Annotated in this window: 61 protein-coding genes and 1 pseudogene; 30 read left to right on the top strand and 32 right to left on the bottom strand. The window is 63.8% G+C overall.

All coding sequences use genetic code 11. The annotated features are described in order from the left end of the window. The first annotated feature begins 12 nt into the window (after positions 1–12). On the top strand, positions 13–1,131 hold the full coding sequence (locus SO156_RS08200; protein WP_458147190.1) for a branched-chain amino acid ABC transporter substrate-binding protein: 1,119 nt from the start codon (positions 13–15) through the stop codon (positions 1,129–1,131). 91 nt (positions 1,132–1,222) lie between these two features. On the opposite strand, the gene SO156_RS08195 is transcribed toward SO156_RS08200, so the two are convergent. Continuing rightward, on the bottom strand, positions 1,223–1,600 hold the full coding sequence (locus SO156_RS08195; protein ID WP_458147189.1) for a response regulator: 378 nt from the start codon (positions 1,598–1,600) through the stop codon (positions 1,223–1,225). 236 nt (positions 1,601–1,836) lie between these two features. On the opposite strand from SO156_RS08195, the gene SO156_RS08190 reads away from it, so the two are divergent. Further along, positions 1,837–4,674: a PAS domain S-box protein gene (locus tag SO156_RS08190; protein WP_498534439.1), complete on the top strand. Its 2,838-nt coding sequence runs from the start codon at positions 1,837–1,839 to the stop codon at positions 4,672–4,674. A gap of 62 nt (positions 4,675–4,736) precedes the next feature. Next, on the top strand, positions 4,737–5,732 hold the full coding sequence (locus SO156_RS08185) for a P1 family peptidase (protein WP_498534438.1): 996 nt from the start codon (positions 4,737–4,739) through the stop codon (positions 5,730–5,732). 133 nt (positions 5,733–5,865) lie between these two features. On the opposite strand, the gene SO156_RS08180 is transcribed toward SO156_RS08185, so the two are convergent. Beyond that, positions 5,866–6,708 (bottom strand): EF-hand domain-containing protein, encoded by an 843-nt coding sequence (locus tag SO156_RS08180; protein WP_498534437.1) that lies wholly within the window; start codon positions 6,706–6,708, stop codon positions 5,866–5,868. 260 nt (positions 6,709–6,968) lie between these two features. Here SO156_RS08180 and rpe point away from each other — a divergent pair, with 260 nt between their 5' ends. From rpe to SO156_RS08160, 4 genes are all read left to right on the top strand, one after another. Further along, positions 6,969–7,670, top strand: a complete 702-nt coding sequence (gene rpe / locus SO156_RS08175; RefSeq protein WP_458147185.1) for a ribulose-phosphate 3-epimerase — start codon at positions 6,969–6,971, stop codon at positions 7,668–7,670. A gap of 148 nt (positions 7,671–7,818) precedes the next feature. Continuing rightward, entirely contained in the window at positions 7,819–7,965 is a 147-nt protein-coding gene (locus SO156_RS08170; RefSeq protein ID WP_498534436.1) for a hypothetical protein, read from the top strand. A 6-nt stretch (positions 7,966–7,971) separates the two neighbouring features. Beyond that, positions 7,972–8,148, top strand: coding sequence for a hypothetical protein (locus tag SO156_RS08165; protein WP_458147235.1), 177 nt, complete (start codon positions 7,972–7,974; stop codon positions 8,146–8,148). Positions 8,149–8,172: 24 nt separating this feature from the next. Next, complete coding sequence (locus SO156_RS08160; RefSeq protein WP_458147183.1) at positions 8,173–8,364, top strand: hypothetical protein; 192 nt, start codon at positions 8,173–8,175, stop codon at positions 8,362–8,364. Between the two features lie 100 nt (positions 8,365–8,464). Here the strand turns inward: SO156_RS08160 and SO156_RS08155 are convergent, their stop codons facing one another. From SO156_RS08155 to SO156_RS08135, 5 genes are all read right to left on the bottom strand, one after another. Beyond that, complete coding sequence (locus SO156_RS08155; protein WP_458147182.1) at positions 8,465–9,904, bottom strand: protein kinase domain-containing protein; 1,440 nt, start codon at positions 9,902–9,904, stop codon at positions 8,465–8,467. A 3-nt stretch (positions 9,905–9,907) separates the two neighbouring features. Continuing rightward, complete coding sequence (locus SO156_RS08150; RefSeq protein ID WP_458147181.1) at positions 9,908–10,648, bottom strand: metallophosphoesterase family protein; 741 nt, start codon at positions 10,646–10,648, stop codon at positions 9,908–9,910. Between the two features lie 118 nt (positions 10,649–10,766). After that, a complete protein-coding gene (locus tag SO156_RS08145) occupies positions 10,767–11,375 on the bottom strand; it encodes a hypothetical protein (protein WP_498534435.1) in 609 nt (202 codons plus the stop codon). Further along, positions 11,368–12,039: a DUF2135 domain-containing protein gene (locus SO156_RS08140; RefSeq protein ID WP_458147179.1), complete on the bottom strand. Its 672-nt coding sequence runs from the start codon at positions 12,037–12,039 to the stop codon at positions 11,368–11,370. The genes SO156_RS08145 and SO156_RS08140 overlap by 8 nt, the downstream gene beginning before the upstream one ends. Further along, positions 12,036–12,806 carry a MotA/TolQ/ExbB proton channel family protein gene (locus SO156_RS08135; protein ID WP_498534434.1) on the bottom strand — a complete coding sequence of 257 codons (771 nt, stop codon included), beginning with the start codon at positions 12,804–12,806 and terminating at the stop codon, positions 12,036–12,038. Before SO156_RS08135 ends, SO156_RS08140 begins: the two co-directional genes overlap by 4 nt. A gap of 188 nt (positions 12,807–12,994) precedes the next feature. On the opposite strand from SO156_RS08135, the gene SO156_RS08130 reads away from it, so the two are divergent. The 3 genes from SO156_RS08130 to SO156_RS08120 all read left to right on the top strand — a co-directional run bounded on the left by SO156_RS08130 (position 12,995) and on the right by SO156_RS08120 (position 15,422). Further along, entirely contained in the window at positions 12,995–14,365 is a 1,371-nt protein-coding gene (locus tag SO156_RS08130; protein WP_498534433.1) for a HAMP domain-containing sensor histidine kinase, read from the top strand. Between the two features lie 7 nt (positions 14,366–14,372). Beyond that, positions 14,373–15,026: a response regulator gene (locus tag SO156_RS08125; RefSeq protein WP_458147176.1), complete on the top strand. Its 654-nt coding sequence runs from the start codon at positions 14,373–14,375 to the stop codon at positions 15,024–15,026. A gap of 93 nt (positions 15,027–15,119) precedes the next feature. Further along, entirely contained in the window at positions 15,120–15,422 is a 303-nt protein-coding gene (locus SO156_RS08120; protein ID WP_498534432.1) for a hypothetical protein, read from the top strand. A 59-nt stretch (positions 15,423–15,481) separates the two neighbouring features. Here SO156_RS08120 and SO156_RS08115 read toward each other — a convergent pair whose 3' ends face one another. Then, complete coding sequence (locus SO156_RS08115) at positions 15,482–16,066, bottom strand: TetR/AcrR family transcriptional regulator (RefSeq protein WP_498534431.1); 585 nt, start codon at positions 16,064–16,066, stop codon at positions 15,482–15,484. Positions 16,067–16,581: 515 nt separating this feature from the next. Between SO156_RS08115 and purB the strand changes: the two genes are divergently transcribed. Both purB and SO156_RS08105 read left to right on the top strand, forming a co-directional pair. Further along, on the top strand, positions 16,582–17,889 hold the full coding sequence (purB, locus tag SO156_RS08110) for an adenylosuccinate lyase (RefSeq protein ID WP_498534430.1): 1,308 nt from the start codon (positions 16,582–16,584) through the stop codon (positions 17,887–17,889). Positions 17,890–18,030: 141 nt separating this feature from the next. After that, positions 18,031–19,203, top strand: a complete 1,173-nt coding sequence (locus SO156_RS08105) for a M20 aminoacylase family protein (RefSeq protein ID WP_458147172.1) — start codon at positions 18,031–18,033, stop codon at positions 19,201–19,203. A gap of 221 nt (positions 19,204–19,424) precedes the next feature. Here the strand turns inward: SO156_RS08105 and SO156_RS08100 are convergent, their stop codons facing one another. The 8 genes from SO156_RS08100 to SO156_RS08065 form a co-directional block, all read right to left on the bottom strand. Beyond that, the gene (locus SO156_RS08100) at positions 19,425–21,332 is read right to left on the bottom strand and encodes an acyl-CoA synthetase (protein ID WP_498534429.1); all 1,908 of its coding nucleotides are present in this window, start codon (positions 21,330–21,332) and stop codon (positions 19,425–19,427) included. A 207-nt stretch (positions 21,333–21,539) separates the two neighbouring features. Further along, positions 21,540–22,259 (bottom strand): DUF899 family protein, encoded by a 720-nt coding sequence (locus SO156_RS08095; RefSeq protein WP_458147170.1) that lies wholly within the window; start codon positions 22,257–22,259, stop codon positions 21,540–21,542. 126 nt (positions 22,260–22,385) lie between these two features. Beyond that, entirely contained in the window at positions 22,386–22,685 is a 300-nt protein-coding gene (locus tag SO156_RS08090; protein ID WP_498534428.1) for a hypothetical protein, read from the bottom strand. A 15-nt stretch (positions 22,686–22,700) separates the two neighbouring features. Continuing rightward, complete coding sequence (locus SO156_RS08085; RefSeq protein ID WP_498534427.1) at positions 22,701–23,141, bottom strand: curlin; 441 nt, start codon at positions 23,139–23,141, stop codon at positions 22,701–22,703. 40 nt (positions 23,142–23,181) lie between these two features. After that, positions 23,182–23,526 (bottom strand): curlin repeat-containing protein, encoded by a 345-nt coding sequence (locus tag SO156_RS08080; protein WP_498534426.1) that lies wholly within the window; start codon positions 23,524–23,526, stop codon positions 23,182–23,184. Positions 23,527–23,570: 44 nt separating this feature from the next. Further along, positions 23,571–23,963, bottom strand: a complete 393-nt coding sequence (locus SO156_RS08075) for a curlin repeat-containing protein (RefSeq protein ID WP_458147166.1) — start codon at positions 23,961–23,963, stop codon at positions 23,571–23,573. Between the two features lie 138 nt (positions 23,964–24,101). Further along, a complete protein-coding gene (locus tag SO156_RS08070) occupies positions 24,102–24,488 on the bottom strand; it encodes a curlin subunit CsgB (protein WP_458147165.1) in 387 nt (128 codons plus the stop codon). 129 nt (positions 24,489–24,617) lie between these two features. Beyond that, positions 24,618–25,298, bottom strand: a complete 681-nt coding sequence (locus SO156_RS08065; protein WP_498534425.1) for a response regulator transcription factor — start codon at positions 25,296–25,298, stop codon at positions 24,618–24,620. 677 nt (positions 25,299–25,975) lie between these two features. Here SO156_RS08065 and SO156_RS08060 point away from each other — a divergent pair. The 4 genes from SO156_RS08060 to SO156_RS08045 are packed head-to-tail and all read left to right on the top strand — an operon-like array spanning position 25,976 to position 29,702. After that, the gene (locus tag SO156_RS08060; RefSeq protein ID WP_498534424.1) at positions 25,976–27,406 is read left to right on the top strand and encodes an efflux RND transporter periplasmic adaptor subunit; all 1,431 of its coding nucleotides are present in this window, start codon (positions 25,976–25,978) and stop codon (positions 27,404–27,406) included. Beyond that, on the top strand, positions 27,403–28,125 hold the full coding sequence (locus SO156_RS08055; protein ID WP_498534423.1) for an ABC transporter ATP-binding protein: 723 nt from the start codon (positions 27,403–27,405) through the stop codon (positions 28,123–28,125). Before SO156_RS08060 ends, SO156_RS08055 begins: the two co-directional genes overlap by 4 nt. After that, positions 28,122–29,345, top strand: coding sequence for an ABC transporter permease (locus tag SO156_RS08050; RefSeq protein WP_458147161.1), 1,224 nt, complete (start codon positions 28,122–28,124; stop codon positions 29,343–29,345). The genes SO156_RS08055 and SO156_RS08050 overlap by 4 nt, the downstream gene beginning before the upstream one ends. Before the next feature lie 51 nt (positions 29,346–29,396). Beyond that, positions 29,397–29,702 carry a response regulator transcription factor gene (locus SO156_RS08045; protein WP_458147160.1) on the top strand — a complete coding sequence of 102 codons (306 nt, stop codon included), beginning with the start codon at positions 29,397–29,399 and terminating at the stop codon, positions 29,700–29,702. Between the two features lie 68 nt (positions 29,703–29,770). Here the strand turns inward: SO156_RS08045 and atzD are convergent. Both atzD and SO156_RS08035 read right to left on the bottom strand, forming a co-directional pair. Then, positions 29,771–30,894 (bottom strand): annotated as a pseudogene (gene atzD / locus SO156_RS08040) (cyanuric acid amidohydrolase). 183 nt (positions 30,895–31,077) lie between these two features. Then, a complete protein-coding gene (locus tag SO156_RS08035; RefSeq protein WP_458147158.1) occupies positions 31,078–31,293 on the bottom strand; it encodes a hypothetical protein in 216 nt (71 codons plus the stop codon). 220 nt (positions 31,294–31,513) lie between these two features. Between SO156_RS08035 and SO156_RS08030 the strand changes: the two genes are divergently transcribed. Then, on the top strand, positions 31,514–32,320 hold the full coding sequence (locus SO156_RS08030; protein WP_458147157.1) for a Crp/Fnr family transcriptional regulator: 807 nt from the start codon (positions 31,514–31,516) through the stop codon (positions 32,318–32,320). Between the two features lie 182 nt (positions 32,321–32,502). Here SO156_RS08030 and SO156_RS08025 read toward each other — a convergent pair whose 3' ends face one another. Beyond that, the gene (locus SO156_RS08025; RefSeq protein WP_498534422.1) at positions 32,503–33,060 is read right to left on the bottom strand and encodes a cytochrome b; all 558 of its coding nucleotides are present in this window, start codon (positions 33,058–33,060) and stop codon (positions 32,503–32,505) included. Positions 33,061–33,233: 173 nt separating this feature from the next. On the opposite strand from SO156_RS08025, the gene murI reads away from it, so the two are divergent. The 7 genes from murI (at position 33,234) to SO156_RS07990 (ending at position 38,394) form a co-directional block, all read left to right on the top strand. After that, on the top strand, positions 33,234–34,031 hold the full coding sequence (murI, locus tag SO156_RS08020) for a glutamate racemase (RefSeq protein WP_498534421.1): 798 nt from the start codon (positions 33,234–33,236) through the stop codon (positions 34,029–34,031). Between the two features lie 59 nt (positions 34,032–34,090). Further along, positions 34,091–34,864, top strand: coding sequence for an HpcH/HpaI aldolase family protein (locus SO156_RS08015; protein WP_458147154.1), 774 nt, complete (start codon positions 34,091–34,093; stop codon positions 34,862–34,864). 228 nt (positions 34,865–35,092) lie between these two features. Beyond that, the gene (locus SO156_RS08010; protein ID WP_498534511.1) at positions 35,093–35,872 is read left to right on the top strand and encodes an acyltransferase; all 780 of its coding nucleotides are present in this window, start codon (positions 35,093–35,095) and stop codon (positions 35,870–35,872) included. A gap of 192 nt (positions 35,873–36,064) precedes the next feature. Beyond that, positions 36,065–36,682 (top strand): 30S ribosomal protein S4, encoded by a 618-nt coding sequence (gene rpsD, locus SO156_RS08005; protein ID WP_458147152.1) that lies wholly within the window; start codon positions 36,065–36,067, stop codon positions 36,680–36,682. A 100-nt stretch (positions 36,683–36,782) separates the two neighbouring features. Continuing rightward, a complete protein-coding gene (locus SO156_RS08000; RefSeq protein ID WP_498534420.1) occupies positions 36,783–37,010 on the top strand; it encodes a hypothetical protein in 228 nt (75 codons plus the stop codon). Then, positions 37,007–37,291: a type II toxin-antitoxin system RelE/ParE family toxin gene (locus SO156_RS07995; protein ID WP_498534419.1), complete on the top strand. Its 285-nt coding sequence runs from the start codon at positions 37,007–37,009 to the stop codon at positions 37,289–37,291. The genes SO156_RS08000 and SO156_RS07995 overlap by 4 nt, the downstream gene beginning before the upstream one ends. 35 nt (positions 37,292–37,326) lie before the next feature. Beyond that, entirely contained in the window at positions 37,327–38,394 is a 1,068-nt protein-coding gene (locus SO156_RS07990) for a threonine aldolase family protein (protein ID WP_458147149.1), read from the top strand. On the opposite strand, the gene SO156_RS07985 is transcribed toward SO156_RS07990, so the two are convergent. Genes SO156_RS07985 through grxD form a run of 3 tightly spaced genes read right to left on the bottom strand, consistent with a single transcriptional unit; the run spans position 38,395 to position 40,559 of the window. Then, positions 38,395–39,672: a serine hydrolase domain-containing protein gene (locus tag SO156_RS07985; protein WP_498534418.1), complete on the bottom strand. Its 1,278-nt coding sequence runs from the start codon at positions 39,670–39,672 to the stop codon at positions 38,395–38,397. Between the two features lie 2 nt (positions 39,673–39,674). Beyond that, positions 39,675–40,223, bottom strand: coding sequence for an O-acetyl-ADP-ribose deacetylase (locus SO156_RS07980; protein WP_458147147.1), 549 nt, complete (start codon positions 40,221–40,223; stop codon positions 39,675–39,677). 3 nt (positions 40,224–40,226) lie between these two features. Beyond that, positions 40,227–40,559, bottom strand: a complete 333-nt coding sequence (gene grxD / locus SO156_RS07975; RefSeq protein WP_458147146.1) for a Grx4 family monothiol glutaredoxin — start codon at positions 40,557–40,559, stop codon at positions 40,227–40,229. 294 nt (positions 40,560–40,853) lie between these two features. On the opposite strand from grxD, the gene egtB reads away from it, so the two are divergent. Together egtB and egtD are read left to right on the top strand one after the other, a co-directional pair. Further along, positions 40,854–42,101, top strand: a complete 1,248-nt coding sequence (egtB, locus tag SO156_RS07970) for an ergothioneine biosynthesis protein EgtB (protein WP_498534417.1) — start codon at positions 40,854–40,856, stop codon at positions 42,099–42,101. A 51-nt stretch (positions 42,102–42,152) separates the two neighbouring features. Further along, positions 42,153–43,124, top strand: coding sequence for an L-histidine N(alpha)-methyltransferase (gene egtD, locus SO156_RS07965; RefSeq protein WP_498534416.1), 972 nt, complete (start codon positions 42,153–42,155; stop codon positions 43,122–43,124). A gap of 10 nt (positions 43,125–43,134) precedes the next feature. Here the strand turns inward: egtD and SO156_RS07960 are convergent, their stop codons facing one another. Genes SO156_RS07960 through SO156_RS07945 form a run of 4 tightly spaced genes read right to left on the bottom strand, consistent with a single transcriptional unit; the run spans position 43,135 to position 45,871 of the window. Further along, positions 43,135–43,776, bottom strand: coding sequence for a hypothetical protein (locus SO156_RS07960; RefSeq protein WP_498534415.1), 642 nt, complete (start codon positions 43,774–43,776; stop codon positions 43,135–43,137). Between the two features lie 47 nt (positions 43,777–43,823). After that, positions 43,824–44,354 carry a CbrC family protein gene (locus SO156_RS07955; protein ID WP_458147142.1) on the bottom strand — a complete coding sequence of 177 codons (531 nt, stop codon included), beginning with the start codon at positions 44,352–44,354 and terminating at the stop codon, positions 43,824–43,826. 59 nt (positions 44,355–44,413) lie between these two features. Further along, positions 44,414–45,601: a low temperature requirement protein A gene (locus SO156_RS07950; RefSeq protein ID WP_498534414.1), complete on the bottom strand. Its 1,188-nt coding sequence runs from the start codon at positions 45,599–45,601 to the stop codon at positions 44,414–44,416. A gap of 33 nt (positions 45,602–45,634) precedes the next feature. Next, complete coding sequence (locus SO156_RS07945; RefSeq protein ID WP_458147140.1) at positions 45,635–45,871, bottom strand: BolA/IbaG family iron-sulfur metabolism protein; 237 nt, start codon at positions 45,869–45,871, stop codon at positions 45,635–45,637. Positions 45,872–46,067: 196 nt separating this feature from the next. Here SO156_RS07945 and SO156_RS07940 point away from each other — a divergent pair, with 196 nt between their 5' ends. Beyond that, positions 46,068–46,427 carry a DUF427 domain-containing protein gene (locus SO156_RS07940; RefSeq protein ID WP_458147139.1) on the top strand — a complete coding sequence of 120 codons (360 nt, stop codon included), beginning with the start codon at positions 46,068–46,070 and terminating at the stop codon, positions 46,425–46,427. Between the two features lie 99 nt (positions 46,428–46,526). On the opposite strand, the gene SO156_RS07935 is transcribed toward SO156_RS07940, so the two are convergent. Continuing rightward, complete coding sequence (locus tag SO156_RS07935; RefSeq protein ID WP_458147138.1) at positions 46,527–46,700, bottom strand: DUF1328 domain-containing protein; 174 nt, start codon at positions 46,698–46,700, stop codon at positions 46,527–46,529. A 189-nt stretch (positions 46,701–46,889) separates the two neighbouring features. On the opposite strand from SO156_RS07935, the gene SO156_RS07930 reads away from it, so the two are divergent. After that, a complete protein-coding gene (locus SO156_RS07930) occupies positions 46,890–48,077 on the top strand; it encodes an acyltransferase family protein (protein WP_498534413.1) in 1,188 nt (395 codons plus the stop codon). Between the two features lie 84 nt (positions 48,078–48,161). Here the strand turns inward: SO156_RS07930 and purL are convergent, their stop codons facing one another. Continuing rightward, positions 48,162–50,375, bottom strand: coding sequence for a phosphoribosylformylglycinamidine synthase subunit PurL (purL, locus tag SO156_RS07925; protein ID WP_498534412.1), 2,214 nt, complete (start codon positions 50,373–50,375; stop codon positions 48,162–48,164). Positions 50,376–50,558: 183 nt separating this feature from the next. Between purL and SO156_RS07920 the strand changes: the two genes are divergently transcribed. Then, a complete protein-coding gene (locus SO156_RS07920; RefSeq protein ID WP_498534411.1) occupies positions 50,559–51,038 on the top strand; it encodes a PaaI family thioesterase in 480 nt (159 codons plus the stop codon). Positions 51,039–51,086: 48 nt separating this feature from the next. On the opposite strand, the gene SO156_RS07915 is transcribed toward SO156_RS07920, so the two are convergent. Then, positions 51,087–51,824: a tetratricopeptide repeat protein gene (locus SO156_RS07915; RefSeq protein ID WP_498534410.1), complete on the bottom strand. Its 738-nt coding sequence runs from the start codon at positions 51,822–51,824 to the stop codon at positions 51,087–51,089. A gap of 144 nt (positions 51,825–51,968) precedes the next feature. After that, positions 51,969–52,670 (bottom strand): phosphoribosylformylglycinamidine synthase subunit PurQ, encoded by a 702-nt coding sequence (purQ, locus tag SO156_RS07910; protein WP_498534409.1) that lies wholly within the window; start codon positions 52,668–52,670, stop codon positions 51,969–51,971. Positions 52,671–52,837: 167 nt separating this feature from the next. Here purQ and corA point away from each other — a divergent pair, with 167 nt between their 5' ends. Beyond that, positions 52,838–53,854 carry a magnesium/cobalt transporter CorA gene (corA, locus tag SO156_RS07905; protein WP_498534408.1) on the top strand — a complete coding sequence of 339 codons (1,017 nt, stop codon included), beginning with the start codon at positions 52,838–52,840 and terminating at the stop codon, positions 53,852–53,854. 3 nt (positions 53,855–53,857) lie between these two features. Here the strand turns inward: corA and purS are convergent, their stop codons facing one another. Further along, the gene (gene purS, locus SO156_RS07900; RefSeq protein WP_247280678.1) at positions 53,858–54,097 is read right to left on the bottom strand and encodes a phosphoribosylformylglycinamidine synthase subunit PurS; all 240 of its coding nucleotides are present in this window, start codon (positions 54,095–54,097) and stop codon (positions 53,858–53,860) included. Positions 54,098–54,111: 14 nt separating this feature from the next. After that, positions 54,112–54,879, bottom strand: a complete 768-nt coding sequence (purC, locus tag SO156_RS07895; protein WP_008974302.1) for a phosphoribosylaminoimidazolesuccinocarboxamide synthase — start codon at positions 54,877–54,879, stop codon at positions 54,112–54,114. Positions 54,880–55,144: the final 265 nt, after the last annotated feature.

The following is a 55,144-nucleotide window of genomic DNA, read 5'->3' as shown; positions in this document are numbered from 1 at the left end:
GCGAGGTATCTCATGAAATCACTGAAGCTCATCGGTCTGGCATTTGGCGCGTCCGTAGCGCTGTCGACGGCAGCGTTCGCGCAGGATATCACCATCGCAGTTGCGGGCCCGATGACTGGCACCGAGTCCGCATTCGGCCGGCAGATGAAGAACGGCGCCGACCTGGCGGTGGCGGACATCAACGCCGCCGGCGGCGTCAACGGCAAGAAGCTCGCGCTCGATGCCGAAGACGACGCCTGCGATCCGAAGCAGGCCCGCTCGGTCGCGGAAAAGATCGCCGGCGCCAAGATCCCGTTCGTCGCCGGACATTTCTGCTCGTCGTCCTCGATCCCGGCCTCGGAAGCCTATGCTGACGGCAACGTCCTGCAAATCACTCCGGCTTCGACCAACCCGCTCTTCACCGAGCGCAAGCTGTGGAACGTGGCGCGCGTCTGCGGCCGTGACGACCAGCAGGGCCTGATTGCCGCGCAATACATCGGCAAGAACTTCAAGGGCAAGAACATCGCGATCCTCAACGACAAGACCACCTACGGCAAGGGTCTTGCGGACGAGACGAAGAAGGCCCTCAACAAGGCCGGCATTACCGAGAAGCTGTATGAGTCCTATAACAAGGGCGACAAGGACTTCAACGCGATCGTCTCGCGCCTGAAGAAGGACAACATCGACCTCGTCTATATCGGCGGCTACCATCAGGAAGCCGGCCTGATCCTGCGTCAGATGCGCGATCAGGGCCTGAAGACGGTGCTGATGTCGGGCGACGCGCTGGCCGACAAGGAGTACGCCTCCATCACCGGCCCAGCGGGCGAAGGCACGCTGTTCACCTTCGGCCCCGATCCGCGCAACAAGCCGAGCGCGAAGAAGATCGTCGAAGCCTTCAAGGCCAAGGGCATCGATCCGGAGGGCTACACGCTCTACACCTACGCCGCGATGCAGGTCTGGTCGCAAGCCGTGAAGAAGGCTGGCACGACCGATCCGAAGAAGGTGATGGAAACCATCAAGGCCGGCAAGTGGGACACCGTGCTCGGCCCGATCGAGTATGACGCCAAGGGCGACATCAAGCAGATCGACTATGTCGTCTATAAGTGGGACGCCAAGGGCAACTACGCCGAACTCGGCGCCAAGGGCTCCTAAAGAGCGCTCTTAACAACGGCTCCCAACGCCTCGGCGTTGCGGCCATCCTTACAAACGCCCCGGCACGCCGGGGCGTTTTCGCATCCGGCGGTCAGACCGCGGCCTGGAGCTTGCCCGACTGCGCCGTCTTGAGCGCCTGGAGGAGATCGTTGGGCCGGAACGGCTTCTTCACGCAGACGACGTTGGCAAGGCCCGGCGCCTCCTCCATGAAGTCGAGGGCGGTCATGCCAGAGACGGCGACGATCGGGAAGTTCGGGGACATCTCGCGGATCGCCGTCATGACCTCGAGGCCGCTGGTGTCGGCCAGGAAAATGTCCACGATCGCTGCATCGAACGCCGCTTCGCCAAACGCCCTCAGGCCAGCCGCGCCGCTCTCCGCCTCCACGACCTCGAAACGATTGACCCGGAGCACGATGGATACCATCGCCCGGACCTCCTTCTGGTCGTCGATCACGAGGATACGGGGCATGGAACAACTCCCGTCGTCACAAAATTGGTGTCGGTCAAGAAATCTGCCTCCCGGAACGGGATCCCGCCACAGCGGTAGACGTATTATTTCCCCGGTCAGTAAAGACCAGCTTACCCGGTCTCGGCTCCTCGTTCGGAGAAAAATTAAGTAAGCTCTAACCTTCGGTTGAGTCGCGTGTCTTCCCATCAGAGCGCGTGCCCAGACCCCGCTACCGCGCAGAGAGGTAGCGGGCTAAGATGCTCCCGAGGAAGTGTCTTACTGAAAGCTTCAATGGTGGTCCGGAAGAGGTGAACGTGCTGGCACCGAACGACCGAAGCACCTTTCTATCGACCTTGCCTGCCGCTCGGAGCGATCGCACTGCAGCATTGGCGATCGTTGGTGTCTCGTCGATTCTGTTTGCGCTGGCCGTTCCCTTCGCCCGCGTGCCGCTTGCGCGCGTTCCGGCCTTCGTCGCGAGTTACCAGTCTGCGCTTGCCGTCATCGACATCGTCACAGCGGTGCTGCTGTTGTCGCAGTTTGCGGTCTTGCGGACCCGCGCGCTGTTGATGCTCTCGACCGGCTATCTTTTCACAGCGGCCGCGGCGATTGCCCATGCACTGACCTTCCCCGAGCTGTTTGCGCCAACGGGACTCTTGGGCGCGGGCCCGCAGACCACCGCCTGGCTCTATATGATCTGGCATGGCGGCTTTCCGCTGTCCGTGCTCGCCTATGCCTGGCTCAAGGACGCTGGCGGCGGCGTCAAAATTAGGGGCACGGTGCGCCGCGCGATCCTCTGCGGCATACTGGGGCCGGCCGTGGTGGTCATCGCCTTCGTTTGGATCGTCACGGCCAAGCACGACCTGCTGCCGGACCTCTTGCGCGACGGCCACTTCACACCCACGCAGATCGGTGTGATCTCGTTCGTATGGTCCTTGAGCGCCGCCGCCCTGGTCACGCTGTGGTTTCGGCGGCCGCATACGGTGATCGACGTCTGGCTCATGGTCGTCATGTGCGCCTGGCTATTCGATATCGCCCTGTCGGGAATCCTCAATGGCGCCCGCTTCGATCTCGGCTTCTACGCGGGACGGATCTACGGTCTTTGCGCTGCAAGCTTCGTCCTTGCGGTGCTCTTGATCGAGAATGTCCGCCTGCAGGCGCAGACGGCTGGAATGGTTGGAGCGCTGCAGCGGCAGTCGGCCTCGGATCGCAGTCATTTTGGTGAGCGCGAGCGGCTGTTCAGCGCGGTCGTGGAATCCTCCAACGACGCCATCATCACCAAGACGCTCGACGGCACCATCACCGCCTGGAACCGAGCCGCCGAGCGCGTATTCGGCTTCTCCGCAGCGGAGGCCGTCGGCCGGCCGATCGACATCATCATGCCGCAAGGTCGTCGCGAGGAGATCGAGGAGATCCTCGCCCGCACGCGCAACGGCGAGGTGATCGAGCAGCTCGAAACCGTGCGGATGAACAAGAACGGGCAGCTCCTCGACGTCATGCTCAGCCTGTTCCCACTGCGGTCGGCAGACGGCAAGATCATCGGCGCCTCCAAGGTCGCCCGCGACATCACCGAACGGAAGCGAACGCAGGCGGCGCTCAATCGCGAGGTCGAGGAGCGCGAGCGCATCTTCGAGACGTCGCAGGACCTGATCCTGGTCACCGACGGTTACGGCAATTTCGTCCAGGTCAGCCCGAGCGTGAGGGACATCCTCGGCTTCAGCCCGGAGGACATGATCGGACACAACGCGACGGAATTCATCCATCCCGATGATCTCGAGAAGACGCGCGATGAAATGCGCGCCGCTCGGCGCGGCCTCACCAAGCGCAGCTTCGAGGCGCGTTACCCCCACCGTGAAGGGCACGACGTCACGCTGAACTGGATGGGCACCTGGTCGGAGCCGGTCAAGCGCCATTTCTTCATCGGACGCGACCTCACCGAAAAGCAGGCGGCTGAGGCGCAGTTCCGGCAGGCGCAGAAAATGGACGCCATCGGCCAGCTCACCGGTGGCGTCGCGCATGATTTCAACAACGTGCTCACGGTCATCACGGGCACGATCGGGATCCTGTCCGATGCCGTCGGCGACCGGCCTGACCTTGCGGCGATCACCGGGCTGATCGACGATGCGGCCGAACGCGGCGCGCAATTGACCAGGCATCTGCTCGCCTTTGCCCGCAAGCAGCCGCTGCAACCCCGCGAGGTCGACCCCAATGCGCTGGTCGTGGAAGCCGCCAAGCTGCTGCGTCCGACGCTCGGCGAGCAGGTCACCATCACGCCGCACCTGACCGAGGACGCCTGGCCGGCGCTGGTCGATCCGAGCCAGCTCACCACCGCGATCCTGAACCTCGCCCTGAACGCGCGCGACGCCATGCCCGACGGCGGCACGCTGGTCTTGGAGACCCGCAACGTCTTCCTCGACGAAGGCTATGCGAGCATGAACCCCGACATCGTCGCCGGCAATTACGTGATGATCGCGGTGAGTGACACCGGCATCGGCATTCCGGCTGCGCTGATCGAGCGGGTGTTCGACCCCTTCTTCACGACGAAAGAGGTCGGCAAGGGTACCGGATTGGGGCTGAGCATGGTGTTCGGCTTCGTCAAGCAGTCCGGCGGACACGTCAAGATCTACAGCGAGGAAGGTCACGGCACGAGCGTGAAGATCTATTTGCCGCGCTCGACCGGCGTGCAGGAGACCGCGTTCGAGGCGATGCGGAACGTGCCGATCGAGGGCGGAGACGAAAAGATCCTGATCGTCGAGGACGACGCGCTGGTACGCCAATATGTCGTGACCCAGATCAGGAGCCTCGGCTACAACGCGTTGGAAGCGGCGAATGCAGCGGAAGCGCTGACGCTGATCGACGGCAATGCCGAGATCGACCTGCTCTTCACCGACGTGATCATGCCCGGCGCCATGAACGGCCGCCAACTCGCCGACGAAGCGGCGCGGCGTCGGCCAGCGCTGAAGACGCTGTTCACATCCGGCTATACCGAAAACGCCATCGTCCATCACGGCCGGCTCGACTCCGGCGTGCTGCTGCTCGCAAAACCCTACCGCAAGTCCGAGCTCGCCAGGATGCTCCGCACCGCGCTCGCCAGTTGAGCGCGGCTTGCGCCTGCGCTATCGCTGAAGGCACTGCCGCTTGCAGCGCCGGGAGTGCCGCCTTGAAAAACCTCCTCACCGACATCGCCGGTGTCCGCGTCGGGCACGCCCACGACGAAAAGCTCGCCTCGGGGGCGACCGCGATCGTCTTCGACCAGCCGGCGGTCGCGGCGATCGATGTGCGCGGCGGCGGGCCCGGGACGCGCGAGGACGCGCTGCTCGATCTTGCCAACACGGTCGAGCGCGTCGATGCAATCGCGCTGTCGGGCGGCTCCGCCTTCGGGCTCGAGACCGGCGGCGGCGTACAGGCCTGGCTCGCCGAACAGGGGCGCGGATTCCGGGTCCGTGAGGCGCTGATCCCGATCGTGCCGGGCGCGATCCTGTTCGATCTCCTCAATGGCGGCGACAAGGCCTGGGGCCGCTTCCCGCCCTATCGCGACCTCGGCTATGCCGCGGCAGCCTCGGCCGGTGCGGACTTCGCGCTCGGCAGCGTCGGCGCCGGCCTCGGCGCCACTACGGCGAACTGCAAGGGCGGGCTCGGCTCGGCCTCCGCCGTGACCAGCAACGGCATCAAGGTCGCGGCGATCGCCGCCGTCAATGCGGTCGGCAGCGTCACCGTGGGCGACGGCCCCTGGTTCTGGGCCGCGCCGTTCGAGGTGGGCGGCGAGTTCGGCGGACGCGGCCTGCCGGATACCTTCGCGGATGACATGCTCAAGATGCGCATCAAGGGGGGGCCGGCCGCCAGCGCGCGCGAGAACACGACGATCGGTCTCGTCGTCACCGACGCGACGCTGACCAAGGCGCAAGCCAAGCGCCTTGCCATGATCGGGCAGACCGGCTTTGCCCGCGCGATCTATCCGGTGCATGCACCGACCGACGGCGACGTGCTGTTTGCCGCTGCGACCTGCGAGAAGGCGATCGATCCGATCGTCGAGCTCACCGAGGTCGGCATGGTCGCAGCCAACGTCGTGGCGCGCGCGATTGCGCGCGGTGTCTATCATGCGACCGCACTGCCGTTCGCGGGCGCACTGCCCGCATGGAGGGACCGGTTCGGCTAGCCTCGCACTCTCGTCACCGCCCGGCTTGACCGGGCGGTCCAGTATTCCAGAGACTGTGACGAATGCGGAGAAGCCGCGGCGTACTGGATGCCCCGGTCGAGCCGGGGCATGACGCCGTCGAATTGGCGCGAGCCTAGACGCTCACCGACAGCGACGAGGCCGCGGTGGCCGACAATTGCTGCGCCTCGCGCTGGATCATTTGTTCGATCCAGTTGTACGACGAGGTCGCCGAGTTCGAGCTGCTGGAGTTGGAGCCGGAGCTCGATGAGCTCGACGCAGCCGGTGTCGTCATCGAGACCTTCGAGCCGTCCGGATAGGTGATGGTGGTCGTGGTCGAGCCGTCACTGTTGGTCGCGGACGTCGTGGTCGCCCCAGTCAAGGGATCGGAGCTGCCGTCCGAGCCACTGCCGCTGGCATCCCCGGAGCCGCTGGAGCTGCCGGCGCTTTCGGCATGGTGGTGACCGTGATGCCCACCCTGCAGCGCCTTCGACATCTCGTCGAGGCTGACGCTGCCGTCGCCATTGGTGTCGAGCTTGGAGAAGACGTCATCGGCCTGCGCCACATTGGTGCCGCCGGCGCCGAGCGCGCTCTCGAATTCCGATTTGGTGATCTTGCCGTCGCCATCGGCGTCGATCTGCGAAAACAGATCCTTCAGGGCGTCCTGCGGGCTCATCGAGGTTGACGATGAGCTCGTTGAGGAGCTCGACGCGGTCGAGCTTGAGGAACTGCTCGCGCTCGCTGATGATTGACTTTGCGCCGCAATCAGCGCGCTCATCGTCTCGGGCGAGATCTGCGGACAGTTGCCGGAGTTGACCGACGAGCTCGCGCCGCTTGTCGTGCTGCTGCTGCTGTCGATCGAGAACGGGTTGGTCACCCCTTGTGTGGAGCCTGTCTGCTGCGTCGAGGACGTCTTCGAGGATGTCAGCGACTGCAACGCGTCGAGCGCACCCGATACGGCACCAAGGGCGAACAACATTCGACAACTCCAGACGATGCGGCAAGCCGCGGCCAATGCTCCGATCCAGTGAGCAAGCGTCGTGCCAGCGCAAAAACCTCAATCAAATCCGGCTATCCCTCGCTTTCCGCCGTCGGGGAACACCGGCAATTCGTGCCGGCTGCGGCAGAATTTTCCGCCCACAGGAAGCGCCTGCCCCCCTGCATTGCTCCCCCGCATCGCCCATGTTAGGCGAGGCCCATCGTCACATGGCCCATAGGCTTTTTCGGGAAACAGTGCCCATGACCCAAGCCCTCGCACTCCGCCCCCTGATGATCGCGCCGTCGATCCTGGCGTCGGATTTTTCCAGGCTCGGCGAAGAGGTGCGCGCGGTCGATGCGGCCGGCGCCGACTGGATGCATCTCGACGTCATGGACGGGCATTTTGTTCCGAACATCTCGTATGGACCCGACGTCATCAAGGCGATGCGTCCGCACACCAGGAAGATCTTTGACGCGCATCTGATGATCGCGCCCTGCGATCCCTATCTGGAGGCCTTCGCCAAGGCCGGCTGCGACCACATCACCGTGCATGCGGAGGCAGGTCCTCACCTGCACCGCTCGCTCCAGGCGATCCGCGCGCTCGGCAAGAAGGCCGGCGTCTCGCTCAACCCGGGCACGCCGATCAGCGCGATCGAATACGTCGTCGACCTGATCGACCTCGTGCTGGTGATGTCGGTCAATCCCGGTTTCGGCGGGCAGGCCTTCATTTCCTCCGCGCTCGGCAAGATCCGCGACATCCGCGCGATGACCGCGGGCAGGCCGATCGACATCGAGGTCGATGGCGGCGTCGGGCCCGACGTCGCGGGTGCCCTTGCGGCGGCCGGCGCCAACGCCTTCGTCGCCGGCACGGCGGTATTCCGCGGCGGCACGCAGGAGGCCTACAAGACCAACATCGATGCGATCCGTAACGCGGCCGCAAACGCGCGCGGTGAGGCGATTTGAATCCGCGCTCACGAAATATATTGCGGGTTTCTACGGGTGTTGCGCCGCGACAAACTTGAGATTGCCTTCAACCCCGTAATCATCCCAGCTTCCCTGATTCGTACAAATCGATGCACAACAGCGCTCCCCTTTTTGACGGGAGCACATCATGACAACGACCCTGGTCTGGACTGGCGTGGCGTTGTGGCTTGGCTTGAATGCAGCAATTGCGGCGCGTTGCGTCTACGTAGCGCGGCCGGTGAAGGTGGCATCTCGTTCCGCCCGCGTCATCCATCTCAATCGCCACCGCGGCTGAACGCCCGTGCAGGTGATGATCGTGAAGCGTCAACCGAAGCGCAGGTGCTGCATCCCGCGGCGCCCGCATCCCGACCTCGATTATTTCTTCGATCGCTTTGAGCGTACCGCGTGCGAGGCCAACGACGACACCGGGTCCGAGATTGTGGACCTGGACCAGTTCCGGTCACCGCGTCAGCACTGAAATCATTTTCTTTGGAATAGCCTGATGAAACCGCTTTGCCCCAACTGCCTGAACGCGATGTCGAAGGCAGCCTCCTCCGGCAATCTGTTCAATTGTGAGCCGTGCCGCGAGATCATCCAGTTCTTCGGCGTCGGTCACGACCGCAACGAAGCCGGTCCGGACTTCTGGCTGCCAGTCCGCCGCAAGCGCGACGCTCACGCCGCCCACGCTCTCTGACCTGCGCATTGCCTTTTTGTTCGCGCATGATCTCCGCGCAAACGCGTTCCGCGTTCGTCGCGAGGGAAAACCGCTACACACTTTTCCGGATCATGCGCAGCTAGCCCGCGGCTTCGTCCGCCCTCACCTCTTCCGAATCCGCGGCCATCCTCGGCGGCCGCACCACGGTGACGGTGCAGGTTGCTTCGGAGGCGACCTTCGATGAAACGCTGCCCAGCAGGGTACGCTTGAACGAGCTCTGCCGCGCGCCGATGATGACGTGGTCGACCTGGTTGATCTCGGCGAATTCCAGGATCGCTGCGGCCGGATCGATCGCCTCCAGCACATGAACCGTGAGGCGGCTCTCGTCGAGCTTGAGCGGCGTCGCCCAATGCCTGAGCGCGACCATCCGGTCGATATGCTTGTTGGATCCGTCTTCGTCGAGCGTCCGGTCGATCACGAGACGGTTGAGCTTCAGCACGTTGACGCAGGCGAGTCGCGCCGAGGGCAGCGTCGCCAGGATCCGCTCGGTCGTGACGAGCAGCGCCTCGTTCAATTCGGGCGCGCCTTCGGCGGTGTCGAGCGCGATCGCAAGGATCGGGCTCGAGGCAATCTGCGCCGCCACATCCGATTTCGGCCGCGACTGCGTCACCTCCTGATTGAAGCGCCGCCGCCAGGCGACCGAGAGCGGATCGCGCTTGAGCCGCTCCGAGCGTGTGGTGAGCCTGACCTTGTCGGGATGGGTAAGATCGAACGCAAGCTGCGAGGCGGTCGGATAGCGCCGGACCGGCTCGATCTCCAGGCACCGAAGCACGATCTCCTGAAGCCAGGGCGGATAGTCGGGACGCAATTTGCGCGGCGGATGCGGATCGCGCCACAGCCGGCGTCGCATTGCGCGCAGCGTCTCGCCTTCGCCGAATGGACGCTCGCCCGTGGTGAAGAAATAGAGCAGCACGCCCAGCGAAAAAAGATCGCTGCGCGGATCGTTGCGCACACCCAACAGCCGCTCCGGCGCCATATAGGGCGCGGTGCCGTAGGGCAGCCGGAACTCCTCCTGCAACAAATCCGGCAGATGGTCGTGGTGCGACAGGCCAAAGTCGATCAGCACCGCCTCGCCGCTCGCCCGGAACATGATGCTGCTCGGCTTGATGTCGTGATGGATCACGTTCTGCCGGTGCAGATCGGCCAGCGCGGTCGCGATCTTCGCGACCAGCCCGCGCGCCTCCTCATAGGGCAGCGGCAGGTCGGGCAGCCGCGGGTAGAGTGTGGTGCCGGGAAGCTGCTCGATCACGACATAGGCCTGGCGGGCGAAATCGCCGGTGCCGAAGCAGCGCGGCACGTGCGGGCCGGCGAGCCGCGGCAGGATCATCTGCTCCATCTCGAAGGAGACGATGGCGGCGGGGTCCTCGCCCTCGGATACCCGCGGGACCTTCATCAGTAACGGAGCATCGATGCCGGGATGGGTGACCGTCCACAGCGTCGCCATGCCGCCGGCATGCATGCACTCACCGACAGTGAAGCCGTCGATCTCAGCTCCGACCGTGACCAGGGATTTCGGCATCGCTCAACGCCCCTGCGACAGCCGGTCGGCCAGCCAATGCGGCAGGCCGTTCTCCCGGATTCGGCTCGCTGCCGCCTCGATGTCATAGGGTACCCGGCAATAGGTGATCTGACAGCTCTCGGTTTCGAACAGCGTAAAGCAGGCGGAGGGATCACCGTCGCGTGGCTGACCGACCGAGCCCATGACCGCGAGCCATTGCCGGCCGCGCAGGAGCTGCACGGGAACGTCGGTCTTGGGTACGAAGCTCGTCATCTTCGCGGTCACCGACATCGAATAGAGCGCCGGGCGATGGATGTGGCCGCAGAACGTGACGTGGCACGGCGTCGCGATCAGGCTTTTTGCGGCGTCCGTCGTCGAGCGGACATAGTGCCATCGCGTCGGGTGCGAGGCTTCCGAATGCACATAGAGGCGGCCCTCATCCTCGACGGACATCGGCAGCTCCGCGAGGAAGCGCCGCTGCGCGGCATCGAGCCGACCGCGGGTCCATTCGATCGCGATCTGCGCTTCGGCGTTCATGGTCTCGGCAGACGATTGGACCGCTTGGTCGTGATTGCCGCGCACAGCGACGGCGCCGTGAGCCACCAGTTCCATTGCGGTGTCGACCACCCATTCCGGATCGGCGCCATAGCCGACGAAATCGCCGAGCAGGATGAAGCGCTCCGCGCCGCGCTCGCGCGCCGCCTTCAGGCACACGTCAAAGGCCTGCCGGTTGCCGTGGATATCCGAAAAGACGGCCAGTCGCACGCGTCCTCCACCCTCAAACGCTGTTCGTATGCCGATAAAGCCAATTTGGGGGACGTCAACAAGATGCGTCAGCGCACGCCTGTTGGCCAGCCGTCCGCGGCGCAGCCGGTAGCGGTGCCTATTGCTGGTCCTTAGGGGGCATTCTGGGCGGCGGCAGCGGCGTGAACACCGCGCCCTGCTCGCTACCTGCCGGCGGGGCCCTGAATTCGCCGGTCGATGAATCGCCGCCGGCCGTCTCGATCACGGCCTTCGGCGTCACATATTCCCGCACCATGTCGATGACGGTGCCGTCACCGCCGCCAAAATCCGCGGCGCGCCCGCCCTGCGGGCGTCCTGCCGCGATCTCGTTCTCCGCTCCATGGGTCTTCTCGGCCAGCGTGTCATCATAGGGAACGCGGAAAGCCCTCGGGATACCGCTCGGCCGGTTGTCCTCGTCGAGTTCCTCGACCCACAGATAGATCGAGCCGGGATCACCCTCCAGCGAATGCGGCTCGACGATGCGCGCCGCCAACAGCTTGAATGACACGGGCAGCCGGTCCGTGGTGGCCCAGCCGAGCAGCCCGCGCATCGCGCCGAAGCTGACGAGGTAGAAGACACTGGTCACAACGACGGCCATGGCCTTCAGCGACCAGTGCAGGCGTCCATAGACCAGGACGACCAGGAGCAGAGCGCCGATCACGGCGTAAGCGACCGAAATCGTGAGTATGACGAGTTGCAGGCTAGTCACGGCGCATCCTCACGCCAGTCTTCGGATCGATATCCGCGCCGTTGCGCCAACTGCTGCGGAACGTTTCCAGCAGCGATTTCGGCCGCTGATCGACGTTGATCACCTTGCCTTCGGCATCGAGCCGGAACCGCACCGCGGTTTTCTCGTCACCGGTATGGTTGAGCGTCAGCTTGTTGTCGAAGATCACCTGGGCGGTCGGGTTGAGCTTCTGCACCTTCACATTGGCCGCGACCGGCTCGCCGGTCGTGGCCTGGAAATGCGAGACGTTGACGGTGTATTCGCCGGCGACGATGCCGCGCACGGTGACGATCTCCTCGCGGATCGGGGATGCGATCTTCTTGCCGTTGACCACGATGAAGTCGTTGGCGCCGCCGCGGTCGTCGCGGTCGAGGGTGAGAAAGCCAGCCTCGCGATGCCGGTACCAGGCGATGTTGCCGGCGGGATCCTGCACGAACAGGTCGAGATCATCAGGATGATTGTCCGGCCAGTCCAGCGTAATCATGAACTCGGCCTTGGAGTCGATCTTGCCGTCCTTGGCGTCCGGCGAGACAGCGAGAAGCGCGAGGAAGAACAGGAAGGCCACCACCTGGAGTGCCTTGAACAGCATCACGCCGAGCGGATCGAACGGCTCCTCGCGCGGATAGAGCCCGAAATCGTCCATCATGGCGGCGTTCCCGGACGCTTACGTTCCAGAGCCGGGGTGACGTAGGTCTCGGTCAGCACGACGGCGTCGGAGAACACCCGCTGGGTCGCGGCGTCGAGCATGTAGTACTGGATGCGGACCAGGATCGAGCCGACGAGGCCCGCAAGCGTCGTGTACATCGCAACCGCCATGCCGTCGCTCATCAACCCCATCGAGGACCGCATCGCGACCTTGTCGGCCGCGTCCAGCCCGGCAATCGGCGCCAGCATGATGATGAAGCCGATGATGGTGCCGAGCAGGCCGAGCTTCATCAGCGTGTCGGAGACGAAGGCGCCGAACCCGTTGGAGCCGCGCAGGCGGTCGGCAAGCGTCCGCAGCAGCAGCGTCTGGTCCACCGGACGATAGTCCTGCGCCGCGGCTTTCGTCACGAGGCTCTCGATGTGATTCCTGACGAGGCCATGCGGCAGCGACGTGCCGGCAGCATCGAGCGCCTTGCTGCCGTCCTTGGCCGACAGCACCGCACGGCAGCGCCGCGCCGCCGCCGCTTCCCGCGCGATCGCGCGGGTCCGCCAGCAGCAATGCCCGCAGGTGACGACATAGAGCACCGCGATCAGGCTGGAAATGTAGGTGCGGTCCGAGACCACCATCAGATGGATCAGGCCAAAGCGCCACAGCAGCACGACGGCGAAGACCGACAAGCCCGTAAAGATCATCCAGAGCAGGAGCGCGCTCCGCTCCGACGGATCGGCCGCAGGCGGCGCGCTCTTGCCGATGGTGATCGAACTCATGCTGTCTCGCTCCCCGCTCTGTTAGCGCCCCGCCCCCGATTAGATCAAAGCCGCCGCGCGCAGTCCAAAGAGCCATGCCCAAATCGGCTTGGGAAATTTTCCCGAGCGGCATCGCCGGATGTCGCTCGCGATTGGCAAGGTGCGGCGGCGTTGTTATCGTGACCTTACCAAACGTTGGGGGTGATCGCATGCGCCTCGTGCTTCAGCTCGTCGCCCGTTTGCTCGTCATTGTCGCGTTGTGCCTGACCGCCGCGACGGTGTGGGCAACTTTTGATGCCTATCGCAGCGTCGATCGCGCCACGGCCGCGTCCGCCCAGCGGGTCGCGCATGCACTGGAGGCGCTGTACTGGCGCGAGCTCTTGCTGCGCAGCAACAGGATGCGCGAGCATCTCGTACCGGTTCCGGACTGGCGCACGCTGGAGACGATGAAGCTGATTGCGCCGGGCGTTTGTGTGCAGTTCCAGCCGGCGGCCGCATTCGAGAGGCCGCTATGCGGCCAGAGCCAGGGGATCGGCCAGACCCCACCGCGCTGGTTTGCGTCCCTGGTCCCCATCTTCCTCGGCAGCCATGCCGAGGTGGTGCGACCGGTGAGCCCGCGCGCGGCCGCGGCCGGCGCGGTCGTGGCGACGCCTGATCAGGCTGCGGCGATCTCGCTCGCCTGGGAGTACATTCTCAACGTGATCGACGTCGCGCTATTGATGTCGGCGGCGATTGCGCTGCTGGCCTCGCTCGCGATCGCGCATACGCTCGCGCCGGCCCGCTCGATCGTGACCGCCTTGCAGCGGATGGCGCGCGGGCAGTACCGCACGCCCCTGCCGCGCTTCCGCTCCGTGGAGCTTGCGATGATCGGCAAGGCCGTCGGCGAGCTCGGCGGGAGGCTGGAGGAAGCGACCGAGCAACGCGCGGCACTGACAAGGCGCCTGCTCGAGATCCGCGACGACGAGCGACGTGCGCTCGCCCGCGAGCTGCATGACGAGTTCGGACAAAATCTGTCCGCCATCCTCGCCTTCGCCAGCACCATCGAGACGGCGAGCGCGAAGGAGACGAATGCGAGCGGTGCGGCACAGGATGCACGCATGATCTCGCAGGCTACGCATCGCATCATGTCATCGCTCCGCGACACGCTGAAGCGGCTGCGCAATCCCTTGCCGGAGGAGCTGGGGCTCGAGGCGAGCCTCGTCAATCTCGTCGATAGCTGGCGCTCGCAAAGCGCGACGCAGCCGACGATCCAGCTCGACCTCAAGGGCAACCTTGCGGACATCAGCGACACGGCGGCGACCACCGCCTACCGCGTCGCCCAGGAATGCCTGACCAATGCGCTGCGCCACAGCGCGGCGCGCGAGATCAACTTGCGGGTCGAGCGGCGCGCCGGCGCGGACGACGCGCTGCTGATCCGCGTCGAGGACGACGGCGACGGCGATGCAGATCGGGTGGTGCAGTCGGCCGGCTTTGGGCTGACCGGCATCCGCGAGCGTGTCGCGGCCGCCGGCGGCTCGCTGTCGATCGCGCGTGCCGATCGCGGGCTGAGCGTGGCGGCGACCATTCCTCTGGCCGCATGAGGCTGGCATGACGGAGGTGGCGGCAAAGGGCATCTCGGTACTGCTGGTCGACGATCATCCCATCGTCCGGCAAGGCTACCGTCGCGTCCTGGAAAGCCAGGGCGATCTGCATGTCATCGCCGAAGCCGACAATGCCGCGGACGCATACGGCGCCTTCAAGACGCATGATCCTGATGTCACCGTGCTCGATATCTCGATGCCCGGCGCGAGCGGCCTCGAAGCCATCCGCAACATCCGCGCGCGCAATCCCCGCGCGCGCATTCTCGTCTTCACCATGCACAACGAGGCCGTTCTGGTGAAGGCTGCCTTCAATGCCGGCGCCAGCGGTTTCGTCACCAAGAGCAGCGAGCCCGCCGCAGTCGTTGCAGCCGTCCGCGTGGTTGCCCGCGGCGAGCGCGCCATGAGCGACGACATCGCCCATATTCTGGCCGAGGAGAGCCTGTCACCGACGGGCTCAGTGCTCGATCAGCTCGGCGAGCGCGAAATCGAGATCTTGCGGCAGTTCGTCAGCGGCGCCACCACCGAGCAGATCGCCTCGCACCTCAATCTCAGTGTGAAGACCGTGCAGAACTATCACTATCTGATCAAGACCAAGACCGGGGCGCGTACGGATGCGCAACTGGTGCGGCTTGCGGCGAGTTGCGGGCTGATGCGGATCTAGCAGCAATGCTGACGCATAGGGATCGTCGAGCGTCGCTCCATCGGAACTGAGGCCACTCGGCTCCAGTTAGTAACGCAGTGGAGGAGTAACGCCATGAGCAAGGCTAATCATAAGACAGCCCATCCCCCGATCATTACCGTAGGCGAACTCATCGACGAGCTCTGCCGCCTGCCGGATACGGCTGCAGTCAGCTTCCGCTGCCCCATGCTCGAACAGGAGCTGACTTTCTACCGCCTTCGAAAACGCGCAAAGGGAATCGTCGAAATCGAGGTCAATGCCTATCCCGAAAGCCCGCCAGTTGTGCCATCGACCGCCGACACCATCCCCGCGCGCAAAAAGCCCGTTCATCCGGTTGCGCTTCACGACGGCCCCCTCGCCCACAAGGCCAGAGGGTGAGAGGCACACCGGTAGATTGGTCTCTGGTGCGCCAGAACGAGATGACGGAGCGTTGCCCCTTACGACTTCAGTCCGCGCAGCACTAGTGCGAGCAGCGTATCGACGCGCGCGGGCAGATCAGCGTCCTTCCACTCGTCGGCGTGGGCGGGATGGTGATAGCGGCTGGTCGCATCAAAAATCGCGCGCGCGGTGACATTGGTGTCGGCTGCGTCGAACACGCCTTGCTTCACGCCGTCGGCCAGGATCGCCGACATCTGCTCGACGAGGCCGTCCTTGTGGCATTTCACCGCCGCGCAGGCCTCGCGCGCGAGCGTCAGATAAGTCCGGAACATCTCGGGATCGTCGCAGACGCGCTCGCGCTTGGCGGCGAACAACGTCCGTAGCCAGGCCTCGAGCCGCGCCGGCGCGGGCCCCGTATCCTGGGCGATCTTGCGCAGCGGCGCATCCATGCGCTCGAGCCAGCGCTTGGCCACGGCCTCGCGCAGCGAGGCCTTGCTCGGAAAATGGCGATAGACGCTGCCATGGCTCACATCGAGCGCGCGGGCAACGTCGACCACGGTGGCCTTGGCAAGCCCATAGCGCCTGAGCACGTCCTCGGTGACTTCGAGGATGCGCTCCGGCGTCAAGACAACCGCTTCGTTCATGCCAGCACCAAATTTCCGCCCTGGGTTTATTTATCCGGCGAAAGTCCTCTTCCGAAGCCCCTCGCCGGTCGTTTCGGAAAGCTCTCGCCTTAATGAGGCAGTTTTGCAGCCTGCGCCGCGATCTGGCGCGCCACCAGGACATTGAGCCAGTGCCCGATCTGCCCGGCGATACTGATGATTTCGGTCGTCATTGTCGTAAGTCTCCACTTCGTCCCGACCCACCCTCTTCGTTACGGCCCATAGGTCCCTTTGTTTCGGACCCGGGCCCCGGGATGGAGCCGCGGGACGCCCAATCGGAGCGTCCGAGAACGGATATACACCTTTCGATAACAGATTTCAATATCTGTCAGTCAGCTTTTCGTGATTGACAGTCCATCCGAAAAGGGCCGGCTATCCCCGGTTTGCCAGACCTGGACGTTTGTTTCGCCCTGCCCGCTCTGCTAAATCGCGGCGTAAAAAACATTCTGGCCGGTGTCCGCGCCCTCGGGCGCGCCCGCCCCACCTGGAGCCTAGCGATGATCCCCCGTTATACCCGCCCGGAAATGGCCTCGATCTGGGAGCCGCAGACGCGGTTCAAGATCTGGTTCGAGATCGAGGCGCATGCGGCGGACGCTCTCGCCGAGCTCGGGACGATCCCGAAAGAAGCCGCCAAGACGGTGTGGGACAAGGCTCGCAACGCCACCTTCGACGTCGCTCGCATCGACGAGATCGAACGCGAGACCAAGCACGACGTCATCGCCTTCCTCACCCACCTCGCCGAGATCGTCGGCCCCGAGGCACGCTTCGTCCACCAGGGCATGACCTCCTCCGACGTGCTCGATACCTGCCTCAACGTCCAACTCACCCGCGCCGCCGATCTGTTGCTCGCCGATCTCGACAAGGTGCTTGCAGCGCTGAAGAAGCGCGCCTTCGAGCACAAGATGACGCCGACCATCGGCCGCAGCCACGGCATCCATGCCGAGCCGGTGACGTTCGGCCTCAAGCTCGCCTTTGCCTATGCCGAATTCTCGCGCGCCAAGGAGCGCCTGATCGCGGCACGGAAGGAAGTCGCGACCTGTGCAATCTCCGGCGCCGTCGGCACCTTCGCGCAGATCGATCCGCGCGTCGAAGAGCATGTTGCGAAAGCCATGGGACTGGTGCCGGAGCCGATCTCGACGCAGGTGATCCCGCGCGATCGTCACGCGATGTATTTCGCCACGCTCGGCGTGATCGCCTCCTCCGTGGAGCGCCTCGCCGTGGAAATCCGCCACCTTCAGCGTACGGAAGTGCTGGAAGCCGAGGAGTTCTTCTCGGAGGGCCAGAAAGGCTCCTCCGCGATGCCGCACAAGCGCAACCCGGTGCTGTCGGAGAACCTCACGGGTCTGTCGCGCATGGTCCGCGCCTATGTGACGCCGGCGCTGGAAAACGTCGTGCTCTGGCACGAGCGCGACATCTCGCACTCTTCTGCCGAGCGCATGATGGGCCCTGACGCCACTGTGACGCTCGACTTCGCGCTGGTGCGCCTCGCCGGCCTGATCGACAAGCTGCTGGTTTACCCCGCCAACATGCAGAAGAACCTCGACCGCCTCGGCGGTCTCCTGCATTCGCAGCGCGTGCTGCTGGCCCTGACGCAGAAGGGCGCGAGCCGCGAGGACGCCTACAAGCTCGTGCAGCGCAACGCCATGCCGGTCTGGCGCGGTGAAGGCGACTTTTTGCAGCTCCTGAAGAAGGACGCCGAGGTGAAGAAATATCTCTCGGACGCCGAGATCGAGGAGCAGTTCGACCTCGGCTATCACCTCAAGCACGTCGACACGATCTTCAAGCGCGTGTTCGGGGAGAGCTGATTTCACCGTCATTCCGGGTTCACGCGCGTCGCGCGTGAACCCGGAATCTCGCGCCACAATCTCCGGATTCCGGGTTCGAGGCTTCGCATCGCCCCGGAATGACGCTATCCTCGGCAATCCAACAAGAAACGGACCCTGCCCATGCCCGTCATCAATCGCGTCGCCGCCCTGTCTGATGAAATGGCCGCCTGGCGCCATGACTTCCACGAGAACCCCGAGTTGCTCTACGAGGTGCACCGCACCGCCGGCATCGTCGCCGACAGGCTGCGCGCGTTCGGCTGCGACGAGGTGGTGACCGGCATTGGCCGCACCGGCGTGGTCGGCGTGATACGCGGCCGCAAGGCTACGTCTGGCAGGACGATCGGCCTGCGCGCCGACATGGACGCGCTGCCAATCATGGAGACATCGGGCGTGCCGTATGCCTCGAAGGTACCCGGCAAGATGCACGCCTGCGGCCATGACGGGCACACCGCCATGCTGCTGGGCGCCGCAAAGTATCTCGCCGAGACCCGCAATTTCGACGGCACCGCGGTCGTGATCTTCCAGCCTGCGGAAGAAGGCGGCGGCGGTGGCAAGGCGATGGTCGACGACGGCCTGATGACGCGCTGGGGCATCCAGGAGGTCTATGGCATGCACAACATGCCGGGTCTTCCCGAAGGCCATTTCGCCACGACGCCGGGCGCGATGCTTGCCTCTTCCGACAACATCCAGATCACCGTTCACGGCAAGGGCGGCCATGCCGGCGCCACCCCGCACAAGGCGATCGACAGCGTCCTGATCGGATCGCAGATCGTCAATGCGCTGCAATCGATCGTCGCGCGCAACGTCGACCCGCTGAAATCCGCCGTCATCTCGATCACGCAATTCCACGCCGGCACGGCGTTCAACATCATCCCGGAGGTCGCCGAGCTCAGCGGCACGGTGCGCACGCTGGATCCGGAAGTGCGTGATCTCGTCGAGCGTCGCATCGGCGAGGTCGCCGACAGCGTGGCGCGCGCCTATGGCGGATCGGCCGAGACGAAATACAGCCGCATGTATCCGGTGACGATGAACCACGCGCGCGAAGCCGGCGTTGCCGCCGAGGTCGCCCGCGAGATTGCCGGCGCCGATCGCGTCAACGAGAAATTCATACCGATGATGGGCGCCGAGGACTTCTCCTTCATGCTGGAAGCGCGTCCGGGCGCGATGATCCTGGTCGGCATGGGCGACGGCAACGAGTGTCACCATCCTGCTTACGTCTTCAACGACAACATCCTCGGCCACGGCGCGTCCTATTGGGTCCGCCTGATCGAGAAGACAATGCCCGCGGGCTAGGCTGTGTGCTTCGTAGGGTGGGTTAGCTCTGCGGCTACGCGAAGCGCAGTCCGCCGGGCGTAACCCGCCGCCTCTTCAGCTTCCGCGGAAATAGACTTGGCGGGTTACGCTTCGCTAACCCACCCTGCATGTCACGCGGCGCCGGATAGTCGCGTCGGTTCCGGAACTCGTAAGCTCCGGGACCTCAACTTTTTCTTGCGACTATCTCGCCGCAAAGAAGCCTACGCGTGCACCACCTCATGCCGCATCACGAATGGTGCCAGCAGCTTGTGCACCTCGCCTGCGATCTCGTCGCGTTTGCCTTCCGGCACATTCGCAATCGTCACCGTCGCGATCGAGCCGTGGCTGCCATGCGCACCGACTTTCACCTTGCAGTCGATGCCCGTCTCGGTGAGCGGGGTGAGCACCTTGGCAAACACGCGCTGAGCTGCGTCCCAGCGCAGCTGAGGCTTGAACACCTTGCCGACGCCGGTGACGGGCATCGGATCGATCGGAATGATCTGCACGGGCACGGCGGCGCGCTCGGGCGTGCGCTCGCGCACCCAGGTTTCCAACTCGCCCGGCTCGACCTTGGCACCAGACTTGAGCTGCACGTAACCGACGGGGATCTCGCCGGCATAGGCGTCGGGCTGGCCGACCACGGCAGCAAAGCCGACGGCCGGATGCTGGAACATGATTTCCTCGATCGGCGCGGGATCGATGTTGTGGCCGCCGCGGATCACGAGATCCTTGGCGCGGCCGGTGATCCAGAGATGGCCGTCCGCATCGAGCCGGCCGAGATCGCCGGAATTGACCCAGACCTCGTCGACGAACGCGCCCGTGTTGTGGGCATCGTTGAGATAGCCACCGAACACGCCAGGCCCGGCCATAATCACGACGCCGATCTCATCCACGGCGCAGTCGCGCTCGAGCCGCCCCTCGGCGTCGAGTTGGACGATGCGCACCTGCGCATAGGGCATCGGCAGGCCGACCGAGCCGAGGCGGATGGGCCGGTCCGGATAGGCCATGGTATGCACACTCGAGGTCTCGGTCATGCCGTAGACCTCGACCACCGGGAGCTTCAGCTTGTCCTGGATCGCGGAGCCGACCGCGACCGGGATCGCCGAGCCGCCGCCGGCGGCGAATTTCAGGCTCGAAAGGTCGGCACCACCCGGCGGCACGGCAAGCGTTGCCGCAAGCACGGTCGGCACGCTCGATAGCGCCTCCGGCTTGAAGCGTTCGACGAGCTGCCAGATGTTCTTCACCGCATTGGGATTGCGCCAGCCGGACGGTGACAGCACCACGATGCACCCGCCGCACGCGAGCGTCGTCAGCACCTGCGTCAACGAGCCTCCGACGTGAAACAGCGGCATGCCGAACAGCAGATTGCCGCCCGGCTTCGACTTCAGGAGCAGGTTGAGGCCCCAGGCCTGGTAGACCTGGTTGGTGTGGGTGTGGCGAACGAGCTTCGGCGTGCCAGTAGTGCCGCCGGTGTGGAAATAGGCCGCGATGTCGCCGCCTGCAATCTTGCGGCCGCTGACGAGCTGGTCCGCCGGCTGTACCTTGATGAGATCGTTGAAGGCGAAGATGCCGTTCGCGGGATCGCCGCCGCCACCGACCTGCACGATCGCCTTGAGGCGCTTCAGGGACGGACGGATCTGCTCAACCTTCTGCCAGATGTCGGTGCCAGGCACGGGGCCGAGCGCGACCAGGATCGTGGTATTGGCGGCCTCCAGAATCTCCGCGATCTGATGCGGCTCCAGCAGCGGATTGACGGGATTGGCGATGCCTGTGGCCTCTGCGGCGAACAGGGTCACGAAAGCGTCGGGCAGCAGCGGCAGCATGAAGCTGATGACGTCGTCCTTGCCCGCACCCAGCGCGTGAAACATGTTGGCGGCTTGCGTGACGCGCGCGACGAAATCCCGGTGCGAGATGACCAGCGGCGCATCGGCGGGATCGGCATTGGGCAGAAACTGGATCGCGGGCGCATCCGGATTTCTGGCCGCCCCGAGCCTGATCGCATCATAGGTGCTTTCGGCTGCGATGCGCTCCGCGTAAGGCACCCGCTCCAGCGTCCGGACCTGCTCGTCCGTGGCCAATTCCGGATAGTCCTCGCCGATGATCCGATCGAGCGCGTGAATGCCCGCCATCCCGTCCGTCCTCCCTCGTGTCTGGTGCCGCCTGGACTCTTTGGGTTTTGCTTTCAGGCGGGGCTCGATCCGCCCGCGCGGATCAAGAGCGGACAGAATGATCGATGATTTGGCCGCCGTCCATGCCCCGATCGCTCGCCGGTGACAGGACAGGCGCCCACCGCCACCGGAATCGCTCCAATATGGCGGTTCGGACGCACGGGGCGGTTAATCGTAGTTCACCTTGGGAAAGAAATCGCCACGGCCTTCCGGCGTCATGTCCAGGAGGCCCCAGAGCGGGTCGACAAGATCGCCGGCACGATGATGCTGATTTGCAACCGGCGGCGCATAGGCCATCTCAGAGCCCCAAGAGTGCCTGATCGCCCCGTCGCTTTTCTTGAACACGTTGAAGATCGTCTCGTCCCAATTCTCGTTGTCCGGCACGCGATGCTGCGTGCGCATTCCGGCGGACAGCTTCAGAGTATCGCCGAAATAATCGGCGTCGTAGGAATTGCCGGCCGTCGAGAGCAGCAGAAGATGATTCCAGCCGCGCTCGTGTGCCCAGGCCGCAAGACGCGCTATCGGCGATTTGGCAACTATGTACATCGCGGCGCGCTGGCCGATATGCCTCGCCGCACCATCGAGCCCGTCGAGCAAATGCGTGCACCCCGGACATGGCAGCGCGCTTTCCGGTCCGTACATGAAGCTGTACAGGATGAGCGTGTTGCTCGCCCCGAACAGCTCGGACATCCTTACCTTCTCCGGCATGCTGTTCTTGCCGATCCGCTCGAACAGGTAGTCCTCGGGTACTTCGCCGCCGAGCGGCAGCGCGCGACGTTTGGCCGCGACGGCCTCGATCTGCGCACGGAGTGCCATCTCCTCCTCGAGAAGCGCGTTCCGAGCCGCACGATATTCACCGGTCTCATTGGGATAGCGCAGATGCTCCATCGCCACCTCCGGATGCTGCCGCGGTCCAACAGGATTGACGGGCTCAACGTCCCAGCGACAGCCGGGTTCCGGACGCGCCGGCGCCATCTCTCGTTGGATGCCAGGCATCAACGCATGGCTCGGTCTTCACTGCCCGGAGAGGCTCCGCAACCATTCGCGCAAGGCGGGCGGGAGGTCCGCCGGATTGGTGCTCCGGGTCACGACCGCAGTGTTCCCGCCGCTCTTGCGGTAGACGGTCGTGCGCCCGGGCTCTTTCTCGATCCGCACATCGGCTTGCACGGGATCGCCGCTCTGGGTGATCACCGTCTGGCCGTTGGCATCCTGCACGATCGTCGTATGGCCGTCTCCATCGCTGCCTGCCGACGCCGGCCCGGTTCCGCCCGACACCATCATCACCACTCCCGTTGCAAACAGAACGAGTTTCATGCGCGCCTCTTGCAATCACCGCCCGAACTGGAAGATGGCTGCCCAGTTGAAGCGGCCGGCCTGACTGACGGCGCCGGTGTTCATGTCACCGACCTGCACGAGCAGCGTATCGGTGACATTGCCCATCTGCATGACCTGCGTCGTGTTGCTCGCGCCAAACTGACCGATCGCAGCGCTGGTCTGCATGACGTTAGCATAGTTGGTTGCTCCGTTTTGGATAATCGTTGCACCAACCGGACCAGCACCGCCGAGTTCGAACACCTGCACGAAGTTGAGCTTGCTGCCGTTTTCCTCGACCACCACCGGATTCTGATCATTGCCGAACCCGAAGATCGTCTCGACGTTGACCTTGTCGTTGGACAGCCCGCTCTTGATCGTGCCGGCGGACGCTGCCGTACTCGCCGCGATCGCGGCGGCGATCGTGGTCGCCGCCCAAATGTGACTACGCGATCTCATGAGATCTTTCTCCCGGCAGTTCCGAACGGGGGTTCGGATCTCACGGACTGGTCTGGGTGACGTGCGACGTGTTGTTCAAGCCGACTTGGCCAGCGAACGCGGAATTCAAGCTCCCGAATTGGGAGAGCGAAGCGCTGTTCGTTCCGCCAAATTGCAGGATGCCGGTTGCGTTGTTATTTCCGTTCTGGGTGACGGTCGCGCTGGTCGTGCCACCGACCATGAATATGCCCGCCATGTTGGTCGAGCTGCTCTGGTTCAACACGACCGGCGGTCCGTTGAGCGAGACGATCGTCTTGATGTCGGCGCTTTGTGCCCGGGCCGGGCCGCTCGCTGCGCAACAGGAGACGAGAGCTGCCATCGCAGCGATCAGAAGATGCTTGTTCATCACATGCCTCCACAATGATGCCGAGATCTCGGCACGACCTCACGTCACGGAGCTGCCTGCAGGATGGTCGAGCCGTTCAGGATCCCGAGCTGGCCGACGGCGGCCGTGTTGTTCAGGCCAATCTGTCCGATAAGGCTCGTGTTGGAGCCGCCGACCTGACCCACACCGGCAGTGTTGGTCGCAGTAGGCGTCGTGCCCCCCTGTCCAATCGTCGCCGAATTGACCGAGGACAGTGATCCCAACTGCACGCTCGTCGCCTGATTGGTCGCACCGAATTGCAGCGTCGTCGCGGTGTTGTTCACCGGGCCGCTCTGCGTCGTGGACGAGGCATTCGTGGTACCGAATTGCAACACGCTGGCCGTGTTGTCCGCTTTGGCTTCGACAGAGGTCAGCGCACCGAGCATGACGGCCGTCGCAATCAGATAATTGATCCGCATATGAAATCCTCCGCAGTAGTAAACGGGCAGTAGTAACTGGTCGGTCCGGCGTTTCATCAACAGGCCAGATCGCAATGATTTCGAGCAAGGCCCGGGCGCGCCCGCGCTGTGACGCGCCCAGGGAGGTACGGGGCTGGCTTAGTGCTGCGTAATGGAGCTGAGGTTCAGGCCGCCGCCGATCTGCCCAACGGCAGCGAAGTTGTTCGGCGCGCCGCCGATCGAGAACTGGCCGATCGAGCTGGTGTTGTTGCCGGTCGCAACCTGTCCGGTGATGGCTGCGTTCGCGGCGCCGACCTGGGTCACCGAGCTGGCGTTGTTGAGCGAAGGCGTAGTCGTGCCTTGCAGGGTGAGCGCGCCATTCGCGAGGCCGATCTGAGTGGTGGTCGAGCTGTCGTTCACGTGGCCCTGCTGGTTCACGGAGGAGCCGTTCACGAGGCCGAGCTGGAAGGTGGTCGCCGTATTGTCGGCGCGGGCGCCGGCGGTGAGGGCGATCAGTGCGGCGGAGGCAAGAATCAACTTACGCATGGAGTATCCCTTTCGTGCCAAGGTTAGCGGTGAGCGATGTCGTATGCAAAACTCTGCGACATCATGCGGGATACTCTGAACCGTCGACGCGGCGCTTGATAGACTGAGGTTCATGCTAGTCCGGACGGACTAGATGCCGCGTGCGAATTCGGCTCCATTCAATGCAACTGCGCCTTGACGTGGCGTCGCAACGTTCGGCCTGATGCTGTCGACGAGTCTCACCACCTCGATGGGTGAACGCAGCTGTAGCTTCCGCATCATGCGCGCGCGGTGCACCTTCACCGTCACCTCGCTGACATTCAGCCTTGCCGCGATCTGCTTGGCGACAAGCCCCTCCGCCATCAGCAGCAATATGTCGCGCTCGCGTACCGTCAGCTCCTCGAAGCGACGCCGGGCTTCGCGCACGATGAACTCGCGCTCAAGCCGCCTGCGGTCGCGTTCCACGCCGAGCCGCACCGCATCGAGAAACTCCTGCTCACGAAACGGCTTGGGCAGGAATTCCACGGCGCCGCGCTTCATCGCTTCCACCGAGACGCGGATGTCCGAATGGCCGCTGATGAACACGATCGGAACCGAGACTCCGGAGTCGGCCAGCGTTCGCTGCAGATCGAGTCCGGTCGGCGACGTTCCGGGAAAGCGAACGTCGAGCACCAGGCACGACGGACCGTCGGAGAGCTCCTCGACCGAGAATTCGTCGGTCGAGCCGAACAGCTTCACATCGAGGCCTGCGTCCTGGCAGAGATCTGCAAGGGCACTCCTTATTTGTTCATCGTCGTCGATCACGTAAATCGTTGCCCGGCTCGTACCCATGACTTAAAGGCTCCTTGTCCAACAACTTTTGGTCGTGAGAACCGATCTGCGCCGGGTTCCCTCACACGCAATCAACGAACCATCCTAGTGCAGCGGCGTGACATTGCTGTGGGCCAGATCACAGCTGTGGGCCAGATCACACTTCCTGCCTTCCCTCCGATGCGACGGATCAGTGACAACGCGCCGCAGGTGCGGGCGTCGAAACGCTCCGTCGCATTCGACGGGTGGTCATTGTTCTCGATCTTGCGTGAGCTCACGGCATCGCCGCAGACATGACGCAGCGTTGTAGATGCGGAAGGCCGAGCTTCCCTGCGACGAATGTGCTGAAGCCGCTGCCGTGTCGCACATGTATTCATGGTGCGCTCTCGTACACGAGCAGAAATCAGTATGATCCGACTGGCGCGTGCCACCTCCACACCATAGCACATCCTACAATTAGTGATTGAAAAAGATCGATTCCAGGGTCACATCGAATCCCGGAGTATATCGATCGTCCCAAAAGTGGCGGATCGACGCCCCACAACTTGACGTTTGTTTCATGGAGCGCACACGTCCAGAGGCCTAGAACCGACGACATATTGCTGGACCGTCAAGCGAAAGCGCAGGAATTGCTACCTGTGCGTTAGGGTGCGAATTGTGCCTGACGGTCTCCTTTTTATTAAGGCCGAGGTTTCAATATGCGTTTTGTGCCAATCCTCGTTGCGTTGGGTGGCGTCTCCGCACTTGCGGTAGCTTTTGCCATCGATCCCGCGGCTATGCGCTCTTCGGCCGACTGGATCGCAAACGAAGCCGGACACGCCTATCGCTCAAGCGCGAAGACCATCCTGCCCGCTGCACGCGAAACGCCGATCTTCCGCTCAGACGCGCCGATGTTCCGCTACGCCTCGATCCAGCGCGGCAGCATCGAGCAGACAATCACGGTGACCGGTGCGCTTCAGCCCGTGAAGACGATCGAGGTGGGCTCGCAACTGTCGGGACAGATCTCAAAGGTCTACGTCGACTTCAACGACAACGTGCGGAAGGACCAACCGCTGGCACAGATCGACCTGCGGAGCTTTGCGGCCAAGGTCGACGAAGCCAAGGCGGCGGTCGAGATGGCGCGCGCAAATGTCGAACTGGAGCAGGCCAAGCTCGACCGCGGCAAGATCGACCTGGAGAATGCCAAGGGCACGAGGGCGGTGCTGGCGGCCAAGCTCGACAGCGCCCAGGCCGTGAAGGCGTCGGCGCAGCGGACGCTCCAGCGCAAATTGGCGTTGCAGTCGCAGAACGTGGTGGCCGCCACGACAGTCGAGGACGCGCAAACCGATTTCACCGCGCGTCTCGCACAGGAGCGCGAGGCGGAGGTCCTCGTGACGCTGAACGCCTACGCCGTCGAAGGCGCCACTGCCGACGTGCGCCGGATCGAGGCCGAGCTCCAGCAGGCGAGGACGGCGGTGCCGGAGAAGCAGGCCATTCTCCGCGCCGCCGAGGCCGATCTCGACCGCACCATCATCCGCTCTCCGATCGACGGTGTGATCGTCGGTCGCTTCATCAACGAGGGGCAGACGCTCGCGGTTGGCCTCGAGGCCCGGACGAATTTCCTGGTGGCGCACCGGCTCGAGGACATGGAGATCCACGCCCAGGTCGATGAGGCAGATATCGGACGCATCGCGACCGCGCAGCGCGCGCACTTCACGGTCGATTCCTATCCCGACCGCCGCTTCGAAGCGATCGTGCGGCAGGTCCGCAAGGCGCCGCAGACGCAGCAGCACGTAGTCACCTATACCGTCGTGCTGTCGACCTCCAACCTCGACGGCGCACTGCTTCCCGGTATGACCGCGCTCGTCAAGATCGTGGTCGACCGCCAGGACGACGTTCTGAAGGTACCGGTCGCGGCGCTGCGCTTCCAGCCGAGCGGCACGCAGCCATCAACGACCCAAGGCCGGGACGGCGTATGGCTGCGCACGCCCACGGGTTCGCTCAAGCGCATCGCGGTCACGGTCGCCAGCGACGGCGCCGAGCAGGTCGCGCTCAAGAGCGGCGACCTGACGGAAGGCAGCCAGGTCGCGATCGGACAGGCGATCAGGCCTGCGGGCATGGAACTCCTCGGAATAAGGTTCGGATCATGACCGCCCTGCCCGCACTCGTCAGCCTCAGATCGGTCGGTCGCATCTACCGGACAGAAGGCGTCGCGGTGACCGCGGTGCATGATGTCAGCTTCGACATCCGGCGCGGTGAAAGTCTTGCCATCATGGGCCCGTCGGGGTCCGGCAAATCGACCCTGATGAACATGATCGGATTGCTCGATCGGCCGAGCGAGGGCGCGATCCTTCTGGAAGGTGGCGACGTCGCCGATCTGCCTGATGACCGCAGGTCCGAACTGCGCGCGCACGCCATCGGCTTCGTATTTCAATCCTACAATCTGCTCGCGCGGCACAATGCGGTCGAGAACGTGGCGCTGCCGCTCGTCTATGGCGGCATCCGCCACAAGCAGCGGATAGTGCGTGCCGAACAGTGCCTCGAGGCGGTCGGCATGCTGCACCGGGCGAGGCATTTTCCGCGGCAACTGTCAGGTGGCGAGCAGCAGCGCGTTGCGATCGCGCGGGCCCTGGTCGCCCAGCCCGCGATCGTGCTCGCCGACGAGCCGACCGGCGCGCTCGACAGCCGGACCGGCGCCGAGATTCTGGCCCTGTTCGACGCACTCCATGACGGCGGCCAGACCATCGTGATGATCACCCATGATTCCACCGTGGCCGCGCGCTGCGAACGCACCATTCGCCTGCACGACGGCGAGGTCGTCGCGGATGAGATGCGTGACCCAATGCCGAACAAGGCCTGGGCATCATGACCGCATATCAAGCCCTTCAGACCGCCCTTCACGCGCTGCGCCTGAATCCGCTGCGCAGCATCCTGACCATCCTGGGTATCGTGATCGGCGTGGCCTCGATCGTCACGGTCTTTGCCATCGGCAAGGGCGCGCAGCTTCGCGTCGAGGAGCAGATCCGTTCTATCGGCTCCAACGTGCTGATGGTCATGCCGGGCGCGGTCCAACAGGGCGCCGTTCGCATGAAAGCCGGCACCAAGCTGACGATGACCGAGGGCGATGTGCAGGCGATCCTCGATCAGATTCCGGAGATCCAGACCGCGGCGGGTTCGGTTGCGGGCACTGCGCAAGTCATCCGGGAAGCCAAGAACTGGAACACCACGATCAACGGCACGACCACCTCGCACTTCATGGTGCGCGACTGGCAATTGTCATCCGGTCGATACTTCTCCGCGGCAGAGGAAGCCGGCGCCGCAAAGGTCGTCATTCTCGGCAGTGCCGCCGCCAAAGAGCTGTTCGCGCCGGGCGACGATCCGATCGGTGCGCAGGTCAGAATCATGCAGGTCCCGCTCGAAGTCATCGGCGTGCTCGATCGCAAGGGTCCGGCGCAGGACGATGTCGCCTTCGTTCCACTGACCACCGCCAAGCTGCGCTTTCTCGGCAGCGCGAGCGGTATCAACCGGGACGCCATCGCCTATATCCTCGTCAAGGTCGCCTCCGATAGCCAGATGGCGGGCGCGACCAGCGAGATCGAAGGCCTGCTGCGACAACGGCACAGGATTCCCGTCGGCCAGGCCGACGATTTCAAGGTGCAGGATCCGGCGGCCGCCATGGAGGCGCAACAGGGCGCCATCCGCACCGTGGCGCTGCTGCTGTTCGCGATCGCTTCGGTCTCACTGCTCGTCGGCGGCATCAGCATCATGAACGTCATGATCGTTTCCGTCACAGAACGCACCCGAGAGATCGGTATTCGCCGCGCGCTCGGCGGCCGAATGCGCGATATTCGTTTGCAATTCCTTTGTGAAGCTCTCGTTCTTTGTCTTCTTGGCGGCGCCATCGGCGTCGTCGGCGGCGTCACGCTGTCGATGACGGTGGCGCGAATAGCCGGCTGGGTCACTGCGATCGACATGCAGTCGATCGGCCTCGCCGTTGGATTTTCAGCCGTGACCGGTGTGATCTTCGGATTCTATCCCGCGCACATGGCTTCCAAGCTCAGTCCAATCGAGGCGCTCAAGGTGGAGTGAGAAAAATGCTGGGATGGTCACGTCAACCTTCATGCCAGGGAGGAATTGGTCATGAATACAAGCGTACCGATCACACCTACGCCGCGTGAGCGCGAGCTCATGATGCTGATTGCGCGTGGCATGCAGAACAAGAACATCGCCTACGAGCTCAAGATCTCCGAAAATACGGTTCGCGCGCATATCGGCAACATCATGCGCAAGTACCGCCTTCAGAACCGGACCCAGATTGCCATCATCTTCGCGCTTCACGCGGCTTCGCCATCACTGCGCAGTGACCTCGTGAGTGGCTCCGGTCCAACGCTCAATTCCGCTCCTGTGTCGATTCAGCATCGCAGCGTGAACAGCGCCGCGAAGTGAACGCATTACACCGGCCGCCGTCAGCCGGCCGAACGCCGATGAGCACGGGGATACTGCCCTCGCTGCGCTCAATCGGAATCGTCAGCGACCCGTACGATGGCGGCAACGGGGCCGCCGCCCGGAGGCCCCTGATGCTCGGCCCCGCCAGAGACGTAGACGGCGCCACTTCCTGCAAGACCGCCGATCAGGCCGCCAACGGCCGCGCGGGCATGCTGCCGTGTCGCGCTGATGTCGGTATCTTCCAGCATCGTGTGGCGAAAACCGCGGACGCTGCCGGTCGGCGAGGCCTCAGCCTTGGCGAAGATATTGACGAGCTCTCGGCCCGTATCCGTTGTCGATCCCGCCTTTAGCCCCACGCTTGCAAGCGTCTCGATCACGGCAGCGGCATCGATGGCATCATGCATGACGGCATGGCCGATCTCGAACGGGCTCGCCGAAGACACCGAATTGCCGAGCACGATGACGACGTTGTGCATCAATTCGATCCCCGCCGAGGTCGAGGCCACCGAGGAAAACAGCTCGAACCGCCCAGCACGTCCTCGTCACGGATCCCGCCCTCGATCTCGCCGAGCGCCAGCGCGACGCCAAGCGCCGAGGCGCCGCGCGAATAGGCCATCGAGCTGTAGGCACTTGTCGTCACGGTCGTGTTGCCGCGCGCGAAGGCTGCCTCGACACGCTCGCTGGTCAGCAGCGGGCATTTGATCTGGACGAAATGGACGTCGTTCGGCTCGGTAATGCCGGCATCCGCCATGGCGGATGCCACCGCTTTCGCCGTTTCCCTGATCTGCGCGCCGCGGCCGAGCTCCTCGGGAAGGAAATCGCGGGTCTGTGCCATGCCGATGCTGAGCCGCTTTCCAGCAAAACCAGCCGGCGCCGGCGCGATGCTTTGGCGCGTGAAGACGGTAATGTGCGGGCTCAGCACGCCTTCGGTACCGCCCGACATCACGAAGGCGATGCGCTGCTCGACCTGATGTGGCTCGAGCCCAACATGCGGCGCGAGCGCCGTGCAGAGCGCAGCCACGGCATACTCGCGCGTAAAGTCGTTGACGCCGCCATTACCCTCGGTCTTGCCCAGGATCGCGAGGATCGCTTTCGGATCGATCTCGCCCTGCCCGATCATTTTCAAAAGGCCCGCCACGTCGCCCGGCCCTTTGGTGGCAATGCGAACGACGCCGACCAATGTTGTGCGCATGCCACCCCCCTCGCGGCGCGGCGACGCAGCAGCCGGCCGCACAACGAGCATAGTGGCCGGGAGGGGGATTTCCAGACCGTAAAATCTGCGGTCGCTTTCGTCAGGCTGTCATCGAACCGCTGCACACAATTGCAGCAGACTGCAAATCTGCTCGTCGGTCGGGTAAGGCAAGTCTCCCGGCGATCAACCGGTCCCCGTGATCTGCCGCTCCAGACGCCGTGCCGCGCGAAACTCATCCAGATGATGGATATTGGGCGCGAACGCCGCCTCCCTGGACAAGAGATGATAGACGCGCGCGACGGTTCGCTGCTTGCGCTTTGCTGCTCCCGCCGGCAAGGCGCGCGCCTTGCGGGTGGCCGCAATCGCATGCTCACGAAAATAGTCGCAAGAATCGGACATGACGGCTCACCAGACATTGCTTTTGGTGCTAACGGCCTCGAATAAGGTCCGTTCCCCCTCCCGGTCGACCGGTTTTAGGCCCGACGAGTGGGTAATTGCCGAAACCGGCGTGCGGGCTAGAATTGGCTGCTTGCATCGAATCCGCCGGTCATCTTACTCAAACGATCGATTTCGATTATCCGTATCCTAAAAGTACCGACGGCTTGAGGCGTGAGGAAATATGATGACGTCCAGCGCAGATATCTCGTCGATTTTGAACCGCATTCTCGATACGGCTGCGGACAATCTCAGGATCGCGAAGATCCTGGTGCAAATGGGCCTCGATCCCAACAACATCACCTACGACGCCCTGTTCAACCGCCTGCTGGAGATCTTCCTGGCCAACATCACGCTGGCGAATCTGTTCGCCGTCGTCGGCGCGATCTTCTTCGTCGCGACGCTTCTGATGCAGACCATGGTGCCGTTGCGGGTTGCCAACATGATCGGCTGCGCGTTGTTCGCCATCTACGGTCTGCTGTCGGGCAACACCTCGACGTTTCTGCTGTATCTTCTCTTGGTCCCGATCAACGGCGTTCGCCTCCGCCAGATGCTCAAGCTCGTCAAGAAGGCGCGCCACGCGACGCAGGGCGACATGTCGATGGAATGGCTGAAGCCCTTCATGACCGAGCGCAAATACCGCCACGGTGACACCCTCTTCAAGATCCACGACCCCGCCAACGAGATGTTCCTGACGGTGACCGGCAAGTTTCTGGTCAAGGAGATCAACATCGAGATCCCGCCTGGCCGCCTGATGGGTGAGCTCGGCTTCCTGACGCCGAACAACCAGCGCACCGGAACGGTGGAGTGCATCGAGGACGGCCAGGTGCTGACCATCACCTATGAACGGCTGCTCGAGATCTACTTCCAGGACCCGCAGTTCGGCTACTACTTCCTGGTCCTCGCCAGCCAGCGCCTGCTCGAAAACATCTCGCGCTTGCAGGACCAGCTCAAAGCGGAGCGAGCTGCGACCACCAACCGGATTGCGTGAAGGCCCCACACTCCGTCATCACGCGCACAGCACTTTCATTGTGATCGCCCGCGAAAGCCGAAAGCGGGTGATCAAGCATTCCTGTTCCTGTGACGGTGACGTGATACGGAGGAGACGCGGCGTACTGGATGCCTCGCTTTCGCGGCATGACAGCGGTGTGGGGGCACGGTCGGACCACCTACCTACCCCGCCTTCGCTTCCTCCGTCAGCATCCGCACCGCGACGCGGTCGCGGCGGATGTAGTGGTGCCAGGCGGTGGCGGCGACATGGACCACGATCAGGGCCAGCAGCACATAGGCAAACAGGATGTGGCGGTCTTCATAGGCGCGTGCCGCCTCGCGGTCGGGAGAGGTGAATTGCGGCACGTGAAACAGGCCGAAGAAGCTGGAGTAGTCGGGCGCATGCGCGCCGGAGTGGGCCCAGCCGAGCATCGCGACCAGGATCACGATGAGATAGAGCGCGGCGTGGCTGATGCGCGCGGCGAACTTCTGCCAGGGAGGGCTGTCGTCCGGCAGCGCCGGCGTCGGGTTGCCGATGCGCCAAGCCAGGCGAATGACGGTGAGCAGCAGGACCAAGTAGCCGATGTCGGCGTGGATCGAGCGGTAGAAGAAGCGGTCGGGCCTCGCCGGCACGTGGTTGACCCACCAGCCGAAACCGATCATGCCGATGATCGCAGCCGCGAGGATCCAGTGAAACCAGCGGGAGATACTGCCCCAGCCGGCATTGGTGTTTCTGATCATGTCGGCTCCCGAATTCTGCGGATGTCCCCAACTGCGGCGCAGCATGGCGCGATCTGATAGCGAGCGAACGCGATCGAGGCGATTTGAATCGTTCAAAATTGGGCTGCACCCGCGTTCGCCGCAAAAGCGCCCCAAAAACCGAATGGTAACCATGGCAGGGCTAGGGTAACCAGGTGACCGACTCCCCTACCATATTGGTGTTCGATTCCGGCCTCGGCGGGCTCACCGTGCTGCGCGAGGTCGTCGCGGCACGCCCCGACGCGCATTATGTCTACGTCGCCGACGACGCCTTCTTCCCCTACGGCCATCACAGCGAGGACGAGATCATCGCCCGCGTGGTGCCGCTGATGGGCGAACTGATCGACACGCACGATCCCGAGCTTGTCGTCATCGCCTGCAACACTGCCTCCACGCTCGTGCTGTCGCATTTGCGCGAGGCCTATTCCGTACCCTTCGTCGGCACGGTGCCTGCGATCAAGCCGGCCTGCGCGCAATCGAAGACGAGGCGTGTCTCCGTGCTCGGCACCAAGGGTACCGTGAAACGCGAATACACCCGCGCCTTGATCCGTGATTTCGCGCAAGGCTGCGAGGTGACGCTGGTCGGCTCGCCCCAGCTCGCCTCGCTCGCGGAAGCTGCGCTCGGCGGCCACGCGATCAGCGACGGCGAAATCCTCACCGAACTGAAGCCCTGCTTCGTCGGCAATCCCGACGACGCGACCGCGCGCACCGACACGATCGTGCTCGCCTGCACGCACTATCCACTGCTGATCGACCGGCTGACGAAACTTGCGCCCTGGCCGGTCGACTGGATCGACCCGGCCCCCGCGATCGCGCGCCGCGTCTCGGACCTGCTCGGTCCGCGCGCCGCCGAGATCGTGCAGACCGGTGCGGAAATGATCTTCACGTCTCGCCGATCGCACGGCCTCGGCCCTGCACTGACGTCATTCTTCGGCGGGCGCATCCCGGCCTGACTTCTCGCGGGCATACTGCGCTGCTAGGTTGCGCCGCTCCTATCCCGCAGGTTCTGGCCATGTCAGCCACATCAACGCCGCTCAACCGTCTCCGCCAGCTCTGGCGCGAAGGCCGTCCGGCCTTCGGAGCGATCGCGACCATTCCGAGCGTGCAGACCGTGCAGATCATGGCGCGGTCGCTCGACTGGATCATCATCGATCTCGAGCATGGGCCGATCGGGCTCACCGAAGCACATGCTATGATCGCGGCCACCACGGGGACGCCATGCACGCCGCTGGTGCGCATCGCCGCCAACGAGCCCTGGCTTGCCAAGGCCCCGATGGACATCGGCGCCTTCGGCATCAATTTCCCGATGATCACCAGCCGCGAGGAAGCCGAAAAGGCGGTGCGCAGCGTGCGCTATCCGCCGCGCGGCGATCGTCTCTGGGGTCCCTTCCATGCGCCGTTCCGCTGGGGCCAGTCGATGCCCGACTACATGGCTTCAGCCGACGACGAGATGCTCTGCATGATCACCATCGAGCATGTCGATGCGGTCAATCGCATCGACGAGATCATGGCAACCCCAGGGATCGATATCGCGGTCATCGGTCCCGGCGATCTCGCTACCTCCATCAACAAGCGCGGCCAGATGGACGACCCCGAACTGTTGGAGCTGATCGCCCGGGCCGAGGCCGGCATTCTCAGAAGCGGCGTGCCGATCGGCGGGGCGGCGCGCACCACCGATCAGGCCAATCGCCTGATCGATCGCGGCTACCGCGCCATTGCGCTCGGCTTCGACTGGTCGCTGTTCCAGCGGGGTATCATGGCGGCGTTCGAGGGTATCAGGCGGTAGGCCGCCCTTCGCGCGATTCTCAAGGTCGATTGTGGGCGACATCAAATTATCCATTTAAGGCATTGAAATGACATGATTTTACCGAATTCATCAACCTTCTTCTGAACCGGAGGAAGTCATGATTCTTGCACCCGCTGGCTCCAAGCCGGCTGGTTCATGCTAGATCAGGGCAGTGGGCGGACCATCGACTCGCCATATCAATTTGAGCCCCGCGGAAACCCGAGGACGATGCGCGGTAAATCCAGGAAAATCTCGCTGCTGCGGCGCATGGTGTTCGACCTCATGCACGCCTCGATGGGCGTGCCCTTCGTCTCGCTGTCGCGGCCGCTCCAGATCCGTCCCCTGCTTGAGGCCCGGGCCAGCGCAAAGGTGCCGGCCGGCTGGGCCGCGATCTTCGTCAAGGCCTTCGCGCTCGTCGCCAGGGACGAGCCGATCCTGCGCACCCTCTATGCCAAATGGCCGTGGCCGACCTTCTATGAGCTGCCCAAAAGCGTGGCGATGGTGGCGGTCGCCCGCGTCGTGGACGGCGAGGAATGCGTGGTGGCGCAGCGGATTGCCGGCCCGGACGGCCTGCCGCTGGCCGAGATCGACGTCCTGATCCGGCATGCCAAGGAGGCCCCGCTCAAGGACGTGCCGATGGTTCGCAAGATGATGCTGGCGATGCGCCTGCCGCTGCCGCTGCGCCGGCTGGCCTGGCTGATCGGGCTCAATTTCGGCCGCCAGCGCGCCAGCTTTTTCGGCAGCTATTCGGTCACCTCCGTCGCGGCCTATGGCGGGGGCGAGCTAAATGCCATCACGCCGGGGCCGTTTATCCTGAGCTATGGGGTGGTCGAGCCGGACCAGACCATCAATGTCGTCCTTCGCTGGGATCACCGGATTACCGATGCCGCCCCGATCGCCCGGGTCTTAACCAAGCTGGAACAGGTCCTGAACGCTGAAATCGCTGCCGAATTGCGCGGCGGCCGGCAGGCTGCCGAACCCAAGCCGATCCGGGCCGTGGCGACGTAAAAGATTGACAGGACGGCCCGATTTCTCCTAAAAGCCGCCTGCTCGCGGGCCGGTTTCGGCCCGCGAAGCGTTTCGCGACCCGTGGCCTTGTCCCTTGAAGCTTTGGGGATGGGGCCTGTCGGTGCCGGGATTTCCCGGTCACACAGGAGGGCGCGTTTCCTCAAATCAACCTAACTCTATCAAGAGGACGCGATGACTAAGCGCAGTGAGGCGAAGTACAAGATCGATCGCCGTATGGGCCAGAACATCTGGGGCCGCCCCAAGAGCCCCGTGAACCGCCGCGAGTACGGCCCCGGCCAGCACGGCCAGCGCCGCAAGGGCAAGCTCTCCGACTTCGGCGTTCAGCTCCGCGCCAAGCAGAAGCTCAAGGGCTACTACGCCAACATCAGCGAGCGCCAGTTCCACGGCATCTATGTCGAGGCGAGCCGCCTGAAGGGCGACACCGGCGAGAACCTGATCGGCCTCCTGGAGCGTCGTCTCGACGCGGTCGTGTACCGCGCCAAGTTCGTGTCGACGATTTTCGCAGCACGCCAGTTCATCAACCACGGCCACATCAAGGTGAACGGCCGCAAGGTCAACATCTCGAGCTACCAGCTCAAGGTCGGCGACGTGATCGAGGTCAAGGAAGCCTCCAAGCAGCTCGCCCACGTGCTCGAAGCGAGCCAGCTCCCCGAGCGTGACGTCCCCGACTATCTCGAAGTCGACCACGGCAAGATGAGCGCGAAATACGCGCGCATCCCCGGTCTCTCCGACGTGCCGTTCCCGGTGCAGATGGAGCCGCACCTGGTCGTCGAATTCTATTCGCGCTGATAACGAAGTTCGAAAGGCCCCGGCAAAACCGGGGCCTTGTCGTTTCGGCTGGTCACTCCCACCTCTCGATCTGCTATGATCGCACCGATGGAGCTTGATCATGACACGTCTTTTGGACGAGGCATTTAGCAAGGTATCGGTGCTGCCCGACTCCGAGCAGGACGAACTGGCGCGAGCGCTGCTTGAGCTCGCAGGCGTCGATCAACCGGCGATCCAGCTCACAGAGGCTGAAGAGGCCGATCTGGCCGAGGCGGAGGCCGAAATCGCCCGCGGTGAGCTGGCCAGCGCCGACGAAGTTCGCGCGATGTGGACTAAGCACGGGTTGTGAAGGTCCGTTACACACGGCGGGCGCTCGCCCAGATCGACACTGCCTTGACCTACATCGAATCCCGATCGCCGCAGGGGGCAGCTCACGTGCGCGACCGCATTGTTGCTCTGATTGCGTTGCTGCAGGACCATCCCTATGCAGGACGGCAGACAACTCGAGCGAACGTGCGCCGCCTTCTGGTCAATCCCCATCCCTATCTGATCGATTATCGCGTGACCGCGACGGAAATCGTTATTATGCGATTTCGACACGCCGCCCGACGTCCGCTTGAGAGCCGCTGACAACGAGCGAATAGAACTGCGCAAGGAACTTGATGATGCTCTACACCCCTCCCCCCGTCGATCCGAAGGCGCCGTCGGTGCGCATCAACCTGCTCTCGGACACGCAGACGCGGCCGACGCCTGCGATGCGCGAGGCGATGGCGCGCGCGGAGGTCGGCGACGAGCAGGTCGGCGACGACCCGACCACGAATGCGCTCTGCGAGCGCGTCGCCGACCTGCTCGGCAAGGAAGCAGCGGTGTTCATGCCCTCGGGCACGATGTGCAACGTCACCGCGACGCTGGTGCACTGCCGTCCCGGCGACGAGATCCTCGCGCATGAAACCGCACATATCATCGCGCGCGAAGGCGGCGCGCATGCTGCCCTCGGCGGATTCCAGATCACGCAGCTCCAAGGTCCCGACGGGCAGTTCACACCTGAGACGTTCCGCAAAGCGCTTCATCCGCGCACGCGCTACCAGCCGATCCAGAGAGTGGTCAGCGTCGAGCAGACCGCCAATATCGGCGGCGGCACGATCTGGAGGAAGGCAGCGCTCGACGAGATCGTCGCGATCGCAAAGCAGAATGGGCTTGCCACCCACATGGACGGCGCGCGCCTGCTCAACGCGACCGTCGCCGCCGGAATCTCACCACATGACATGACGGCAGGCTGGGATTCGGCCTGGATCGACTTCTCGAAAGGCCTGGGCGCGCCGATCGGCGGCGTGCTTGCCGGCTCGCGCGACTTCATCGACGCGGTCTGGCAGTGGAAGCAGCGCCTCGGCGGCTCGATGCGGCAATCCGGCGTCTGCGCGGCCGCCTGCATCCATGCGCTCGACCACCATGTCGATCGCCTTGCGGATGACCACGCCAATGCGCGCGCGCTGGCGCGCGGGCTATCGCAGATCGCAGGCATCGAAGTGCAGGAGCCCGAGACCAACCTCGTGTTCTTCAGGCCCGACGGCGCCGGCATTGCCGGCGACAAGATGGTTGGCGCCTTGCGCCAACACGGCGTGATGCTTGCGATGATGGATGGCCGTATCCGCGCCTGCACGCATCTCGACGTGACGGCTGCGATGATCGAGGAAACGATCGGCCATGTGCGCGAGATCGTGCGCGGGGCGTGATCAGCGCCCCATCGCCTCGTAGACCAGCCGCTTCAGTTCGATCTGGATCGGCCCACGCTGCGACGGCGACTGCATCATGCAGACGACGAACAGGTCGTCCGCGGGATCGATGAAAAAGAACGTGCCGCCGACGCCGTCCCAGCGATATTCGCCGGCCGGCAGCGGCGCGTTCGCTTCCGTCCGCACGGCAAATCCGAGGCCAAAGCCGCTGTCCGGGCCCGGAAAATAGAACTCAGGATCCTTCCCGATCCCCGTCCCTTCGCCGATCTGGTTCGAGGTCATCAGCGCGACCGTCTCGCGCCTGAGATAGCGCCGTCCGTCGAGCTCGCCGCCATTGAGCAGCATCTGCGCAAAGCGCGCATAGTCGCCGGCAGTGCCGACCATGCCGGCACCGCCGGATTCCCAGCGATGCGGTGCGGTCGCCTCCCTAATGCCGGCGACGGGACGGTCGAACCAGTCGCTCGGCATCGGCTCTGCGATCAATGGTCGCTTCGCATCGTCGGCGACGAAAGAAGCGGTATCGCTCATCCCCAGCGGAACGAGCAGCCGCTCCTTCTCGAACTGATAGAGCGACTGACCCGAGACGATCTCGATCACCCGCCCCAGCACGTCGGTCGAATGGCCGTAGTCCCATAGTGTCGCCGGCTGCTCGGCCAGCGGCAACCGCGCCAACCGTTCGACAAACTGCGCATTGTCGGGATCGCCGTCGAACAGGCCGGCCTGCGCATAGAGCCTGCGGACAGGGCTGTCGCCATAGAAGCCGTAAGTGATGCCGGAAGTATGGCGCAGGAGGTCGCGGATGGTGATCGGTCGCGCCGTTGGCACAAGCCGCAGGCTACTGTCCGGCTGCACGACGCCAACCTTCACATCGGCGAAGGCCGGAATGTATTTCGAAAGGGCGTCGTCGAGACCAAGCCGGCCGTCATCGACCAGCATCATCGCCGCGACCGAGGTCACCGGCTTCGACATCGAATAGAGGCGGAAGATGGTGTCGTCCGTCATCGGCTCTGCGGTCTTGATGTTGCGCAGGCCGAACTTTTCGTAGAGCACGGGCTTGCCATGCTGCTGGATCAGCAGGATGGCGCCGGGAATCTTGCCAGCCACAACCTCGTTGCGAAGATAGTCGCTGACGGGCGCAAGCTTCTGCGGATCGAGTTCACGTCCGGCAAGCAGGTCTTCCGCCGCAGCAACCGCGGCGAATGCCAAGAGCCCGGCGCAGACAAACAGCCAACGTGCCAGGGCCAGACGTCCTTCGACGGAACGACGGCCCGGCCTCATCGTCAATCGCCGGCGCCGTGCGCCAACAGCGCCTCACGATGCAAGACGGCACTTGGCTCGGAGAAACAGCAGAAGATGACCTGAGTGACCGAAGAAGTCGCGGCCAGAGCTTCGACCGTGGTTGCGACAGCAATCCGCGCGGCGCGGTCCGCCGGGAAACGGTAGACGCCGGTCGAGATCGCCGGGAATGCCACGGAAGCGAGCTCGTGCTTGCGGCAGAGCTCCATCGAATGGCGGTAGCAGGAGGCGAGCAGATCGTCTTCGCCGAGGTTGCCGCCATTCCATACCGGACCGACGGTGTGGATCACATGCGCGGCCTTCAACCGGTAGCCACGCGTGATCTTGGCATCACCCGTCTTGCAGCCATGGAGCATGCGGCACTCGGTGACAAGGTCCGGGCCGGCGGCCCGGTGGATCGCACCATCGACGCCGCCCCCACCGAGGAGCGACGTGTTGGCGGCGTTGACGATCGCGTCAACGCCGAGCGTCGTGATGTCGGCGACGATGATCTCGAGCTGCGCGCCACCGATCCGGCGCGTCAGCATCGCCAAGCGTCAGGCCGCCGCGTTGACGGCAACGCCCTTGTCGGAGAAGAGCTGCTGCAATTCGCCGGCCTGGAACATTTCGCGCACGATGTCACAGCCGCCAACGAACTCGCCCTTCACATAGAGCTGGGGGATGGTCGGCCAGTTCGAATAGACCTTGATGCCATTGCGCAGCTCGGCCGATTCGAGAACGTTCAGGCCCTTATAGCCGACCCCGAGATGGTCGAGGATCTGCACGACCTGGCCGGAGAAACCGCACTGCGGAAATTGCGGCGTGCCCTTCATGAACAGAACCACGTCGTTCGACTTCACTTCGCCGTCGATGAATTCCTCGATGCTCATATCATGTCCTTCCGGGGCGGAGCCCTCATCGCTTCGGGCCGGCTCAGCCATCTAACCCGATACCTGCCCCTATATGTAGCGCAAACTATTGGACATCCAAAGTAAAATGGCGGCGACGGAGCCCTGCCATGCGGCCAACGTGCGAGTTCGGGGCCGGCCAAACCATGACCTGATGGCTCTAATATCATCACCGAGGAGGACTTTTATCCCGTAACGGAGGCCCTATTTAGGACGAACCTGTCTCTTGGAACCGAGCTACGTCTGCAACGTTCTCTTGTCCACCTGGAGAAAACCGTGACGAAACAAGCCTCCGCGACGGCCAGCCCGCTCCCCGCGTCACCTTTCTCCGAATCCGGCAGCTTGGCCGAAGCGCTGGTGGATGCCTTTGTGACGGTCCGCAACGAGACCGAGCGCCGCGCGGCGCCGCTTAGCGCGGAAGACCAGCAGATCCAGTCCATGCCGGATGCGAGCCCCACGAAATGGCACCGCGCGCATACGACCTGGTTCTTCGAGCAGTTTCTGCTTGGCGAGCACTGTCCGGGCTATAAGCCCTTCCATCCCGACTTCGCATTCCTGTTCAATTCCTATTACGTCAGCGCCGGTCCACGCCATGCCCGGCATCGCCGCGGTGACATCACGCGGCCGAGCGCCGATCAGGTCACTGCCTATCGGGCTCACGTCGATGCCGCCGTCGTGAGATTCTTCCGCGGGATGGACGAAGCCAAGCTTCGCGCCATCAGCCCGTTGGTCGAAGTCGGCCTCAATCATGAGCAGCAGCACCAGGAGCTGATGTTCACGGATATCCTGCATGCCTTTGTGCAGAATCCGGTCCTGCCTGCTTACGATCCCGAGTGGCACTTCCCGGCTTCGAACAAGACTGGCGCGGAGTGGCTCTCCCTGAACGAAGGCATTCACAGCATCGGACACGCCGACGAGAGCTTCCATTTCGACAATGAGAAGCCCGCGCATCGCGCGCTCGTCGGCCCGGTGCGGATCGCACGCAATCTCGTCACCAATGCCGAATGGCTGGCCTTCATGCGCGACGGCGGTTACCGGGCCGCGTCGCTCTGGCTGATGGACGGCTTTGCGGCGGTCAGCAACGAGGGCTGGCAGGCGCCAGCCCACTGGCGCGAGATCGACGGTCACTGGCACGTGATGACGCTCGCCGGGCTCAAGCCGGTCGATCCCGACGCGCCCGTGTGCCACGTGAGCTATTACGAGGCGGATGCATTCGCGCGCTGGTCCGGCAAACACCTGCCGACCGAGATCGAATGGGAGGTCGCGGCCCGCGCCGGCCAGCTCAACGATGCCTTCGGCATCGTCTGGCAATGGACCCGCAGCTCATATTCGCCCTATCCCGGTTACCGCGCCGTGGAAGGCGCGCTCGGCGAGTACAACGGCAAGTTCATGGTCAATCAGCTGGTGCTGCGCGGCTCTTCGCTTGCAACTCCAGGCGGGCACAGCCGTATCACCTATCGCAACTTCTTCTACCCGCACCACCGTTGGCAATTCACGGGATTACGCCTCGCCGACTACGAGTGAGTTCTCATCCGACGACAACCGCGCGCCGGAAAGCGCGTTCAGGAGAGTATCATGAATGTGCACGCCAGCGCTTTGGCCGAAGCCCATCTTCCTGACGGACAGACCACCGCCTTTGCCCGCGACGCCATCGGGGATCTGTCACAGCAGCCGAAAAGACTGTCGCCGAAATATTTCTACGATGCGACGGGATCAGAGCTGTTCGAGGCGATCACCCGCCTGCCGGAATATTATCCGACGCGCACCGAGCTCTCGATCCTGCGCGAGCGCGGCAGCGAGATCGCGAAAATCATCCCGGAGCACGCGGCCCTGGTCGAGTTCGGCGCCGGCGCGACTACCAAGGTCCGCCTGCTCCTGAAACATTGCAGGTTCGCGGCCTACGTGCCGGTCGACATCTCCGGCGATTTCCTTCAGGGGCAGGCCAACGGCTTGCGGCGGGATTTCCCCTCGCTCGACATCCATCCCGTGGCCGCCGACTTCACTGCGCCGTTTGAACTGCCACCCGCGGTCGCCAACCTGCCGAAGGTCGGCTTCTTCCCCGGCTCGACCATCGGCAATTTCGAGCCGCACGAAGCCCAGGCATTCCTCAAGAGCGCGCGGCAGATTCTGGGCCAGGACGCGCTGATGATCATCGGTGCCGACCTCGAAAAGGACGAGCGCGTGCTCCACGACGCCTATAACGATGCCGCCGGCGTCACCGCCCGCTTCAACCTCAATGTGCTCGTCCGCATCAACCGCGAGCTCGGCGGCAATTTCGATCTCTCCGCCTTCACCCATCGCGCGATCTACAATCGCGAGCAGCACCGCATCGAGATGCACCTGATCAGCAGGAAGAGCCAGACCGTACGCATGCTGGGTACCAGCTTCTCGTTCCGGCCGGGCGAGAGCATCCATACCGAGAACAGCTACAAATACAGCCAGGAGCGGTTCGCAGCGCTGGCGCGCGGCGCCGGCTGGCGGGTGCAGGAGACCTGGACTGACGCGGAACGGATGTTCTCGGTGCACGCGCTGGTCGCGTCTAAATAGGCCGGACGGCCTATTGCGCCAGAATGGGCTTCGGCCGGCGCATCAAGCCGAGCTTCAAGTGCCACTTGCGCGTGCCGGTCAGCTCATCCTTGACCGGCGTCAGCATGTAATCCCACATCCTGTATCCGGCACTGCCGAGCTTCCAACCCTCGATCATGCCGTCGAAATTCGGGCCGGCTGCGTTGGAGCCGACGAGCTTGGTGAATCGGCCGTCTGGCCCCGCCTCATAGACCTTGTCGAGGTCAAAGGTGCTGCAATCCCCGTCCGGCATCCGATCGATATCGGCCGTGTAGAGAAACCGATGAACGGCATCCCCGCCGTCCCGTCTTGGAATTGCGAATTCAAGCTCGGCCGCAAGAAAAAGGTGGTCGGCACGAAACGGCATGCTGAAAGGTGTGAAGCCGATATTGCGGAAATTCCAGCGTCGGTCGATGACGGCCTGCGCCGCAAATCGTGCAGTGCCATCATCCGCGGTGGTGACACGCGTGCCGGAATTGGGCACCTGCCAATCCGCGGTGCCGAACACCAGGCGGACCGGCACGCCAGCGAGCGGCTGGTAGTCCTGATCCGTCAGTTTGAGCTCGACGTCGAGCGGGATCGTGTCGCCAGCCAAGACAGCGGTCGCCGAGAACGTCACTATCGCGAGGCACATTATGCAGCTCCGGAAGGCGTGGCTCATGTCGGCTCCGCATGCCCCGGCTACAGACAGTCGGTGTAAGCGAGCTTGCCGTCGCAGTGGCGACAGCAGAAGACATAAGCCGTAGGCCCGTGTTCGCGGTTGAGTGAGGCCAGAAATTGCGTCGCCGAAATGCCGCGATCGTTCACGATTTGCATCATCAACGTGCCCTCAAGCTGCGGATGGCGCGCGCGGATATCGGCGTAGCCGGCTGGCTCGATAAAAGCGGCCGCATCGCCGCAACAGGCCATCCACTGCTCCTGCTGCCAACCGGAGAAGCCCGGGGTGCGGAAAGCGATCTCCTCAACAATGTTGCGGGGAATCTCGTCCGGAAAGAGCGCTTCGTCGACGAAGCTCGCGTCGAACTTCTCATGCGCCGAGCCGTCGGCGATGCACCACGGACAGAGCGCTTCTTCGAGCTCCACCTCGCAATAGCTCGGCCCCGTATAGATGAAGCCGCGCCGCTGGTCGCAGCAGACGCATTGCGCCCCGGACGCAACGATGCTGCCGCTTGCAATCGGATCAGGATGATATCTGAAGACGGGAAGGTTCATGTCTGTCGGAGCCTTGACGAGAACGGTTCGTCGTTAGACGTCCGATCAGCACAAGCGGTTCAATCAACCTCCTCAGGCTTCGCGCGCAACGACACCGATTCCCACACCGCCACCACGATCAGGATCGCCGTCGTCGCGATCGACAGCCAGAGCGGCGATAATTCACCGCCGAACCAGCCTAACGCCAGAAGCATGACGATGCCGATGCCGTGCGAGAGCTGGAGGAAGCCGCGGATGGTGTGCTTGAACAGGATGGTGCCTACCAAAAACACCAGGGGACCGCCGACTGTGCTCAAGACCGTCCTGAGATCGGAATGTCCGTTCGGATGCTTCAGTACCAGCTCATCCGACACGGCGGTCAGGATGATGCCGGCAATGATCGGCATATGCAGGTAGGTGTAGGCGAGCCGCGCGAGCCGGCCGGAATCGGCGGATTTCGAGATCAGCTCGGAGCCCGCTTCCGCGCCCTTGTTGAAATAGATCCACCACATCGCGATGCTGCCGAGGAGCGCGGCCAGGAAGGCGGAGATGTTCTCGCCGGTCCAGCTCAGCTCGGCAAACGTCGCGCCGTTGACGACGACGGCCTCTCCGAGTGCGATGATGATGAAGCCGGCGCAGCGCTCGGCCATATGGCCACCCTCGACGGCCCAGGCTTCGACCGACGAGAATCCCAGCTTCGGCACCCAGAAGCGCGCGGCCGGCGAGATGTATTCGAAGACGACGGCCGCAGTCCAGAACCACAGCCGCGCCTCTCCCTCCGCAAACCCGCCTGCGATCCACAGCACGGCAGAGACCGAGAGCCAGAGCAGGATGCGGATCGCATTGTGCCGGACCATAATCCGGTGCGGCGGCGTCGCAAACAGCCAGAAGGCGGTACGTCCGACCTGCATGGACGCATAGGCGATCGCAAACCACAGCCCACGCCCCTCGAATGCCGTCGGGATCGAGGTCGACAGCACGAGGCCGCCCAGCATCATCAGGAAGAGCAGGACGCGGACCGGCGTCAGCTCGGGGTTCAGCCAGTTGGTGACCCAGGCGGTGTAGACCCAGACCCACCACACCGCGAGGAACAGCAGCGTGACCTGGACAGCGCCGAGCGGCGTGAAGCGGCCGAGCAGCATGTGCGAAATCTGCGTGACGGCGTAGACGAAGACGAGATCGAAGAACAACTCGACATAGGTAACGCGGCTCGGCTGGTCCGGCACGATGACGCGAAACATCGCGCCGCGTGTATCGTCCGCAGCCATAGCCTACCCCGCCGGCAAAAGATCAATTCAACATCAGCTTCCGGGCACGCCGGTCTGCAGCGCCAGCGCGTGAAGCACACCGCCCATCTGGCCGCGCAGCGACTGATAGACGATCTGGTGCTGCTGAACGCGGGACTTTCCACGGAAGGATTCCGAGATGACGGTCGCGGCATAATGGTCGCCGTCACCGGCGAGGTCCCGGATCGTTACCTCGGCATCGGGGATCGCTGTCTTGATCATCGCCTCGATATCGTGGGCGTCCATTGGCATTTCGGCTCTTGCTCCTTCTACCGCCTTCGAATTCAGGCCTTCGAATCACTTGCCGGGGTCCCCGGGACCGGCAGGCCCAAACTTAGCGTGAACGGCCTTCTAGGTCACGCTTCCAGCGACTATATTTCAGCTTCGAGCGGGATAAAGGCACGACTAAGTGCCGCGCACGGCCAATCGACCAAAAAGGCGTGAAATCATGAAGCTTCCGGGCCCCGACCACCCCATCACCATCACTCACAACCCCAGGCGCGTCCGCGTGACGGCGGGCGACGTTGTGATCGCAGACACCACAAAGGCGCTGACGTTGAAGGAGGCCCGGTATCCGGCTGTCCAGTACGTGCCGCGGGAGGACGCCAACATGGCCTTGCTCGAGCGGACCGACCGCGTCACCCATTGTCCCTACAAGGGGGACGCGAGCTATTTCAGCGTCAAGGCCGACGGCAACACGCTGGACAATGCGATCTGGACTTACGAGACGCCGTTCCCCGCCATGACGGAGATCTCCGGCCATCTCGCCTTCTATCCTGACAAGGTGAAGATCGAGGAAGTGGGGTAATTTTGGATGCTGTTATTCCGGGGCGGTCCGCAGGACCGAACCCAGAATCTCGAGATTCCGGGTTCGATGCTTCGCATCGCCCCGGAACGGCTCCAGTAGCTACGCCCTGAAGATCGTGAGTCCCAACACCAGAAGTATCAGGAAGATCACGACGAAGACGTAGAACAGGAAGCGCGCGATGTCGGCGGAGGCGGCCGAAATGCCGGTGAAGCCGAGCAAGCCGGCCACGATCGAGACCAGAAGGAAGATCAGCGCCCATTTCAAGATCGTCATCGCCAGCTCCGCGCCGCCGAAGCGGGCGGCCAATTGAAGATTTCGTGAACTTTAACGTGCAGAGTGACAAAGCGGTTCCTATGCACCGCTGCGGGCGCGAGACGAACCCTTGCCAAGCCAAACAGAGCTTGCTGAATACGCGCCCCGGCGGCAACATCGCATCCAGGGAAGGATGCAACCGGGGCGAACATGACAACGATCTCACCTACGGCGACGGCTGGCGCGGAGGTCAGCGCTGCTCCCAAAAGCAAGGTGCGAAACCTGTCGCTGGATCGGGCGCGCACGTTCCTGACCCTTGTGGTGCTGCTGCATCACGCCGTCATCCCCTATACCTATTTCGGTCACACCGATCCGACCGAGTGGATCGGGTTCGATCTGATCGTGCTCGCCAACGACTCGTTCTTCATGGCGATGTTCTTCTTCCTGTCGGGACTGTTCGTATGGCCCGGCCTCGGCCACAAGGCACCGCTGACTTTCATCAGCGACCGCATGCTTCGGCTCGGCCTTCCCTTCGCCGTCTGCGCGCTGACGCTGATCCCGTTCGCCTATTACGCGCTGGCATTGCAGGGCGGCTCCGATCTCACCTTCTCGGCGTTCTGGTGGAAGACGGTGACCGTCGGGCCATGGCCAAGCGGTCCGATCTGGTTCGTCTGGGTGCTGCTCGCCTTCGACGTCACCGCGTGCCTGCTCTACCGGGTCTCGTCGACGCTGGTGTTCCCGATCAACCGGGTCTCGCAATTGGGCTTCAAGGAGCCGTGGCGGTTCTGGCTGCTGCTCTGCATCGTCACCGAGATCGCCTACATCCCGTTGCTGATCTATTACGGCGTCAATCACTGGTTCGAATTTGGACCGTTCTCGGTGCAGGCGAGCCGTGTGCTGCTCTACGCCTCCTATTTCTTCATCGGCGCCGGCGTCGGCTGTGCCAGCATGGCCACCGGCGTGCTGGGCCCGGACGGCCAGTTACCGAAAAGCCGATGGAGCTGGCTGTTCGTCACCCTGCTCCCCTACGCGGGCATGTGGTGCATGATCTTCGTCAAGCGCGAGATCCTGGGCAATCCGCCCCATCTGCCGTGGTGGTATCATGCAATCTACGGCTCGTTCTTCGTGCTGTTCTCGGCCGCGATCCTGCTGACGATCCTCGCCTTCTTCCTGCACTCGAAAGCACCGGGACCGACGTTGCTCGACCGCATGCAGGGCGAAGCCTACGGCATGTTCCTGGTGCACTACCCGATCGTGCTGTGGATCCAGTATTACCTGTTCGACGTCAGCGTGCCGGCGATCGTGAAGGCGACGATCGCGTTCGTGCTCACGGTAATCCTGAGCTGGGCCGCCACGGCAGCGCTACGAAAGATTCCCGGCGCGACACGGGTGTTGTGAGGGAGTCATTCCGGGGCGATGCGCAGCATCGAACCCGGAATCTCGAGATTCCGGGTTCGCGCTATCGCGCGCCCCGGAATGACCTCAAGCCACCTTCGCGCCCATATACTCCGGCAGCCAGCGCTCGAATGCGGTGCGCAGCGTGTCGATCTTGACCGGCGCCTCGCCGCCAATCGTAATCGCGTCGCCGCCGGTGGTGCCGATGCGCACGCAGGGCACCTCGCAGCCGCGCATCTTTGCAAGCACGAGGCCGGCCTGTGTTTCAGGCACCGTCACAATGTAGCGCGCCTGGTCCTCGCCGAACCAATAGGCGTGCGGCACGAGCGCGGTGGGCGCAGCCAACAGGCGCGCTCCGATGCCGCTCGCCATCGCCATCTCGGCCAGCGCCACCAGAAGACCGCCGTCGGAAAGATCGTGCGCTGCGGTCGCAGTGCCCGCATGGATCATGCCGCGCACCACGTCGCCATTGCGCTTCTCGGCGGTGAGATCAACCGGCGGTGGCGCGCCCTCCTCGCGACCGCAGATGTCGCGCAGATAAACCGACTGGCCTAGCCAGCCATGGGTCTCGCCGATCAACAGGATCGCCTCGCCCTCGGCCTTGAAGGCGAGCGAAGCGGACTTGGTGAAATCATCGAGCACGCCGACGCCGCCGATCGAGGGCGTCGGCAGGATCGCGCGGCCATTGGTCTCGTTGTAGAGCGAGACGTTGCCGGACACGACCGGGAAGTCGAGCGCGCGGCAGGCGTCCGAAATGCCCTTCAGGCAGCCGACGAACTGGCCCATGATCTCGGGCCGTTCCGGATTGCCGAAATTGAGATTGTCGGTGATCGCGAGCGGCTTGCCCCCGACCGCGGTAATGTTGCGCCAGGCTTCGGCCACCGCCTGCTTGCCACCCTCGAATGGATCAGCCTCGCAATAGCGCGGCGTCACATCCACCGTCATCGCGAGCCCCTTCGGCCCGTCCTCTACGCGGACGACGGCAGCATCGCCGCCCGGACGCTGCACGGTGTTGCCGAGGATGACGTGGTCGTACTGCTCCCAGACCCAGCGCTTGCTGCACAGCTCGGGCGTGCCGATCAGTTTCTCGAGCGCAGCACCAATGCCCATCGGCGCCGCCACCTCTCGGGCATGCACGACCGGCAGCGAGCTTGAAGCGACATGCGGCCGGTCGTAGACCGGCGCCTCATCGCCGAGCTCCTTGATCGGCAGGTCGGCCATGACGTCGCCGCCATGCTTGACCACAAAGCGCTTGGTTGGCGTGGTGTAACCCACCACGGCGAAGTCGAGCCCCCATTTCTTGAAGATCGCCTCCGCCTCTTTCTCCTTCTCGGGCTTGAGCACCATGAGCATGCGCTCCTGGCTCTCCGAGAGCATCATCTCGTAGGCGCTCATGCCGGTCTCGCGCGTCGGCACCGCGTCGAGGTCGAGATCGACGCCGAGGTCGCCCTTGGCGCCCATTTCGACTGCCGAGCATGTGAGCCCCGCCGCGCCCATGTCCTGGATCGCGATGACACAGCCCTTTTCCATGATCTCGAGGCAGGCCTCGAGCAAAAGCTTTTCGGCGAAGGGATCTCCGACCTGCACGGTCGGGCGCTTTTCCTCGGACTTGTCGTCGAACTCGGCCGACGCCATCGAGGCGCCGTGAATGCCGTCGCGGCCCGTCTTCGAGCCCAAATAGACGATCGGCATGTTCACGCCGGAGGCGGCCGCATAGAAGATCTTGTCGGCGTCAGCGAGGCCGACCGCCATGGCGTTGACGAGGATGTTGCCGTCATAGCGGGTGTGGAAGCGCACCTGGCCGCCGACCGTCGGCACGCCGAAGGAATTGCCGTAGCCGCCGACGCCGGCGACGACGCCGGAGACGAGGTGCCGCGTCTTGGGATGCTCGGGTGCGCCAAAGCTCAGCGCGTTCAGGCAGGCGATCGGGCGCGCGCCCATGGTGAAGACGTCGCGCAAGATGCCGCCGACGCCGGTGGTCGCGCCCTGATAGGGCTCGATGTAGCTCGGGTGGTTGTGGCTCTCCATCTTGAAGACCACGGCTTGGCCGTCGCCGATATCGATCACGCCGGCGTTCTCGCCAGGCCCCTGGACCACCCAGGGCGCTTTCGTCGGCAGGCCGCGCAGATGGATGCGCGAGGACTTGTACGAGCAGTGCTCGTTCCACATCGCCGAGAAGATGCCGAGTTCGGTGAAGGTCGGCTCCCGCCCGATCAGCTTCAGGATGCGCTCATACTCGTCGGGCTTGAGCCCGTGGGCGGCGACCAGTTCGGGGGTGATCTTTGGTTCGTTCTTGAGCATGGATTCGGCGCTTTCGGCGGGGTCTGGCCGTTCTTAGGAACATCCACGGCCTGGGAAAAGCCCTTTAAGGCGCATTTTCCCACTGTCCATAGTTTTGCAGAAGGGGCCCGCGGGAACAGGAATTGCACAGCGCGGATGGATCGGATTTAAGGGCAAAAACCCCTCATTTGAAGGCCCCATTCCTTGCACGAGCTGACCAAAACGATGCCCGACCGCCGCCCCGACCTGCATGTCGCGACCGAGGGGGAATTCAAGGGCTGGCAGACCTGGATTCGCGATAGTTTTGAGAACCATATCGGTCCCTTCTGGCACCGCTTCGAGGAGGACGGCCGCGTGCGCTGCGCCTTCCGGGTCGAGAAGAAGCACCTCAACGGCTCCCAGAACGTCCATGGCGGTTGCTTCATGGCGTTCGCCGATTACTGCCTGTTCGCGATCGGCCGCCACGCGCTGGACGGCCGCGGCGTGACCGTCAATTTTGGCTGCGAATTCCTCGATGCCGGGCACGAGGGGGAGCTGATCGAATGCATCGGTGAGGTCACCCGCGCCGGCGGCTCGCTGATCTTCCTGCGCGGCGAGATGATGGCCGGCGAGCGCAGGCTGTTCACCTTCTCCGGCACGATCAAGCGGGTGAAGCGGAAGGCGCCATCGCCGACCGGTGCCTGACCCGGGAGCCGCACCACGCGCGATGGACGGCGAGCCAGCGCCGGCCGCTCAGGTCGAAAGCTGCTTCTCGGCGATCGAGAGCCACTCGGCCTGCGCATTGCGCAGATATTTTGGTGCGCGCCGCATCTGGATCAGGAGCTCGTTGAAGATCACCCGCGCTTCCGCGGTGCGGCCGACCATTTGCAGCAGCATGCCGTAGCGCACCCGCGCCTCGGCACCGGGGAAATAGGCCGACACGGCGTGATATTCCTCGAGCGCCTCGTCGAGGCGTCCGACCTCGGCAAGAGCGCGGGCATACAGAAGATGCGCTTCGGCCGAATCGAATTCCGGCCACTGCTTCTGGAGATCGTCGAGCGTCGCCAGCGCATCGGCCGGACGATTGCCTGAAAATTCTGCCTGAGCCTTGCCGAGCGCATAGGCGGGGTCGTGCCCCATCGGCAGCTTCAGGATGTGATCGTAGTGCCGCTCGGCCTCGCCGAATCGCGCGATCTTCACGCATTCCTCGGCGAGCGCGGCGCGATTGACGATGGAATCGGTCGCGGCGAGGCGATCCTGCAATTCGCGATAGCGCTTCTCCGGGTCGAGCCGGTTGGCGAAGCGCTGGCGGGCCTGTCGCGCCTGCGGGCTCGAGAACCATTCGGGAATGAGTTCGACAACGATGTAGGCCAGCGACCCGACCAGCGGCACCATCAGGATGATGAACGCCCAGGGCCGCAGCCGCCCGGTGCGTGCTGCGTGCCAAATGAGCGTGATCTCGAGCAGCAGGACGATCAGGGCAACGGGCATGCGAAATCCGACGTACGTATCAATGGCGCCGACACCCTTGATAGCATGTCGATGCAGTGAAACAATCCAGAGTTGTTCCAAACGCGCGGGACTTCGCGCGCGATCGAACAACCCTTCGTCAGTCGCGATGTCGGGTGATGAGGTTCACGCCGCGCGGTCGAGATGCGCGACGAGGCCGGCGAACAGGCCGCGTCCGTCGGTGCAGCCCATGATGTCTTCGACGTGATTTTCCGGATGCGGCATCATGCCGAGCACGTTGCCCTTGTCGTTGACGATCCCGGCGATGGAATGGGCCGCGCCGTTGATGTTGTGGGCTTCGTCGACCACGCCCTCGGCCGAGCAATAGCGATAGAGCACCCGGCCCTCGCCTTCGAGCCGCTTGATAGTCTCTTCATCCGCCTCGTAGTTGCCCTCGCCATGGGCGACCGGCACGCGGATCACCTGGCCGGCATTGTAGCCGCGGGTGAACGGCGTATCGGAGCGCTCGACGCGCAGATGCACGTCGTGACAGATGAACTTCAGCCGCGCATTGCGCATCAGCACGCCCGGCAAGAGACCGGACTCGCAGAGGATCTGGAAACCGTTGCAGACGCCGAGCACGAGGCCGCCATCGGCCGCATAATCGCGCACCGCATCCATCACCGGCGCGCGCGCCGCGATGGCGCCACAGCGCAAATAATCGCCATAAGAGAAACCACCGGGCACCACGACCAGATCGGTTCCTGCCGGCAGCGAGTTCTCGGCGTGCCAGACCATCGCCGGCTCGCGTCCCGAGATCAGCTTCAGCGCACGCGCCATGTCGCGCTCGCGGTTGATTCCGGGAAAGACGAGGATGGCGGCTTTCATGGCTTTGAGTTCCGAAGCGAGGAATGGAATCGGGCTGGCCGGCGGCCAAATCGTGAGGAGACATAACCATTTGACGCGGATTTTACCAGTGCTAGCCTCACTTGGCCGCTTTGTGCACAGGCCATAGCCAGCTCTTTGGCCGAACGATTTTGCTTGGGATTGAAGCCATGAACGTCCCGTCCTCGCCCACATCCCCAGCCGAACCGGTCACCACCGAGGGCGTCGTTGCGGCCGGTGCCTATGTCGATGGCCGGCGCGTCGCCAACATCGCAATCAGCGAAGCCTCGAGCTGGCGGGCAAAGCCCGGCCATGTCGTCTGGATCGGGCTGCATGAGCCGGACATGGCGATGCTCAGCGCCGTGCAGAAGCAATTCGATCTGCACGAGTTTGCGATCGAGGACGCCAACAACGCCCATCAGCGGCCGAAGATCGAGCAATATGGCGAGGCCCTGTTCATCGTCGCGCGCACGGCGCAACTCATCGACGGCCGCATCGCTTTCGGCGAGACGCACATCTTCGTCGGCGACGGCTATCTCGTCACCGTCCGTCACGGCGCCTCGACGTCCTACACGGCGGTGCGCGCGCGCTGCGAAAGCTGTCCGCGGGCGCTGGCCCGCGGTGAGGACTACATCCTCTATGCCATCCTCGATTTCATCGTCGACAACTACTCCCCCGTGCTCGAAAGCATTCACGAGGAGGTCGAGGAGATCGAGGACCACGTACTTTCCAACGTGATCACCAAGCCGCAGATCGAACGGCTCTACATGCTGCGTCGTGACCTGCTGCGGCTCCGGAACGCAATCGGGCCGTTGGTGGAAGTTTGCCGCCGGCTGGAGCACGATGAGCTGTCGATGGTGCGTCCGACCATGCAGCCCCTGTTTCGCGACGTCACCGATCACGTCCGCAACATCCAGGAACGCATCGATTCCATGCGCGAAGTACTGGCATTCGCGTTCGAGGCGAGCCTCTTGGTTGGCCAGGCGCAGGAAACGTTGGTCTCCAAGCGACTCGCCTCGTGGCTTGCCATCATCGCCGTTCCGACGGCGGTCGCAGGAATCTACGGCATGAATTTCAAGCACATGCCGGAGCTGGACTGGGAGTACGGCTATTTTGCCGTACTGGGCCTGATGGTGGTGGCGTGTCTCGCGCTCTACTGGCGCTTCCGCCGCGTCGGGTGGCTGTGAACGCTAGACGATCTCGACGCGATAGTTCTCGATCACCGTGTTGGCGAGCAGCTTGTCGGCGGCCTCCTTCAGCGCGGCCTCCGCCTTGGCCTTGTCCGCGCCGGCGAGCTCGATGTCGAACACCTTGCCCTGTCGGACGCTGGCGATACCGTCGACGCCGAGCGATTTCAGCGCGCCTTCGATGGCCTTGCCCTGCGGATCCAGAATGCCCGTCTTCAGGGTAACGGTGACACGTGCCTTCACGTCGATAATCCCTCTCAGCTCTTCACCAGCACCGGGCCCGAGCCCGCCGGACGCTCGTTCTCCATGAGGATGCCGAGTCGCTTTGCAACTTCGGTATATGCCTCGAGCAGGCCGCCGAGGTCGCGCCGGAAGCGGTCCTTGTCGAGCTTCTCGTTCGACTTGATGTCCCAGAGACGGCAGGAGTCCGGTGAGATCTCGTCGGCGACGATGATGCGCATCATCTCGTTCTCGAACAGGCGGCCGCATTCCATCTTGAAGTCGACGAGGCGGATTCCGATGCCGAGGAAGAGACCGGTGAGGAAATCGTTGACGCGGATGGCGAGCGCCATGATGTCGTCGATCTCCTGCGGCGTCGCCCAGCCGAAAGCGGTGATGTGCTCTTCCGACACCATGGGATCGTTGAGCTGGTCGTTCTTGTAGTAGAATTCGATGATCGAGCGCGGCAGCTGCGTGCCCTCCTCGATGCCGAGCCGCTGCGACAGGGAGCCCGCGGCGACGTTCCGCACCACCACCTCGAGCGGCACGATCTCGACCTCGCGGATCAACTGCTCGCGCATGTTGAGGCGACGGATGAAATGGGTCGGCACCCCGATGTCGTTGAGGTGCTGAAACAGGTACTCCGAGATCCGGTTGTTGAGGACACCCTTGCCCTCGATCACCTGGTGCTTCTTCGCATTGAACGCGGTGGCGTCGTCTTTGAAGTGCTGGATCAAGGTGCCCGGCTCGGGACCTTCGTAAAGAACCTTTGCCTTGCCTTCATAAATGCGACGCCGACGGCTCATGGGGATGTACCGTGTTTTGTTAAAATCCATGAATTTGGTGTGCTCCGGTTGACAAGGATTAGGACCCACAGCGGAGCTGCCGTGAACGGCCTGGAACCCATAGAAACAGAACAGGAACCAAACCTTAGGCAACCTATCCGATTGGCTGCCCCAGCACAATCGATCCAGCCCTTCCGGCATCAACTTATACCGTCTTGCCTGCGACTTAACGGCTCATTGGTCTGCCGATTCATGCCCCTTATCTAGGCATCGGCCGGGGTCACCG

Source organism: Bradyrhizobium sp. UFLA05-125 (genome assembly GCF_059803515.1).
The sequence above is the reverse complement of the archived record's forward strand: the minus strand, read 5'-3'. Positions and strand labels throughout refer to the sequence as shown.

Coding starts and splice junctions, on each gene's coding strand:
- SO156_RS08200 (WP_458147190.1), top strand. CDS start 13: ATGAAATCACTGAAGCTCATCGGTCTGGCATTTGGCGCGTCCGTAGCG.
- SO156_RS08195 (WP_458147189.1), bottom strand. CDS start 1,600: ATGCCCCGTATCCTCGTGATCGACGACCAGAAGGAGGTCCGGGCGATG.
- SO156_RS08190 (WP_498534439.1), top strand. CDS start 1,837: ATGCTCCCGAGGAAGTGTCTTACTGAAAGCTTCAATGGTGGTCCGGAA.
- SO156_RS08180 (WP_498534437.1), bottom strand. CDS start 6,708: ATGTTGTTCGCCCTTGGTGCCGTATCGGGTGCGCTCGACGCGTTGCAG.
- rpe (WP_458147185.1), top strand. CDS start 6,969: ATGACCCAAGCCCTCGCACTCCGCCCCCTGATGATCGCGCCGTCGATC.
- SO156_RS08170 (WP_498534436.1), top strand. CDS start 7,819: ATGACAACGACCCTGGTCTGGACTGGCGTGGCGTTGTGGCTTGGCTTG.
- SO156_RS08160 (WP_458147183.1), top strand. CDS start 8,173: ATGAAACCGCTTTGCCCCAACTGCCTGAACGCGATGTCGAAGGCAGCC.
- SO156_RS08155 (WP_458147182.1), bottom strand. CDS start 9,904: ATGCCGAAATCCCTGGTCACGGTCGGAGCTGAGATCGACGGCTTCACT.
- SO156_RS08140 (WP_458147179.1), bottom strand. CDS start 12,039: ATGATGGACGATTTCGGGCTCTATCCGCGCGAGGAGCCGTTCGATCCG.
- SO156_RS08135 (WP_498534434.1), bottom strand. CDS start 12,806: ATGAGTTCGATCACCATCGGCAAGAGCGCGCCGCCTGCGGCCGATCCG.
- SO156_RS08130 (WP_498534433.1), top strand. CDS start 12,995: ATGCGCCTCGTGCTTCAGCTCGTCGCCCGTTTGCTCGTCATTGTCGCG.
- SO156_RS08125 (WP_458147176.1), top strand. CDS start 14,373: ATGACGGAGGTGGCGGCAAAGGGCATCTCGGTACTGCTGGTCGACGAT.
- SO156_RS08120 (WP_498534432.1), top strand. CDS start 15,120: ATGAGCAAGGCTAATCATAAGACAGCCCATCCCCCGATCATTACCGTA.
- SO156_RS08115 (WP_498534431.1), bottom strand. CDS start 16,066: ATGAACGAAGCGGTTGTCTTGACGCCGGAGCGCATCCTCGAAGTCACC.
- purB (WP_498534430.1), top strand. CDS start 16,582: ATGATCCCCCGTTATACCCGCCCGGAAATGGCCTCGATCTGGGAGCCG.
- SO156_RS08105 (WP_458147172.1), top strand. CDS start 18,031: ATGCCCGTCATCAATCGCGTCGCCGCCCTGTCTGATGAAATGGCCGCC.
- SO156_RS08100 (WP_498534429.1), bottom strand. CDS start 21,332: ATGGCGGGCATTCACGCGCTCGATCGGATCATCGGCGAGGACTATCCG.
- SO156_RS08095 (WP_458147170.1), bottom strand. CDS start 22,259: ATGGAGCATCTGCGCTATCCCAATGAGACCGGTGAATATCGTGCGGCT.
- SO156_RS08090 (WP_498534428.1), bottom strand. CDS start 22,685: ATGAAACTCGTTCTGTTTGCAACGGGAGTGGTGATGATGGTGTCGGGC.
- SO156_RS08085 (WP_498534427.1), bottom strand. CDS start 23,141: ATGAGATCGCGTAGTCACATTTGGGCGGCGACCACGATCGCCGCCGCG.
- SO156_RS08080 (WP_498534426.1), bottom strand. CDS start 23,526: ATGAACAAGCATCTTCTGATCGCTGCGATGGCAGCTCTCGTCTCCTGT.
- SO156_RS08075 (WP_458147166.1), bottom strand. CDS start 23,963: ATGCGGATCAATTATCTGATTGCGACGGCCGTCATGCTCGGTGCGCTG.
- SO156_RS08070 (WP_458147165.1), bottom strand. CDS start 24,488: ATGCGTAAGTTGATTCTTGCCTCCGCCGCACTGATCGCCCTCACCGCC.
- SO156_RS08065 (WP_498534425.1), bottom strand. CDS start 25,298: ATGGGTACGAGCCGGGCAACGATTTACGTGATCGACGACGATGAACAA.
- SO156_RS08060 (WP_498534424.1), top strand. CDS start 25,976: ATGCGTTTTGTGCCAATCCTCGTTGCGTTGGGTGGCGTCTCCGCACTT.
- SO156_RS08055 (WP_498534423.1), top strand. CDS start 27,403: ATGACCGCCCTGCCCGCACTCGTCAGCCTCAGATCGGTCGGTCGCATC.
- SO156_RS08050 (WP_458147161.1), top strand. CDS start 28,122: ATGACCGCATATCAAGCCCTTCAGACCGCCCTTCACGCGCTGCGCCTG.
- SO156_RS08045 (WP_458147160.1), top strand. CDS start 29,397: ATGAATACAAGCGTACCGATCACACCTACGCCGCGTGAGCGCGAGCTC.
- SO156_RS08035 (WP_458147158.1), bottom strand. CDS start 31,293: ATGTCCGATTCTTGCGACTATTTTCGTGAGCATGCGATTGCGGCCACC.
- SO156_RS08030 (WP_458147157.1), top strand. CDS start 31,514: ATGATGACGTCCAGCGCAGATATCTCGTCGATTTTGAACCGCATTCTC.
- SO156_RS08025 (WP_498534422.1), bottom strand. CDS start 33,060: ATGATCAGAAACACCAATGCCGGCTGGGGCAGTATCTCCCGCTGGTTT.
- SO156_RS08015 (WP_458147154.1), top strand. CDS start 34,091: ATGTCAGCCACATCAACGCCGCTCAACCGTCTCCGCCAGCTCTGGCGC.
- SO156_RS08010 (WP_498534511.1), top strand. CDS start 35,093: ATGCGCGGTAAATCCAGGAAAATCTCGCTGCTGCGGCGCATGGTGTTC.
- rpsD (WP_458147152.1), top strand. CDS start 36,065: ATGACTAAGCGCAGTGAGGCGAAGTACAAGATCGATCGCCGTATGGGC.
- SO156_RS08000 (WP_498534420.1), top strand. CDS start 36,783: ATGACACGTCTTTTGGACGAGGCATTTAGCAAGGTATCGGTGCTGCCC.
- SO156_RS07990 (WP_458147149.1), top strand. CDS start 37,327: ATGCTCTACACCCCTCCCCCCGTCGATCCGAAGGCGCCGTCGGTGCGC.
- SO156_RS07985 (WP_498534418.1), bottom strand. CDS start 39,672: ATGAGGCCGGGCCGTCGTTCCGTCGAAGGACGTCTGGCCCTGGCACGT.
- grxD (WP_458147146.1), bottom strand. CDS start 40,559: ATGAGCATCGAGGAATTCATCGACGGCGAAGTGAAGTCGAACGACGTG.
- egtD (WP_498534416.1), top strand. CDS start 42,153: ATGAATGTGCACGCCAGCGCTTTGGCCGAAGCCCATCTTCCTGACGGA.
- SO156_RS07960 (WP_498534415.1), bottom strand. CDS start 43,776: ATGTGCCTCGCGATAGTGACGTTCTCGGCGACCGCTGTCTTGGCTGGC.
- SO156_RS07955 (WP_458147142.1), bottom strand. CDS start 44,354: ATGAACCTTCCCGTCTTCAGATATCATCCTGATCCGATTGCAAGCGGC.
- SO156_RS07950 (WP_498534414.1), bottom strand. CDS start 45,601: ATGGCTGCGGACGATACACGCGGCGCGATGTTTCGCGTCATCGTGCCG.
- SO156_RS07945 (WP_458147140.1), bottom strand. CDS start 45,871: ATGCCAATGGACGCCCACGATATCGAGGCGATGATCAAGACAGCGATC.
- SO156_RS07940 (WP_458147139.1), top strand. CDS start 46,068: ATGAAGCTTCCGGGCCCCGACCACCCCATCACCATCACTCACAACCCC.
- SO156_RS07935 (WP_458147138.1), bottom strand. CDS start 46,700: ATGACGATCTTGAAATGGGCGCTGATCTTCCTTCTGGTCTCGATCGTG.
- SO156_RS07930 (WP_498534413.1), top strand. CDS start 46,890: ATGACAACGATCTCACCTACGGCGACGGCTGGCGCGGAGGTCAGCGCT.
- purL (WP_498534412.1), bottom strand. CDS start 50,375: ATGCTCAAGAACGAACCAAAGATCACCCCCGAACTGGTCGCCGCCCAC.
- SO156_RS07915 (WP_498534410.1), bottom strand. CDS start 51,824: ATGCCCGTTGCCCTGATCGTCCTGCTGCTCGAGATCACGCTCATTTGG.
- purQ (WP_498534409.1), bottom strand. CDS start 52,670: ATGAAAGCCGCCATCCTCGTCTTTCCCGGAATCAACCGCGAGCGCGAC.
- corA (WP_498534408.1), top strand. CDS start 52,838: ATGAACGTCCCGTCCTCGCCCACATCCCCAGCCGAACCGGTCACCACC.
- purC (WP_008974302.1), bottom strand. CDS start 54,879: ATGAGCCGTCGGCGTCGCATTTATGAAGGCAAGGCAAAGGTTCTTTAC.